Origin of the sequence: Lentilactobacillus farraginis DSM 18382 = JCM 14108 (assembly GCF_000583655.1) — a bacterium.
GTDB lineage: Bacteria > Bacillota > Bacilli > Lactobacillales > Lactobacillaceae > Lentilactobacillus > Lentilactobacillus farraginis.
In genome coordinates, this window is sequence record NZ_BAKI01000015.1 from 1 (window position 1) to 51,335 (window position 51,335).

A 51,335-nucleotide genomic window follows, 5' to 3' on the forward strand; every position below is an offset into this window, starting at 1 on the left:
AAAAAAGAGAGCTGGGATAAAATGAATTATCCCAGCTCTCCGAAATAGATATTAAGTTGTTACAAAATGATACTTTGGAACTTTAAGATATGTTTTACAATTAATCGAGATCGGTTACGTGAACACCGCCAACGTAATGCCACCATGGTGCTTTGACACTCTCAGTGATAACACCACGATTTTGAGCATCAATCATCTTGCCACCGCCGATATAGAGACCAACGTGTGAAATCGAAACGGCACTGCCACCAAAGAATACCAAGTCACCTTTTTCCAAATTGCTGTAGGAAACCTTCTTTGCGGCATTATACTGAGCTTGAGCAGTCCGCGGAATCGAAACACCGGCACCTTTTTTATAAACGTAGCTGGTGAATCCGGAACAGTCAAATGATGATGGACCGGTAGCACCCCAAGCATATGGTTTGCCGAGGTTTTGTTTAGCAACATTATAGACTGACGAATAAGATGGTTCATCTGTCTTTGCAGCTTGGGCAGTTGTGAAACCTGCCGTTAATAAAGTGAAGAACGCAACTAACACTAAAACGATTTGTTTATGTACTTTCATTATTTTTAACAACTCCCTATCAATTTACAAGTACAATCCTACCAATATTTTGTTGCAGGACTGTGACAAACAATTTTCAATGCAGTTAAGGAAGATGTCGGAATGAAATATTGTGCGCAATTGGTCAGCTGATATGGGGCGTAAGCGTTACTCTGACAAGGTAAAATTCATCCGGATAAATAAAAAACGTCTGATTTAATTCAGACGTTTAAGCGGATTTATCTTTTAAATGAAGCAATTTTAAGCCGTTTTTAGGGGGATCTAACGGAATATAACTGGAAATATTACAGTTTGGGAACAAACTTAAGTTGAAAATCGATCGTGGCTGGATTATTTATCTTGCGAATGCTGCTTTTTCCTCGGCAGGGTAACGGCCAGTTTGCCAAGAGAGGAGACAATCATTGGTAAAACCAGATAGTAGACGCAAGCTGTGTAAATGACAATCAGGGCCGTTTCAATCATTGCCAGTGAAGCCCCGAAAGTGAGGGCGATGGCCAGCACGGTGATTACCAGGAGCATGTAACGGACTACCTGACCGTAACTGGTCATAGTGGGCAGGATCCAGTCGAGTAGGGATAATTCCGTGTAACGATAGGATAACCCAAGCGCGATAATCTGCCAGGCCCCCAGTGCTGCCAAAACGGTTGCGGCGATGAGCGGGACCTGCCAGTCGAGCTGTTTAACGCTGGCGGTGAAGTGCATGGTTAAATAGGTCAGTTGAAAACCGGTCAGTGCCGACATGCCAAATGCGACCGTCCAATAAAACGGCTGCAGGATTGCTCGGCTCAAGATGAACACGGCAATTAAAATTCCGATTATTAAAATCAGCAGCAGAGTACCGAAGTGATGCGTCATTTTTGCCTGAACCAGGGACTGGATGATGGGTTCGCCACTGAGCGCAACGGTTGTCTTGGAAAGAGAAGTCCCTCGTAATTGAAGCCTAATTTGTTGAGTTAGTTGCTTAATTTGATGTGGGGTTGATTTACTTGAAGGTGAATTTTTTAAAATAATCTGAAGGGTCGTTATTCGGTGATTTCGGCTGGCATAATTAAATAGGGTCTGCTGAAAATCGGTATCCGCCAATTGCGCTTTAGTAATATAGTAAATGTTGCGCCGCCGGATTTTTGAAGGCCGTTTAAGTAATCGTAGATACTATTTAGTTGGCTGGTTGAGGCGGTTACCTGTGAGTTAACGCCTTTTAGCTGCTGTTTGATTTGCTTAATTTGCCGACTGTATGCCTGCAGATTATTGTAACTAGTTTGACCGTAAGTTTGAATTACTTTTCCTTCAATAGCCAGTTGGCTGGTTCCGGAAGAAACGCCTTGAAGAGACTGATTTAATTGGTTAAGCCGCTGTTGGTATTGGCGAACCCGTTTATTGGCGCTTTGACGATCAGCAACCCCTGATTTGGCAGCGGCACTGGTTACCTGGGCAGCCAGATTACTGCTGTCTTGGATGATTTGGTTGCTTTTGGAAACCAGTGATGCCAATTGCTTGACCTGTCGATTTAATGATTTCAAGTTCAGCTTTCCCGTGTTGGTTTTTAACTGATTTGAGGCTTGGGACAATTGTCCCGTAGCTTCTTTGGCACTCAGCCCGATTGACTGCAGTTGGTTGGCAACATAGTATTTTTCAATTGGCATGCCGCTGGGTTGGGTTAATGAGTAAACGGCTTGAACGCCGGGCGTGTGCTGCAGCTTGGTAGTTAATTGGTCAAGACTTTGAAGGTTTCGTTCGCTGTTTAGTGCCTGACGGGCTTTTAAGTAAACGGTAACCGGCGTCGGCTTTCCAGCGCCAAAGTGTGCTTGGAGAACCCGGGCACCTTTTACTGCCTGATTGGTTTCAGTCAGATTGGTCATTGGTGAATAACTTAAGCTGTTGTGGTAGAAATAGATAAACGGCAGCGTAATGTATAAAGCAACTAATAGACCGGCAACCGGCTGCCACAAGGAAAATTCGGTTGCGGCTTTCCAATAATGAGAATGTAAGGCAGTTTTGGGCGTCCCACTCGGCCAAAAGAGGCTTTCACCCAAGGCAGCCGTAAAGACGGCGTTCAGGGTTGTAACCGCCAGTATTAAAATCGGGTAGGTAACTGCCAGCGCCCATAGGGATTGGATCTCATTAAAGTTGACCAGGGCACAAAGACCAAATAAAATTGTCAGGGTACCGCCAACAACAATAATTGGGAAACGTAATCCTTGAATAGTTTGTTTGGTGGCAGCTTTGGCTTCTTGTTGAGTAGTCAAAACACTTCTGAGCTTTCGATAGAGATAAATGTTCCAAATGGTTCCGAGTACCAACGTTGCCAAACCGATTTCCAAGGGAACGGATTGGCAAAAAGACCAGTTAAAGTGTTTAGCCAGATTCAAAGCGGTACTGTAGGAAACAACGAAGGCTGAAAACAGGGTGATAAAGGAAATTATCGCCGCAAAGAGCGCTTTAAAGTAAAGGCCAACGATTAAAGTCGAAGCAATAAAGAGCGCGATCAAGGTGATTTGCGTTATCTGAGCCATTTTTTGATTATTAACATCCCGAATAATTGCCGGCTGGTAACGTATGATTTAAGACCGGCAACTTTAACCTGACTTGTTAGTTCACCAACCAGGACCCGCAAATTTTGGTCAGCATCGATCGCCAGTAATACCAATTGTGTCGAACCGTCCTTCGACAACATTTGAGAACGTCCCGAAAGATTGTTGTCCGGTGTCGTTATTTGTCGAATATTATAAAAGGACTGATGCCGTTTCAATTTATCGATTGATGTTCGAATCGCGTTGACTTGTTTGGCTGTTAATTGACCGTGGGGATTTTCATAAACAATATTAATCTGAGTAGTCTTTCCCAATTGAGCTCCCCATTGTTGGTGGAGTTTGGCAGCCCTGGCTGGTTGGGAATTGGTACTGAAAGTTGGCTGACTGTATGACTGTAAAGTGGTTGTGATGCTTGGAGCAGAAATAATTGCAATGAAGACAATTATCAGCCATACTAACAACGTAAATACCCGATTTTTGTGTAAATTGGAAATTGTTTTGTTCATTATGATAGTTTTCCCCTATATGTACTTAATGTGACTGGGAATAATTTCTCAGTTAATAAAATTTTACCATTTTATGGCAGGGGTTGCGATATGAAATGTAGAACAGTCCTGCAGAAATGATAGTATTTGGCAGCTGTTTGGGTTGAGAAATAAGGTGAACGTTTAGATGTGTACGAGTATCCTACAAATCGGTCAACAAGACCAGAGCCATGTGTTGGCTCGAACAATGGACTGGCCGCACTTGGGTGCCAAACCGATGTTTTGTCCGCGGCAGTACCATTGGCATTCCGTATTTGATGATCACGAATATGTTACAAAGTACGCGTTGATTGGTTCCGGCGGCCAACACGGACGGCGGATTGACGCGTCGGACGGCGTTAATGAATTTGGCTTGGCCGTCCAAAAACTGACTTTTACAAACGGTAGTCAGCTGGTAACGGAACCGACAGCGGGGCGAATTCATTTGGCGCCGTTTGAACTCTCGTTTTATCTGTTGACCAATTTTAAATCAGTTCAGGACATTATTGACCATCTTCATGAGATTGAATTGATGGCTGATAAGCACAGCTTGATGAAATATGGGCACAGTGAGTTGCATTTTGCTGCCTGTGATCCGACGGGGCGGATTGTTGTGATTGAGCCGGTGACGCATCCGATTGAAGTGATTGATAATCCATTAGGTGTGTTAACCAACAGTAATCACTTTGAACGTCAAATTAATAAATTGGAAAAATACGTTGATTTCACGTCAGCGTTCAGAAATGGCACGGTACCGCTTAATACGCCACGGGTTACGACGGGAAACGTTTCCGGAAAAGCGATTCCGCCAGGTTCTTATTCACCGGGTTCCCGATTTATTCGAGCCGCCTATTTAAAAGAGCGGATTGATTTACCGGAAAATGAAATTGAAGCTTTTGATAATTGTTGGCATTTGTTGGATTCGGTCAATGTGCCGAAAAGTTCAGCACATCAGCCAACGTATTCGGTGTATCGAGCGGCGGTGTGTTGCGAAAGCCGCAATTACTATTATCAGTCTTATCATGCAAAGTCCGTTCTTAAAATCCAATTAACCGACGAACTGATAAGCGAACAAAGCCAATTTTCTATGAGGTGAGGGACGAGGTAAACTTTGAGTGTGCGAAACAAAACGGTTAGCACCCGGAGCATAAGGCGCCAAAGCGAGAAATCCCGGGCTTGGATTTTTCGATTTGGTCCCTTATGTGCAGCGGTGCTGTTTTGTGTAGCAGTCCTAAAAAAGTGTGCGGAGCTAAGCGATTAATGCCCGGAATATAAGACGTCGATTCGGAAAATCCCGGGCTTGGATTTTTTGAATCGAACTCTTATATGCAGTGGCATTGCTTAGCGGAGCAGTCCTAAAAAAGTGTGCGGAGCTAACCGGGATAAACCGGCGTGTAAGGCGTCTCTTTCGGAAATCCCGGGTTTGGATTTTTGAAAGAGAACCCTTACATGCAGGTTTGTGGTTAGCGAAGCAGTCCTCACTCAAACAAGAAAACACGAATCGGGATGAAAACAATGCATCGCAAGACCTGGTGGGTCATTTGTCTATTGCTGATAACAACGGCGGTTATTTCGGCTGGGCTTGCCGTACGAAACCGGCATCAAGCTGTTAAACAGCCGCCACGAGCTCCGGAAACGACTCAGTATAGTCGCCAACCCGTGACGGTGAAGCAGAAGAACAGGTTTATTAGGCGGATTTCAGCGCCGGCAGTAGCTAATTTTCAACGAAATCGAATTATTTTGCCGAGTGTGGTTGTGGCCCAAGCAGTTTTGGAATCCCATTACGGGCTGTCAACGTTGTATCGAGCGGCTAAAAACCCTTTTGGCATCAAGGGCAGTTATCACGGCAAATCAATGGCATTTTACACGCACGAAGTCATTAATGGCAAACCGATTCGGGTATTGGCAAACTTTCGGAAGTATCCGAATTTAAAAGCGGCGATTAACGACCATAATCAATTGCTTCATCGTAAATTTGTTAAGCAAAAAATATGCTCAGTTATCGAAAGGCGACCCGCTTATTGCAGCAAAACGGCTATGCGACGGATCCTCATTATGCAGCTAAATTAAATCGGCTTATTATAAAGTACAATTTGAGTCGATATGATTTGAAAGCGCTCAATAACAATTAATTTTAAATTGACTATTGCCGGGAATGCTAAAATAATATAATCTATGAAGCGAAGAGATAAAATATGAGGAGAGGTTGCCAAATTGTTGAATTGGGTTTCAGAGTTATACGGCCCGTTTTTTGATGCACATAATTGGAGTACGGTTATTACCAGCGGCAGTGACTGGTTGATTATTTTGTCACTGGTGACTATTGAATGTCTGCTGTCAGTGGACAATGCAGTGGTTTTGGCCGCACAAACTCAGGCGTTACCAACGAAGGTTCAGCGGGAAAAGTCGCTGTTCTACGGACTATGGGGTGCCTACTTATTTAGATTCTTAATTATTGGGCTGGGAACTTACCTGATTCATTTTTGGGAAATTAAAGTGATCGGATCACTGTATCTGATCTACTTGGTCTATTCGTTTTTCCGAAAAACAAGAGTTGTCCGAACCAAGAAATTAGCTAGTGAAAAGAAACACCATATCCCGTTATTTTGGTCGGTAGTTGCCCAAATTGAATTTATGGATGTTGTTTTTTCCGTGGATTCGGTTCTGGCTTCCTTAGCCATTTCACCTAATCCGGTGATTGTTTTAATTGGTGGGATGATTGGGATCTTGGCGATGCGGGGAGTTGCTGAAATTATCATGAAGTTGATGAGCAAGATCCCCGAGCTCCAGCCAATGGCGTATATTTTAATTGCCATTATCGCGTTGAAGCTGTTACTGTCGATTCCAATGATTGATATTGAAATCCCGGCACCTTTGTTTGGTGTTATTGTGATTGCGGCGGTTGTCATCACGTTAATTATTCATTATGTAAGAAAGGATCGAAAGAAAGCCGATGAGCGTAGAGATAACGAAGAATAATCTTCAAACCGAAACCAGCCATAAGTTAACGGTCATTGATTTTTGGGCGCCTGGTGTGGCCCTTGTAAGATTTTGGATCCAATCTTGGCAGATTTGGAGAAGACGTACGGAACTCAGATTCATTTTGGGAGAATGAATGTGGATGGTAACCAGGCAATTGCGGAACAGTACCATGTTTTAAGCGTCCCGAGTTTGGTTGTTTTTAAAAATGGCAAAGCAGCTGAAAAAGTTTCAGGTGTTTATCCAAAGGAAAAATTGGCAAAGTACTTCGAAAAGAAAATTGCTGAAGTTAACTAGGCAAGCTATTTAAACGGCTTGACGCCCTGCTTGGCTGCCATTTTGGTCAGCTCTTTGTCCAAGACATCCAGTCCCTGAAGTGGAAAATTAAAGATGGGGGCAAAATAGTTGTGCCGTTGTGGGTCGGGAACTTCCTGACTCTTTTTTAAATGGGGCAGGAATTGCTGAAGATCCGTTTTTGTGAGGGCCATTTGCCGGGCGTAGTACATGACTCGTCGATAGACGACATTCTTGAACCAAAGATAATAGATAATTAAAGCGGCGATGACATACCAAAAAATGCTCCAAGTAATGCCGATTCGGCTGGGGTCAAGAAAACCAAGTGTCAGGGCAGCGATAACGAAAATCAAGTAGGTGATAACCCCAATAATTGCAAATTTTACTTTTGTTGACATAATTAACCAACTTTCTCATTGTTTTTTAATACTGTTATCCTTTATACTAAGAACAGTGTATAAAAGCTGTCATGATCCGGCAACTTTTTAATTAGTGATATTTTGAAAGAAATCGTTAATTACATTATATAGAAAATATAGAAAGCGTGGAGATCAGTCGTGAAATTTTCAATTGAAACAGCCCAAAGAGACGAGTATTCGGATATTAGGGCGATTATTGCCGAAAGCTATACCAACCAGGAAACCAATACGGATGGTGATGAGGTCGATATGGTAGATCGGCTGCGATCTTATAGCGATTATCAGTCAGAATTTGAAGTTGTTGCTAAAAGTCATGATCATCAAGTTATTGGCCATGCTTTGATGATCCCCGTCACGATTCGCTCACTTCACCATCATCATCGAATTGTCTCGATTGTTGAGGTCAGTGTCCCAAAGCAATACCGGGACAAAGGCGTTGGTCAGGCGTTGGTTTATGAACTGGAGAACCGCGCGCAATTAGCCGGCTATCCGGCTGTTAGTGCGATTGACAACACTGACTTTTTCTACGAGTTGGGATATGTTGCGGCTGAGAATTTCAATATCTTCTCAACGATGCCAGTGGCTGTTAACGCCAACCTGATTAAGCCGTTAACTGATGGTGGCCTGTTCAAACGAAGCGGTAAGATTTATTATCCTGAAGAATTCTATGGTGTTCGCAGATCAGAATCTTAGGATATCACATACTTATGATGAAAAGCAGCCTTTTAGCGAGGCTGTTTTTTTATTTTTGACTATTTTTTTATTGAAACCAGGTGCGATTGAAATATAGCCAAAAGTGGCCTAAACGAACCTCTATGAATAATCTGGCGTTGTTTCAATAAATGATCGTTTAACAAAAATTACCGTCTCGTTACATCATTTACACATCTCTCATCAAGATTAATACTGGTGTTATTTGTTTGTCACACCAATGGGATAGACTATGCATTGTTGATTGATGAGATCAACGACTTCCAGTAACAGACACAGGTATTTATAGGAGTGTGTAATTTTGAAAAAAGTTTTAACAATGATTCTCGCAACCTCAGCAGCCGCTGTTGGCCTTTTCTTCGCAGGATTTTCATATGCGTCCGCAGCTACGGTTGTAACGGTACAATCCGGAGATACGGTATGGGGACTTTCACAAAAATATAATGTCTCGGTCGATGCAATTGATCAAGCAAATAATTTAAACAGCTCAAGTGTGATTACCGTTGGGCAACAATTGAATATCCCTGATGGTAGTCAGGCTGCAGCGACGACCAGTCAACCGGTTCAACAAACAACATCTAGTCAATCATCTGCCTATACGCAGCCGCAGTATAAGCAGTCGGTTCAAACGAATGCAGCCACAACTGCCAATACGGCAAGCACGACGAATCAGGCAGCAAACAATACAGCAGCTTCAGCTCAAACTGCCACAACCACTTCAACCACTAATTCAAGTAACACAGGCGCATCAAACGGCAACTCTGCCAAAGCTTGGATTGCTTCTCATGAATCAGGCGGTTCCTACTCGGCTCGAAACGGCCAGTATGTTGGTAAATATCAATTAAGCGCTTCTTATCTGCACGGCGACTACTCAGCTGCCAACCAGGAAAAAGTTGCTAATCAGTACGTTGCCAATCGTTACGGTTCATGGTCGGCTGCCAAATCATTCTGGCAGGCAAACGGCTGGTACTAAAATATCAAGCATTCATAAATAAATCAGATAACTGTCAAAAAGACGCGCTATCACAATTAATGTGGTAGCGCGTCTTTTTATTTTCAGTAAGCAATTATTGGTAACGGGTTATTTCGTCATGTAAATGTAGAGCGTAGTCGTTGAATAACCGACTTGAAAATCAACACCGTTTGAGTGAAGTGCCTGGTTTGTGGTCTTACTGGTTTGATTGGATTTGGTTTGTTTTTGAAAATCGTGCATGATCTTTTTAGCGTTGGCACCAACGCTGTCGGCCAGGATAGAAAAGGTGACCGCAAAGTTCTTTGCCCGGGCTTTATCTTTCATTGCCGAAACAGGAACCATTAGCGCAATTCCAATTACCTGGTTTTGATCGGTATTGGTCCGAATGGTAACGTCGCTGGTTGTGACCAAATTATGAATACCTGATTGGGCTGTTGCCGGCAGTGAACGATTTTTCACCCGCTTTTGGGCTTGCTGCATGGCTTTGGTAACCTCGCTGCTGGTTGCTTTTAATTTGGCAGCCTGTGCTTTCAGCCGGTCTGCTTTGGCGGCCTGGGCCTGAAGATCTTTGGCTGCCGCAGCGTTGCCTGCCGCCAGTTTCTTTTTAGCAGTCGCAACTGCTTTTGTGATGGCTTGTTGCTGCTGTTTTAATTTGGTACTTTGGGCTTGTAAATACCGCGCCTTTTTCTGGTCTGTTTTGGAAAGGGCACTGGCTGTGATGGCCTGGTTGTATTTCTTCTGCAGATTACTGTAAGTCGTCAACGCGGCAGCCTTGGCAATCTTGACGGTTTGGTGGGAACCACCGGCTGATAGCGTCACTTTTTGTGAAGCCGCCTGGGCAGGAATAGTTAGGGCAAAGTGATGATTATGCGTCTTTTCGGTTTGCTGCTTACCATTATCGATTTGGTAATTAATCGTCTTGTAGCGGCTTTGTCCTTTGATGACCGCTGCAAGTCCGTCCGGTTTGAGTTGGTGATGATTGACCGATAGACTGGGTGAACCGCAGCCGGCAAGGCCGAAAACCAGAAGGACGGCGGCAAAACCGATACCAATTAATTTCTTCAATGTCGGGCCTCCTTAGTTGTATGAAACGTTGTCTGAAAATTGACTGTTATACAAGTCGGCATAAAAACCATTTTTCGCCAACAATTCATTGTGGGTACCGGTTTCAACGACCGAGCCATGATTCATCACGATGATATTGTCGGCATTTTGAATCGTTGAAAGTCGATGGGCCACCACAAAGCTGGTCCGATTCTTTAATAATTCGCTCATGGCGTGTTGAATTTGGACTTCAGTTCGAGTATCAACCGAACTGGTAGCTTCATCCAAAATCAAAATTTCCGGATCCGCGACAAAGGCTCTGGCAATGGTCAGTAGTTGGCGCTGCCCCTGTGAGATGTTGGATGCAGCTTCGTTTAAAACGGTGTCGTAGCCATTCGGCAGTTTTCTGACAAATTCATCAACGTGAGCGGCCTTGGCGGCTTCAATGATGTCGTCTCGGCTTGCGTCTTCGCGGCCGTATTTAATGTTATCGTAAATGGTACCGGTAAACAGCCAAGTATCTTGAAGAACCATGGCAAAATGTGAGCGGAGTTTTTCCCGGTCAATATCTCGGGTATCGACGCCCTTTAAGCGAATCGAGCCGCCGGAAACGTCATAAAAGCGTTCCAGCAGGTTGATGATGGTTGTCTTACCGGCACCGGTTGGCCCGACAATGGCAACCTGCTGGCCCTTTTTAACCTGCAGATTGTAGTCGGTTAACAATAATTCACCCGGCTCATAGCCAAATTGAACGTGTTCCAGGGCGACAATATTGTCGGAATTCTTTTCTACCGGCCGATTTTGATTGGTATTCTTCATTTCTTCTTCGTCGATAACGTCAAAGACCCGTTCAGCTGAGGCAATCGTTGACTGAATTGTGTTCATCAGGTTGGCCAGTTGTGAAATGGGTTGTGAGAATTGGTTGGTATATTGAAGAAAGGCCTGGACATTTCCCAAGGTGATGCTGCCGTTGGCAACTTGAATGCCACCAATAATGGCTACGAACACATAGCCAATGTTGTTCATGAAAATCATCAAGGGCATGATAATCCCAGAGATAAATTGCGCTTTCCAAGCGGATTGGTAATATTTATTGTTTTGATCCTCAAATTTTTCAATGGTGTCTTTTTCCTTGTTGAAACTTTTGAGGACCACTTGGCCGGCGTAGTTTTCCTCAACCTGATTATTTAACAGGCCGAGGCTTTTTTGTTGAGCGGCAAAATATTTTTGTGATTTCGGGGCAACAATCCCAACAACTACCAGACTAAGCGGGATGGTCACAAAGGCAATCAGCGTTAGTTTCCAACTAATTGAAAACATCATCCAGAGCGTTCCGATGAATGTCACAAAGCTGGTAACGGCTTGCGTTAAACTTTGTTGGAGGGTGCTGGCGATGTTGTCCATGTCATTAACGGCCCGGCTCATGATGTCACCATTGCTGTGGGTGTCGTAATATTTAATCGGTACTTTACGCATCTTTTGTTTCATTTGTTTTCGCAACCGGTAAACGGTTCGCTGAGAAATCAAGGTCATAATGTACTGCTGTAAATAACTGAAAACGGCTGAAGCAAGGTACATTAACGTTACGATAATGATAATATGGATAATTTTATCGAAATTAATCGGCAGATTGCCGATGTTAAAGCCGGCTTTCTGTTGGGCGGTTCCTTTTATAACACCCTTGTAAATTTCGGTGGTTGCTTCACCCAGAATCTTGGGGGTTCTGATTTGGAAGATAACGCTGGTAATCGCGAAAACCATTACCAAAATTAAGCCGATAATCCGATCGGACATGTAGTGCATTAAACGAGAGGTGGTCTTCCAAAAATTCTTGGGCTTTTCAACCACGCCACGGGGGCCGCCAGGACCGTGACCGCCGGGACCCTGTGCCGGTCGATTTTGAGATGATGAGGTTTCTTTTTCAGCCATTATTTCTCCTCCTCTCTGATTTGGGACTTAATAATTTCCTGATAAACTTTATTTGTCTTTCGAAGTTCGTTATGGGTTCCTTTACCGACCAGCTTGCCGTTATCCAGAACCAAAATCAGGTCGGCATCGGCAACGGTCGCGATTCTTTGAGCAACGATTACAGTGATACTTTGCTGAATGTGGGGATCATGGCGCAAAGCGGCCCGCAAGTCGGCATCGGTTTTAAAGTCCAGTGCGGAAAACGAATCATCAAAAACGTAAACGGCAGCTTGTTTGACCAACGCCCGGGCAATTGCCAGTCGTTGCCTTTGACCGCCGGAGAAGTTGCCGCCGCCTTGTTCAACGTGAAGATCCAAGCCTTCAGGATAGTCCTGAACAAAGTCCTTTGCCCGGGCAATTTCCAAGGCATGCCAGATTTCGTCGTCGGTGGCGTCATCTTTACCATATTTCATATTATCCCGTAAAGTCCCGGTAAACAGGGTGGCTTTTTGCGGTACTAATGAAATGGCTTCATGCAATTTATCAAGGGCCATATCGTTGACGTTGACGCCGTCCAATTCGACTTTTCCGGATTCAACATCGTAGAATCGGGGGATTAGGTTGATCAGAGACGTCTTTCCGGAACCGGTTCCGCCGATAATCGCGACTGTTTGGCCGCTTTGGGCTTTAAAGTCAATATCCGTTAAAGCCGGCAGTTCGGCATTCCGGTAGCGGTAGGTGACGTGGTCGAATTTTAAAGTATGGTTGGTCGTTTTAGGATTAATAGTAACAGGTTTTGGATTTACCTTCAGTGACGAATGCAGATTCAGGACTTCCTGGATCCGTTTTGCGGAGGCCTGAGCCCGTGGAATGAAGATAAAGACCATCGACATCATCATAAAACTCATTAGGATTTGCATGGCATATGTCATGAAAGCAATCAGATTACCAACTTGCATGGACTGGGTGCCGATCAGTTTGGCGCCAAACCAGATAATAGCAATGTTGGTACCGCTCATGATCATCGTCATTACCGGAAAGGCAAGGGCCATTAAAACGTTAACGTTGATGGCATTTTGCGTGTAATCCTTATTGGCATCTTCAAAGCGGTCCTGCTCAAATTGATCTTGGCGGAAAGCTCGGATCACCCGGACACCGGTTAATCCTTCACGGAAAATTCGATTAATTTTATCGGTTTTGGTCTGCATTGCCCGAAACATTGGTACGGCATAGTAAAGCAGGAAGCCGATAAACAGGGCCATAATCGGAAGAACGACCAAAAAGACGGTGGTTAACTGATGGTTTTTGGTGTAGGCCAGAAAACTGGCTCCGATCAGCATAATTGGTGCCATTAACATCATTCGCAGCATAATAATGCCGACATTTTGAATCTGCACCACGTCATTGGTAGTTCGGGTAATTAACGAAGACGTTTCGATTTGATCGTACTCGTCATTTGAAAAATTAATGACCTTTCGGTAGATGTCACTTCTCAAATTTTTACCCAGCTTTTGCGAAGTTGTTGCTGCCAAAAAAACGTTGCAGACAGCTGCCGCAATACTCAAAAGCGAAAAGCCGACCATCTTAAAGCCAACTTGCCAGATGTAATTAATATTTCCGGTAGCAACCCCGTTATTAACGATATCTGAAGTTAAGCTGGGCAGATTCAGGTTGGCAATCACTTGGATAGCCATAAAAAAGACAGCCCCCAGGACTGCAAGGTAGGAGATTCGTCCCTTAGCGATTTTTAGCAATAGTCATACCCCTTTCGATTACTGATTTTGAAGAACAGTATTTAACAAACATTGGTTAGTTTACACCAAATTACTAAAAATGGAAGCTTTTCTTGTAGGAATGTTAAATTTTCTTATACTTTTGTCAATCTAGTTAACAATTTAATTTGAAAAACGGACTAATCATTGCCTAAAAAAGAAGAGAATGGCAGGAAGTTGCCTTTCGGCGCACGTTTCACTCGGTAATAATCGTGATTACACAAAAGAGACTGGACAAAATTACTTTTGTTTCAGTCTCTTTTAAATGATTTGATTTATTTTATTTCTATTCCTAAAGCGATTAATGAATGCCAAATTTAAACCAGGCATGATTATTCTCGCTCTTGTTAACGGCAAACGTATAGGTTCGATTAGTGTTGAATTTACCTGAATCCAAGCCCCAGGCAAAGTTGACGGCCGAATGAAATAATTTTACGTGCGTTCCCTTCTTTAGGGTGTAAGTGCCGACTTTGTAACGGTTGGTCATTGGATTGGTATTTCGGATTTTGAACACTTCTATATTTTGCTTCAAAGTAACCCAGTGGGACTGATTCCAAAACGGATTGGCCGGATTATAAATGTTCATAGCGTGACTTACCGATGGGGTGGCAGTGATAAAGCTAACGGCCAGTAAAAAAGTAATCAGGTTTAATTGAAATCCCTTTTTAAACGTCATTTCAATCCCTCCAGACTAAGTTAATCAACAATGGTGGATATCTTTAGTTACATTTAGAAAATACCTGTTGGTGGTTGAAATGTCAATTAGTTTGCGCCGTAAATTATTTGAAAAATCTAAAGGGAAAAAGCCGGGGTCGGCCAATCAAAAAGCGCTTCGACAACCAGATGCTGTCGAAGCACTTAGTGAATGGAGATTAGCTAATCTCCGTTTAAAATTGAATTTTTAACAATCACATAATCGACTGTTCGAATATCTTTTAACTCTTTACCACCTGCATAGGAGATGGAAGATTGTAAATCCTGTTGCATTTCAAATAGTGTATCGGAAATCTTACCGCGGTAGGGAACCAACATTTGACGGCCCTCAACATTGCGGTAAGCGCCCTTTTGCTTTTCAGAAGCTGAGCCCCAATACTGCTTGTATTTTTTACCGTCGATACTGATCACGCTGCCCGGCGATTCCTCATGGCCGGCCAGTAGGGAGCCAATCATAACCATTGAAGCGCCAAAACGAACAGACTTGGCAATATCGCCATTAAAGCGGATACCACCATCGGCAATCATTGGTTTTCTGGCAGCCTTTGAGCACAGCCGAAGAGCGGCTAATTGCCAGCCACCGGTTCCAAAACCGGTCTTTAGCTTGGTAATGCAGGCCTTACCCGGGCCGATGCCGATTTTAGTTGCATCGGCACCGGCGTTTTCGATTTCTCTAACGGCTTCCGGTGTCCCCAAGTTGCCGGCGATTAGAAAACTGTCCGGTAATTTTTCCTTGATATAATGAATCATTTTGATAACAAAATCAGAGTGACCATGGGCAACGTCAATCGTAATGTATTCGGGTTTGTGATTGTGGGCAACCAGTTCGTCAATGAACTTGTACTCATCATCTTTGATCCCGACACTGATTGAGGCAAAAAGCCCCTTGGCGTGCATCATTTCGATGAACCCTTCCCGTTTTTCCGGCTGGAAACGGTGCATAATGTAGAAATAGCCGTTTTCCGCAAGCCAGATGGCTAAATCATCATTGATTACCGTTTCCATATTAGCTGGAACGACCGGAATCTTAAAAGTTTTCGGACCGAATTTGATGGATGTGTCAGCATCACTACGGCTCTTGATAATGCATTTATTGGGGATCAATTGAATATCTTCGTAATCAAAAACTTCCATTATTGTTTACCTCCGAAGTATGAGCGGGAGAAGTATTCCAAGCACAAGAAGTTCCCAGATGTGCTCGGCATTTAGAATTAAATTTTAATTGGCTAATTATTTTGCCAAACTTTTTCGACAACGTTTGTCTGTTCCCGATCCGGGCCAACAGAGAAAGTGGCCAGCGGCACATGAACCAATTCCGAAATTCGTTTCAGATAGTTGCGGGCATTTTCCGGCAGGTCGGCCAAGGTCTTGGCCTTGGTAATATCTTCCTCCCAGCCCGGTAGTTCTTCATAGACTGCTTCGCATTGGTTAAGTTCTTTTAAAGTTGCGGGATAATCGTCAATTTCCTTACCATCCAACTTATAAGCAACACAAATTTTTAATGTTTTAATGCCGGTTAGAATGTCGAGGCAATTGAGAGCCAGATGTGTAAAGCCGGATACGCGAGCTGAATGGCGGAGTACCACACTGTCAAACCAGCCGATTCGACGAGGACGTTTGGTTACCACACCGTATTCGTGACCGACTTCTCGAATGTGATCGCCGGTAGCATCCGTTAACTCGGTTGGGAAGGGACCTTCACCAACCGGGATGTATAGGCTTTGCAGACACCGATGACATTGTCGATTCGATTAGGGCCAATACCGGTACCAACCGCCGCACCACTGGCGCTCGGGTTGGAAGATGTGACAAACGGGTAGGTCCCGTGGTCAACATCCAGCATGACACCTTGAGCGCCCTCAAACAAAACGTTTTTATGTTCATCTAATGCGTTGTTGATTAAATAGGAAGCATCAATGACGTATGGGCGGATGCGGTCTGCGTATGCGTTATATTCATTAAAGATTGTGTCGAAGTTCAAGGGCGCAACGTCGTAAATCTTGGTCAGCAATTCGTTTTTAACTTCTAAAGCGCTTCGAAGTTTTTCTTCGAAAGTTTCTTTATCAATTAAGTCAGCGATTCTGATACCGATTCGTTCGTATTTGTCCATGTAGGCTGGGCCGATTCCTTTGTTGGTCGTCCCAATCTTGGCATCTTTCTTCTTTTCCTGTAAACCGTCTAAAAGGATATGGTAGGGCATAATAACGTGTGCCCGATTTGAAATCCGAAGATTATCGGTGCTGATACCGTCCTTTTTAAGCTGATCAATTTCATTAATCAGGGACTTGGGATTCACAACGACGCCGTTACCAATTACACTATATTTTTCCTGGTCAAAAATACCGGAGGGAATTAATTGTAAATGGTAGCTTTTGCCATTTAAGACAATGGTATGTCCGGCATTGTCGCCGCCTTGATAGCGGGCGGTAATGTCGGCGTCTTGGCCGAAGAAATCAGTGATTTTACCTTTTCCTTCGTCGCCCCATTGGCTTCCAACAACCACAATAGATGACATATGAACACCTCTAAATTTTATTGCCGGGAATCAACCCAGCATTTTTAATTCTACCAACTTGCACGGGAATGTCAACTAAAACATTAATAATTTGAACAGCTAAAACGTTCAACGTTCGACTTTAGATTTAAATGCGAACAAAATCTTTCTATATTATATAGAATGTAGTCAAAACATGAACAATATGATATTATTAACGTGTTAATATTTATGTGGAAAGGAACCATTATGATAGATAGATATTCTTTACCAGAAATGAAGCAGATTTGGTCACTTGATAATCAGTATGCCGCTTGGCTGAAAGTTGAAATTGCAATTGACGAGGCATGGTCGAAACTGGGCAAAATTCCCGCGGAAGACGTTGAGAAGATTAAGAAGAACGCCACGTTTGATTCTAAGCGAATTGCGGAAATTGAAGCTGTTACCCATCATGATATTGTTGCCTTTACCCGGGACGTGTCGGAATCACTTGGCCCAGAGAAAAAGTGGGTTCATTATGGGGTTACCAGTACCGATGTGGTTGATACCGCTTATGGTGTGCGCATTAAGCAGGCAAATGAAATCATTCGAAAAGATATCGATCATTTCATTGACGTCATTGCCAAGCAGGCTAAAAAATACAAGGATACGGTGATGATTGGCCGGACCCATGGTGTTCAGGCTGAACCGACGACCTTTGGCTTAAAATTGGCCCGTTGGTATTCTGAAATGAACCGCAATAAGCGTCGATTTGAAACGGCTTCAAAAGAATTGGAAGCCGGCCAAATTTCCGGAGCAGTGGGAACTTTTGCCAACGTGCCACCGTTTGTTGAACAATATGTGTGTGATTCACTGGGACTACATGCCCAAGAAATTACCAGTCAAGTTCTACCGCGTGATCTGCACGCCGACTATATTTCGACATTGGCACTGATCGCTACCAGTTTGGAAGAATTTGCTACTGAAATTCGTGGTCTGCAGCGCTCGGAAATTCATGAAGTTGAAGAACACTTTGACGCTGGGCAAAAAGGGTCATCCGCAATGCCGCATAAAAAGAATCCAATCGGTTCAGAAAATATTTGTGGCCTCGCAGGGTGGTCCGTGGACATATGATCACGGCTTATGAAGATGTGCCATTGTGGCACGAACGGGATATTTCCCATTCATCTGCCGAACGAATTATTATTCCCGATACATTAATCTTACTTGATTACATGTTGCATCGATTCTCCAGGATTCTGGAACGTTTAACTGTTTTCCCGGAAAGAATGAAACAAAACATGGGGCTGACTTATGGCTTGATTTACAGCCAGCGGGTAATGCTGAAGTTAATTGATTCCGGTATGACTCGTGAACAGGCTTACGATTTGGTCCAACCGTTGACCAAGCAGTCATGGGATAAAGGCATTCAATTCCGTGATTTGGTCGAAGGCGATAAGAAAATTACCGCTGCATTGAGTGAAGATCAAATTGCCGATGCGTTTGATTATCATTATCATATTCGCCATGTGGACGAGATTTTTGCCCGGGTTGGCTTGGAATAACTTTTTTGAAATTAATAAATTACTGACGAAAAGGCCTTGAACGGCATCGGAAATGATACTGTTCAGGGCCTTTTTTGAATTGGTACAGATAGAAAGTAGTTAGCTTGTAAATCCCCATTTTAAATTATTTCGAAAACCGACTTGGAGGTGTTCTCGATTAAAAATGCTGTTTATGGGATGGTTGGTCAAAACACGAAAACCGGCGCTTTAGTCGGGTTTTCGAAAATAATACTGGGCCTGAAATTTTAAATAAGGAATTGGCCTATAGGAAAGTGGGATGCTAAATCGCTTGATATTAAAGGAATTAGTTGGTTGACAAATTTTTGAATGGGCATACAATTAGAGTTACGTAAGCGCTTACGTAACTTGTTTTAGCTACACCGATCAATCGTGATCAGTGTTAAGTCGTCTCCCGGGGATCGATCCTGAAGGCGACAGTAGTCGTGGTAATTTGATGCGGCTGATCTCTTTGATTGATGACCTGATCAATCGCTTTTTCTCCCATCGTCACAAAATCCTGAGTCACACTGGTTAGTTTGGGACGGGTTTGCTGGCAAAGCTCAGTCCCGTCAATACTGATCAGTGCAACGTCGTTAGGGACATCAACCTGAGCATCGTAAAAACCATTTAGAAGTCCCCAAGAAACTTCGTCACTGATTCCGATGACGGCATCAACTAACCGGATTTGCTGCTGATAGTATTTGGCAGCGCGTATGCCGGCCTGATAGCTGTAATTTTCCTCATAAAGCCAGTCTGGTGAAAATGACAGGCCGCTGTCGGCAAGTGCTTGGCGATAGCCGGCAAACCGAAGGCGGGGGACGTAATCCTGGTGGACATTCGGACCGGCGAAACCAATTCGGCGACGGCCTTTTTGAATCAGGTAACGGGTTGCCTGGTAACCAATTTGGGTGTCGTCAGAAGAAACAGAGGACACCTGATGATTGGTGGCATCACCGATGACTTGAGGGAAAATGTTAGCTCGGTTGAGCATGTTGATGATTTGGAAACTGGGGTGGGTTGAAATAAACTGGACCGCGAAAACTCGCCGTTCAATCATTCCCCGAACTATTTTAGTCAGGCCGGCAGGATCGTTTTGTTGGGCAATCATTAAAATGACATCCAGTTGATGCTGCTTGGCTGCTGTCATAATTTGACGGATGATAAGGTCGTTAAAATTAGTTTCAAAGTCGGTGTAGATAACACCAATAGTATTGTTATGCCGGCTGGCAAGGTCCGCGGCGGAGCGGTCTTTGAAATAACCGATGTCATCGGCAATCTTCATGATTCGTTCAGCCGTTTGCCGACTGTAGCCGCCTGATGGTTAAGTACCCGGGAAACGGAAGCGGTAGAGACACCAGCGAGTTTGGCAATGTCTGAAATTTTAGCTCTCATAGTTTTCATCTCAATTTTGGCTTAATAATTTAATTATACATGATTTCACTGATCCAGCAGATAGTGATTGTGTTATTTTTTAAAGTCTGCCAAGTGATGTGTTAGAAACAAGTAATCAATTATTAATGACTTAGTTGATTAATTAAATTGGAACACTTGATTCAGCAATAATGCAACCGGTTGCTCAAAAAAGTGTTACTATGAAAATGTAACCGGTTGCAGTTAATGAAAGGAGATCTTTTGATATGAAAATTGCAACAAGCGATCAATCAGCCGTTACTCGAAAAGAGCCGGCTGTCGTCAGCAATCATTTACCATTTTTAAGCAAAACAACAATTTTCGCGATGACTTTCGGTTTTTTTGGCGTTAACATGGCCTTTGCGCTGCAGCAGTCGCAACTGGGCCGGATTTTCCAAACTATCGGGACGGATCCCAATAAATTAGGCTTCTTCTTTATCCTGCCGCCATTGGCAGGAATGGTTATTCAGCCGTTGATCGGTAAATATTCGGATAAGACGTGGAATCGGTTTGGCAGGCGGATGCCATATCTTTTAATCGGCGCGCCGGCAGCTGCTATTGTGTTGATTTTGCTGCCGAATGCCGGCTCGTTTGGGTTTGGTTACGGTTCGGCGGCCGCCTTATGGTTCGCAGCAGTTGCAACGTTGTTTATGGATTTGACGTCGAATGTCTGCATGCAGCCGTTTAAGATGGTGATCGGCGACATGGTTAACGAAGATCAAAAGGATTTGGCCTGGTCTTGGCAACAATCATTTTCAAACCTGGGCGGGGTGGTCGCCGCAATGATTCCGTTTATCCTGGCATTTGTCGGTATTCCAAATGTGGCTTCCAAGGGAGAAGTTCCCTTAACAGTTCGGATTGCCTTTTATCTGGCCGCTGCTGTGCTGTTGATTACGTCCGCGTTAACTATTTTGAAAGTTCACGAATACAATCCCGATAAGTACGCGGCCTATCACGGTATTGATGTTAATCAAAAAGCCGATCAGCCGGGACTGTTAAAATTATTAAAAGAAGCCCCAAAAGTTTTCTGGGAAATTTCTGTCGTCCAGTTCTTTACCTGGTTTGCAATTTTATATTCCTGGACTTATGCAACCGGTGCAATTTCACTAAACGTTTGGCATACCAGTAACCCGTCATCGATGGGCTATCAGGCAGCCGGTAACTGGTTTGGCGTACTGACATGCATTCAATCGATTGCAGCTGTATTATGGGGGTTGTTGGTTCAATCCCATACCAAGCCGAGTCACCGGAAATTCTGGTATCAATTTGGTTTAGCCGCTGGTGCCATTGGTTTTATCTCGATCTTCTTTATTCATAGCAAATATTTATTGATTGTGCCATTTATTTTGATTGGGATTACCTATTTGGTCATGAACACACAGCCGTTTTCACTATTGACAGAAGCTTTGGACGGTAAGCATGAAGGGTCGTATCTGGGGCTGTTTAACTGCAGCATTTGCCTGCCGCAAATTGTTGCTTCGATTGCCAGCTTTTGGATTTTTCCGTTAGTAGGCCATTCGATGCCGGGAATGTTCCTGGTTGGCGGCATTTCGTTAATATTGGCAGCGCTGTCGGTACGGCTGATCCATTCCAAATTCGATTGAATCGATTAATTTGAGTCAATAAATTAGCATCGTAAAAACAGTTAATGATTTAGGAGAAAATTATGGCACATAAGTGGTGGCAAAAAGCAGTTGTTTATCAAATTTACCCGATGAGTTTTCAGGACAGCAATAACGATGGCATTGGTGATTTGCCGGGAATTACCCAGCGCTTGATTATCTGCATCAACTGGGGGTTGATGTTCTCTGGCTGAATCCGATTTATAAATCACCCAATCAGGATAACGGCTATGATATTGCCGATTACCGGACTATTAATCCCCAGTATGGCACAATGGCCGATTTTGAAGAGCTGTTGGCAGCGACCCACCAGCGGGGTATGAAATTATTAATGGATTTGGTCGTCAACCATACCTCTGATCAACATGCCTGGTTCCAGGAAAGCAGGAAATCAAAAGATAATCGGTATGCTGATTACTATATCTGGCGTGATCCGGTTGATGGCCACGAACCAAATAATTGGCGTTCGGCCTTCAGCGGTCCTGCATGGACATATGTCCCTGAGCGAGGGCAGTATTATCTACATCTATTCGCTCCCGGCCAGCCCGATCTTAACTGGGAAAATCCCGAGGTCAGAGAAGCCGTCTTTAATATCGAACGCTTCTGGCTGGACAAGGGCGTTGACGGGTTCAGAATGGACGTTATCAACTTAATCTCCAAACCAGCCGGATTACCGGACGTTGCCGGGACGCCGACGGCAGGAACAACATTGGATTTCGTTGCCGATGGACCGCGTTTAAATGAATTCTTACGTCAGATGAATGATGAAGTCCTGTCACATTACGATGTGATGACGGTTGGTGAAATGCCCGGTTCAACGCCGGAAGATGCCATTAAATACACTGGGCTTGACAGTCATGAATTGAATATGGTGTTCCAGTTCCAACACGTGAACCTAAGCCCCAATCCGGATGTTCGGCTTGGTAAATGGAATGATCAGCCGGTTAAACTGCCGGAACTAAAAGTTGCCCTGAATCGCTGGCAGAAAGCGCTGGATGGTAAAGGCTGGAACAGTCTTTATTGGAATAATCATGACCAGCCACGGGCAGTTTCCCGTTTCGGCAATGACGACCCGAAGTATCGGGTATTGGCAGCTAAAATGTTGGGCACAACACTGCACATGATGCAGGGGACCCCGTATGTTTATGAAGGTGAAGAGTTGGGGATGACCAACGCCCACTTTACCAGAATTGACCAGTATGAAGATTTGGAATCGTTGAACATTTATCGTGAAATGGTTAAGCAAAGAAAATTGGTTGACGGCCCAACGATGTTGAAATACTTGGCAAATATGTCCCGAGATAATGCCCGGACGCCGATGCAGTGGGATGCCGGTAAAAATGCCGGCTTTACGGCTGGGACACCGTGGTATCGGCTGAACACCAACTATCCGGAGATTAATGTTGACGCAGCTTTAAAAGATCAGACGTCTGTTTTTTATCATTATCAAAAATTGATTAAGTTGCGTCACCAAAGCGATCTGATTCAATATGGGACGTTTGAGGAACTTGATCCGCTTGACGAGCAGGTTTATGCTTATCGGCGTCATTATCAGGGGCAGACACTGCTGGTAATGAGTAACTTTACCGATCAGGTAGTCCAACGGGATAGCGGCCAGCAAAAGGCCGATGAGTTATTAATCAGCAACTACCCTGATGATCAGGGCACGACGCTGAGACCTTATGAGAGTAAAGTGTATTTGTTTAAATAAGGGATTTTATTAATAAATTAACGGGGTTTTAAAGCCGGCGTCATCAGATTACGCCGACCTTGAACCCCGTTTTAATATCAGATTTTAAACCGCTTGAACATGGGAAACGACCACTTAAGCAAATGGGATTTACCCTACTGGCATATAATGGTCTAATAGAAACAGACAAAGAGGAGCGGTGCCAATTGAAAGTGCGTGTGGAAATCGATAATGAATTAACAGACAAAGAGATCGTGATTCGGGCACCTGAGTATGATGCCGAAATTCAGGAACTTTATCAATCGATTCAAAAATCATTTGGTTGGCAGCACCCCCTTATCTTTTACAAGGGCACTTCAGAATATTACCTTAATTTGGATGAGGTGCTGTTTTTTGAAACGGACGGCCGCCAAGTCCATGCCCATACGAACGATGATGAATACGTGATTCATCACCGGCTGTACGAGTTGGAGGAATTGCTGCCGGGTAGGTTTGCCCGGGTTTCTAAATCGGCCATGATTAATATTCGTCAGGTATACGCGCTGACCCATTCACTTTCGAGTACGGTTGTCCGCTTTCAAGGTTCTCAAAAGCAGGTCTATGTTTCAAGGCGTTATTACAAGGTTTTAAAGGAAAAATTGAAAAGGGGTAGGTAAGTATGGGAAAAGCAGTTAGGCAGCGTTGGATTGCCGGTTTGGTATTCTTGCTGGCTGCACTGGGTTGGCTGGCGGTTGAAGTCGGCTGGCTGAACTTTCATATAAATGGTCTGACGTTTGTTGTCACGATTATACTGGCAATTATTTTAGGATCGTGTTTGATGCGCTTAAATATTTTCGGCAGTGTTTTCGCGGCAGCTTTTCTGGTAATGCTGTATGCGGGACCGTTGGGGATTACCAAGTTGGTTCCCTGGACAATCTTGGGAGTCGCGTTATTGCTCAGCGTTGGCCTGTCGCTTATTTTAAGCCCAATTGTTCATAAACAGCGTTGGAAAAAATGGCAGCGCCGGTTTGATTGGGATGATCGGGGAAGCCAGTGGCATACGCCGGACTTTATTGATAGTACTGAAACCAATGATGATTCTTATATCCATATCAATGCGCGAATGGGGGATGCGGATCGCTATATTGAAAGTCAGGATTTTAAGCAGGCGGATATCCATGCATCAATGGCTGACGTGAATGTTTACTTTGACAAGGCCAAGATTCAGGGGGATACGGCGATCATCAATATTGATGGTTATATGTGTGATATTGATATTACACTTCCTCGGGCGTGGAATGTCGTGAATAATCTGGATCCCTATTTGGGGGGCGTAGTGGTTAAAGCTAAAACCGGTGACCCGGATCAACCCACTGTGTATCTTAATGGCCGTATTAGTTTAGGTGATTTTAAGCTCTTATATGCTTAACTAAAAAACGCTTCAACAATTTCCGACTGGGAAAAGTTGAAGCGTTTTTAGTGGTTTAAATCTCGCCATGACGACCTGTGTCCAAAAAGCGGATTGTTTCGCCCTGATACTCGTAAATCAGCAGCCAGCTGCCCTTGATAAAAAGTGCCCGTTGGGGTTTGCGGCTTTTAATGACGTGATCGTCATAGCGTTCGGCCGGATGTTGACCGTTGAGTAGGACTTGTTCAATTGCTTTAAACTCCTGGTCGGTGTAACGATTTGCCCGAATCATATTTTGATAATGCTTTTTGAACCGGGATTGATATTTAGGCTTATATTTCGTAGAAACCACTTCTTTATTTGATATTAATAATTTAACTTTATCATGAAAATCAAGATGATAAGATAGAAAAAGCCAGGACTGGGGGGTCCTGGCTTAGTAGTATCAATATTCTGAGGGGAATATGAATATGAAAAGTAACAAATTAATGGGGGTTAATTTATCACCTATTGGGGGGAGAAGAAATATTAACTATCTCTTCTTCATGCTTTTAATATACAGGATAAATTTAAACAAAAAAGGACGAAAGTGTGAATATTTTGTGATTTCTTCAGAAATATCTTTAAGAATTTAGAAAGCCTTCTTTGAAAAGCTTGAATTTTGGTATGAAATTAAGTCGAAAATTGATTTTTCTTAAAAAAGGCCAAAAAAGAAAAGGTGTGGGGGCACCTTTTCTTTGCTAATATCTTTATTAATTTGAGGGGGAAATGAAAGTGAAGCCAAAATAACCTGAAATTCATCTTTTATGTGGAAATAATTAGTGGCTCTTTGACATCTCTTTACTGTCTATAATGTACTCTAAAATTGTAACGAAAGTATGCGCAAATTGTGAAGAAAGTGTGAAGATTATCGAAAAGCCCATCGTATAAAGGATTAAAAGGCTAAAAAAAAGTTCGACTTTATTTTATTTTTTGAGGAAATGTCAGATTTTTACCAATTTTTGACGAAAATCTGACGAATCATGATAGGCTTATTTTGAGGGGAGGTTAGGACAGCTCCGCAAAACAACACGCTGCATGTAAGGGATTTATTTCAAAAACCCAAATCCAGGGTTTCCGAAATAAATGCCTTACACTCCGAGTGTTACCCGTTTTGCTTCGCTCACTGTTCTAGGACTGCTGCGCTACCCCACAAACCTGCATGTAAGGGATTTATTTCAAAAACCCAAACCCAGGGTTTCCGAAATAAACGCCTTACACTCCGGTTTATCCCGGGGTAGCTCCGCACACTACAAAAAAAGATAAGACACGGGGATGTCTTATCTTGTGATACCTATATTCTAGGGGAAGAATATGAATACAAAAGTAATAAATTAAATTAAAGGGGGATTTAATTTATTGCGGCATGAGTGATTTCTTTTATCTCATGCAACAGGTATTACTATATAGGTGAGTTGTTGCCAAATAGTGAAATTTGTGTGAAGATTTTGTGAATTTCTTGATTTTTTTAGGAAACATGTATGGATAATTATGTGATATATCACATTGATTACATAAAAACTATTTTTAGGAAGTGTCCGCAATGAGTTTTACAGCCAAAAGGCTCCTTAAGCAACTAAAAAGAGAAGATTACAAGCAGGCTGTCAGTCACAGCTTCCTGCATCCCAATCAAAAGGCAACGCTTTTTACGGATAAAAGTGATCATTATAAAATTTATCAGATGAATTTTGGCCAATTGGTAACAATTTCGCCAACCACTAGCCCAGATAATCAAATTCTTTATTTTCACGGCGGGGCTTTCACGGTACCGATGAATACGGATCAGCTTGAAATGATTACTAAAATTGCGGTTGAAGCCAACAGCCGACTGCAAATCGTTGATTTTCCCCTGTTACCCAATCATTCGGCAACTGAGATGTTAGAATCGGCACAAGAAGCCTTGGATCGGGTTTATTCGCCTGATTTACCAATATTTATTGTCGCAGACTCAGCAGGAGCAGCTATCGCAATGCAGCTGTTAATCAATAATCAACCTAAGATAGCCGGCACTTCACTAATCTCGCCTTGGCTGGATATGTCGTTAACCGATCCGGAGCTTGCTGAACGAGAAGAAAATGATGTTATGTTGTCATTATCGGTTTTAAAACAAATTGGTAGCCAATTTAAAGCTGGTTTGACCAAAGGAAATTGGTCTGATGTTTTTGCCCCTGAAAATTTGGCGATTGGTGATATTCAAATTTTTTATGGTGAAAACGAATTGTTAGTGCCAATTAACGAAAAATTCGTGAAGACACTCCGGCAGACCCCGGGCACGTCGGTGCAGGTAACAACGTTTAGGGATGGCTTCCACGATTATACGCTGTGGTTTAAACTGCCAGAAACCAAAAAGACGTTTAGGGGGATTGTGGCGTTTATAAGAAGCAGAGTGCGGAGAAAAACGGTTTGACCCCAGAATATAAGCGTCTCCCTGGATATTCCTGGTTTTGGAATGTTCAGGGAGACCGCTTATATGGCCGGGGTCAGTTTTTCGGAGCACGTTTCAGCTCGGTATGATTTGCGAACTTATATGGCCGGGGTCAGTTTTCAGAGCCCGTTTCAGAACGGCAGAACTAGCACTTTAAACATTTAAAGGTCCACGTGGTGCTTCAGTTTTGGAAAAGCGTGGGTGTCCGACCACTTCATCATTTCGCCTTGGAAGATTAAGGCAAAGGCAGTCCCAAAACCGATCGCGTAAATCTTACCGGTAAAGAAGTAGGCCAATGCCGAAATAATAACGGGTGGGATGTAGCTCAGCCATTGGGAAGTAACCGCGCTGCCGGAAATGTATTTGAAGCGGATGATGTAGGCCAGGTCATCGTTGGGATGCATAATCAGATTGGCTCGGGCATACATGGAGACTGCCATTGCGACGCAGAATAAACCGATCATGTCTAAAATCAACCGAAGCCAGAAATTATATGTAGGCACGCCTAATGAATCAAAAATCCATTGGGAAAATTGAACCAGATAACTGAAGGGAACGGTGTAGAGTAAGTTGGAAACGAACCTGCGACGATCAAAAGAGCCGATCATCAGCTGATTGGCGATGGTGACGATAACGCCGTATAGAAAAAGAGTCGTTCCTAATGGTATGTTGACCCATTTGGAAAGGTTAACCGCTGAAGCAGTCCACACGGCACTTCCCAAGTTAGTTGAAATTGCCAGCGCGTTTCCGGCTGAGTTAATCACAATGGAAAGGCAGAGATAGCCGAACCGTTGATTAAAATCTTGAATTTTAGCCATTTTATTTTCAAATCCCCTCAAAAGTCTCAATACGATTTATTGTATAATAATCTTTTTGCTTTGGAAATAGCTCGGGGGCTAATTGATTCAATTACGTAGTTAATCATGTTAACATTTAAGATAAGAAGGTGATCTTGTGGAAAAAGCATATTCAGAAGTTGAAGCGGAGAGAAACTTCGAGAAAAATCGCCTTTGGTTTAGTCGCTTTAAAACGACCCGCTCATTTCAAAAGTTGACAAAACCGGAGAAGGTAGCTGCACAGTACGTCACTCAGGCGTTTATAGGGTTGGCTTATAAGTATGAATTGCGAGAGCCGCGACGTTACACCGCTAAACTGGTAAAAAAAGTCCTGCTGGAATTATTTCCAAAAAGGATTGCGGCTACTAACGTCTTTTTTACATCAGTTATCCCCGTGATGCGCCGATATTTTATTTTTTTAGGTGTCCAACACAAAATCAGTAACGCTGATACATTGGTTCGGGCACTGGATTCAGTTGGCACCAAACAGTTACTGGATGGTCATCAAAATCACCGAAATTGGGATGCCCATAAAACAAAGGCCATGACAATTTTAATGGGAACGGCCGATCACGTTGACCCCAAAAAAGTCGCGGCTTTTGAAGCAGATTATAATATGGGGGTGCCGTTAAGATTTTGCTTTGACCTGGGTGTTTATCGGAAACCTAAAAATATTATTTTACTCACGGAAGGATTGCGAAGAAGGTTTGAGCAAATTCTGTATGAAAAGCATAACTAATGCCGGGGTTAAGCCTGACAGGAAAAGCAACGTAACATTTTGAATTAGTAAGAGAATAATAAAGGATGCGAACCTGAATGGCAAACGTGCTGATAAAAATGCCCTTTCACTGAAGCAACGAATGGTTGTTTGAGGAAAAGGCATTTTTATAGTTTCTAATTTGAATTGATTAATCATTAGTTAGTCGCTAATCGAGTTCCTGGATTTTTTTGATTACTTTTAAGTTAATGGCAGTTACCCCCTTGGCCGGCTGGTTGATATAGGCACGGTCATCTTTGACAGCCGCAACGGTGCCGGTGATGTGGCCGTTGTCGGTTATCAACATGACCAGCTGTTGGGTTTTGTAAGCTTTAATTAATTCGTTTGAAAAATTTTTTGACGTAATTGTCATCATTTCTCACCTCGGTTGGATAACTTTTAGTATAGTTCAGATTGAAGCCTTATGTAAATACAATTTTCAAATAAAATTTTAATCTTTGAAATTTTTACTATCACTTTTTTCCAATTAGCGCTAAAGTGGAGATATAGTGAGATAAGTGAGGTGAAAAAGACATGGAGATGACTGAACGCCAATTAATCCAGGAGATTTTAAACACGGTCGATGTGATTTATAAATTCGTAAACACCGATGACGATAAGAAGGAATATGAAATTATAATCAATCGCCAGGATGGCGATAAGCGACCGCTTGAAGAAATTAACCAAGAGATCAAGCATTACTTTACCGATGCCGATTTTAGTTATGACGAGAAACTAAACGACAACGGTGATGATATTCACGTTGATGTAAAACGGTAATTGGTCTAGTTATCTGATCCTTTTAAACCATTAATTACTGGGCAATTTGAACTAGTCGGTGCATTATGGTATAGTTCATAATGTGCCTTTTTGTTAGGGAAATAAGATTGTCAAACAGTTAATTCGGGACGATTTGTGGTACTATTTTGCATAAAAATGAAATCGTTTCCGAATGATCGGAGGGAATTAGATGCTTACAGACAGACCAAAATATGTACTTTCGATTGATCAAGGTACGACCAGTACCAGAGCAATGATTTTTGACCATAACGGCCGAAAAGTAATTGAGGCGTTTAAGCCGATTAAACAAATTATTCCGCATAACGGCTGGGTTGAAACGGATCCTAATGAAATTTGGACTTCCGTTTTGAACGTTATTTCGTCCGCATTTATCGATGCCGGGATTCACCCCGAGGATATTGCGGGGATTGGAATCGTTAATCAACGTGAAACAACGCTGGTTTGGGATAAGAAAACCGGCGAGCCGATTTATAATGCAATTGGTTGGCAATCAAAGCAAACCGCTCCCTTGGCCAGAAAGTTAAAGGACGGGGGCTATTCAAACCTGATCCACAAGAAGACCGGCTTAATTATTGATTCTTATTTTTCAGCAACCAAGATTCGCTGGATTTTGGATCACGTGGACGGTGCTCAGAAACGAGCTGAAAAGGGCGAATTGCTTTTCGGAACGGTAGATACCTGGCTGGTTTGGAAATTATCCGGCGGTGAGTATCACGTAACCGATTACAGCAACGCCAGCCGAACGATGTTGTTTAATATCCACGCGTTGCGATGGGATGACGATATTTTAAGGTTGTTGAACATCCCCCGGGCAATTTTGCCAGCCGTGAAAACATCTAGTGAATTTTATGGCACAACCAAAAATTATCAGTTTTACGGCATTGAAGTCCCGATTGCCGGAATTGCCGGTGACCAGTCGGCCGCTTTGATTGGTCAATTGGCTTTCGATCCTGGTATGATCAAGAATACTTATGGTGATGGTGCTTTTATTATGATGAACACGGGCACCAAACCGGAACTTTCCGATGATAATCTTTTGACGACCATCGCTTACAATATTGGCGGTAAGGTAACGTATGCGCTTGAAGGATCGATTTTCTCGGCCGGGACGGCACTCAGCTGGCTGGCTGACAGTCTTAAATTAATTGATAACGTCCCTGAATCCCGGCAGGCTGCCATGAATTCAACGGATGACGATGAAGTTTACGTTATCCCGGCTTTCAATGGTTTGGGGGCGCCGTATTGGGAACAGGATGTTCGGGGCGCTGTCTTTGGCCTGACCCGTGGGACAACCAAAGATGATTTTGTTAAAGCGACGCTGCAGTCAATTGCTTATGGCACCAAGGATATTATCCAAACCATGGAAGAAGATACCCATATACGAATCCCGGCATTAAAAGCAGATGGTGGGGCTTCCAGAAATAGCTATTTAATGCAATTTCAGGCTGATATTTTAAATATCCCGATTCAACGGGCGGCCGATGAAAATACGACCGCGTTTGGCGCTGCAATTTTGGCCGGGTTGGCTGTCGGCTACTGGAAGGATATTGATGAAGTTAAGCACTTGGCGGAACCGGGACGACAATTCGAACCGAATATGGCGGAAAATCGTCGGAAGCGTTTATATCGTGGCTGGAAAGCAGCCATTGACGCAACCAGGTCATACCGGTTGACGAAACTTTAGAGGTGATTACAATCGAAGCAGCAGGCAAAGCAAAACGAAAAGTTGAAGAAACGTACATTGTTTATGATGGCGAAAATCATGATGATGTGATGAATTTTGTTAAACCACTTGACAGTCATGTAACAAAGAAAAAGAATAAGATTCAGATTGTTACGCCGCGGGGGGCAACTTCGGCTGAACCGGAGGAAGTCATTGTTAAAAGTCCTGGTAATCGAATTGAAATTTTCTCTCAAGATGAGTTCGCGGCAGTATACGATGTTTTATAGGACCGTTTTAATTTGATGGTTAAAAATAATAGAGCTGCCTGTAAGCTGATAAATTTTCAGCCTGCAGGCAGCTCTGTTGATTAATGGTTATTTTTCTTTTAGATAGTGAGCACTGACCAGTAATTCCCGCGACCGTTCATCCGCAGGCGTATAACCCAGTTTGAAAAGATGCTTAAAGTACATCATATTATAAATCAGCATCCAAACAACACCGAGAAAGTATTCGCCGGTATAAAAGGTGATGCTTAGGGGCTGGACCAGATACATAGACAGGCCCATTCCAGCGATTACTTCAACGCCCAGCATACAGAAAAAGTTGTACCAATCGGAACGAAAGACCGGCACCAGAATTTGAAAGAAAAGGGCGGTAAATGACAGCCCGACTTTGGCGATTCTAATCTGACCGGTTTTTTTATTAACAACAGTCGCAAAATTAGGTGGGATCGGAATTAAGTTCCGTGGATCATTATCGTTATTGTCGTTGTTATCATTATTCCCATTTCCGAATGGATTTTGCATGGTATTCCCCTTTCTAAATGGTGTTTCAGTAGATTATTTCTTTTTAAATTTAACAACGCATTCGCATCGGGATGTTTGGGGCATTAAATCCACCGATTGAATATATTCGACATTGTACTTCCGAGTTAATTTTACTAGATCACGAGCCAAAGTCGAGGGGTTGCATGAAATATAAACGAACTTTTTCGGGGTAATGTCCAAAATTGTCTTAATTAAGGAATCTGCCAAACCGGTCCGTGGTGGATCAACAATCAGCGCCGTTGGTCGCCAGCCATCTTCAATCCAAAGCGGCAGCAGGCTTTCTGCTTCACCGACTTCATAAATGGCGTTCATAATCCCGTTTTTAATGGCGTTGGCGTTGGCATCGTCCACGGCCGCTTTAATGGTATCCATACCGCGAACTTCACGGACTTTATCGGCAACCGAAAGTCCGATGGTGCCCACACCGGCGTAAGCGTCCACCAACTTTTCCTTGCCGGTCAGATCAAGCGCCTTGAAAGCCTCTTGATACAGGACCTCTGTCATTTCGGGATTGACCTGTAGAAAGGCCCGTGCAGACAGGTCAAAGGAAAGCCCGTTTAAAACTTCCGTAATCTTTTCCTTACCAGCCAAATGAATAGTTTCGGGCCCCAAATAAGAGAGGTCTTGCCCGGATTAACATTTTGCATAATTGAAACGACTTCGGGTAGTTCGGCGGCGATTCGTTCCAGCAGCTGCCGTTTCTTTAACAGCTTTTTACTTTGCGTAATAAATGTTACCTGAACTTGATCGGTCGCGGTTGCGGCACGAACAACGACCGTTTTAATAATCCCGGCATTCTTCTCTTCATCATAAACAGGGATTCCCAATTCGTCGATTATGGCGACAACTGCCCGCATGACTTTCATTGTCAGTGGGTACTGCAAAGCGGAAGTCTTTAAATCCACAACGGTGTGGCTGCGGTGCTTGTACAGACCGGCAATCACCTTTTCGCCGTCACTTCTGACTTGAAAAGTTGCTTTATTTCGATAATGAACGGGATGCTCCATGCCGATTGTCGCTCGGAGTTTATATTTTCGATAACCGGCGGGCTTATACTTTTCAAGCGAGTCTTTAATGACGTCCCGTTTAAATGTCAGTTGTTTATCATAAGCGAGATTTTCCAGCTCAAAGCCACCGACATCATTGGCGTAGTCGTCAACCGGCTGGATCCGATCATCACTTTTTCGAAGGATTTCGACCAGCTCTGCTCGGATAAAATTGTGTAAATCCTCAATAACGTTGACAACAACTTTCTCAGTTGGTAGGGCACCCGGGACAAAAACCAGCTTATGTTCGTAGTAGCCGATTCCCTCGCCGTTGATGCCGAGCCGTTTAATGGTTAATTTTAATTGTTCACCCTGATTAACGTGAACTTGTGGTTTTTTAGTATACATGAAACCGTCCTTATATCTATAGTTATTATGTATCATAGCACAGAGTAGGGGGCTTTCGCACCTGCTTGTACTTTCAAAGGCTGGCTGATTGCTGCTTCAGGTTAACCGGCGACTAATAAATCTTAATGAACTGAGAGTGGGACGAAAGGCGGTTAACTTCCAGAGCGTAATCGAATTATCCGAATATTCCGGGCTTGAATGTTTGGATAATTTGATTACGTGGTAGGAAGTTGCCTTTCGGCGCACGTTTTCGCTTAGTAATAATCGTGATCACACACAAAAAGCTGGACAAAATTGCTTTTGTCTCAGCCGTTTTAACTGGATCGTATTGTAAGGTTAAAGTTGGTTTTACCAGGTTGCCGTATCGGGGTCGGTTGCCAAGCCGGCTTTACCGTGAAAGCCGTCGATGGTTTTCATATCGGCATTGGAAAGATTAAAGTCAAAAATATCGGCATTTTCCCGGATATATTTTTCGTGGACGGACTTTGGCAGTGGCAAAAAGCCGTGCTGAAGCGACCAGCGAAGGACAACCTGAGCCGGGTTCTTGCCATATTTGCGACCGATGGCTGCTAATTCCGGAATCTTTAAAATGCCACCGGTTCCAAGGGGGCTATAAGCTTCGGTTAAAATATCGTGGTCGTTGTTGTATTCAACTACGCCCGGCTGCATGTCGGAAGGATTGATAAACATTTGGTTGACCATCGGCTTCACTTTGGCTGTTTCCAATAGGGCGGCAAGGTGTTTTTCACGGAAGTTGGAAACACCGATTGCCTTGGCAGTACCCTTTTCGTAAAATTCTTCCATTGCCCGCCAGGATTCGGCGTTGGCTTTTTGCCAGTCATTTCTGAAATCAACCGGATTTGGCCAATGAATCAGGTAGAGGTCAACGTAATCAAGTCCCAGCTTTTCAAGCGAGCGGCCGAAAGCTTCCTTGGTTGCTTCATAGCCGTGGTCGGCATTCCATAATTTGGTTGTGACAAAAAGGTCTTCCCGACTGACGCCGCTATCGCGAATGGCTTTGCCGACACTTTCTTCGTTGCCGTAAGCAGCCGCCGTGTCAATGTGGCGATAACCAATGTTTAAGGCCGTTAGAACGGCGTGATAAGCTTCCTCACCATCTGCCGATTGCCAGGTACCAAAGCCAACCTGTGGGATTTTAACGCCGTTTGAAAGGGTGTACGTATCTGTTAATGACATTTTTTAAACCTCCTAATAATAAATAAGTATCTTTACTAATCGTACTGGAAAATTTGAGGGTCGACAAGTGTTTTAACATTAAAGGCAAGTGATGTCAGAGCGTCATTAAGTAGAAAAGGTCCATTGAATCGTGTTCGCCGCCGTTAAGCGAGTGGGCTAATTTGTGAAAGCCGTATTTTTGATAAAGGTGGACGGCGGTTTTGAGGTTGTGGTGGGTTTCCAGATAAAGTTTTTGATAACCGGCTTTTCGGGCAAAGGCAACGGCCGTGTCTAATAGTTTGTAACTCAAATGATGCCCGCGAGCAGCCGGCAGTAAGTATAGTTTTTGCAGTTCGGCAATCCCGTTTTCGAAATCGTATTCGCCAATGCCGGTACCGCCAAGAACCTGACCAGTTTCATCAGTCACTACGAAATACTGGCGTTGGGGAGTTTGCTGATAAAAGTCGCTTAGGTGGTCGAGTTCTTTGTCGAAGTAAGCAGTGCCGGGAATCGCCAACCCGTAAAATTTAAGCGTTTGGCGAACAATTGCTGCAAGCGCGGCATCGTCCTGCTTTTGAATCGGATGAATAGCATACATGAGTGAATCGCCTCGAATATTGTTTTAGGAATGATGATAGCACAAAATAAGTGTGCGGAGCAAAACGATTAGCACCCCTCAATTTAAAGGCAGTCGTTTTACAGAGAAAGTAGCTGGCAGTGATATAATTAAACTATTAAATCTTTTAGCCACACAGCGTTACTTGGATGCAAATAACGGAAGGACGGGATTGTTTATGAGCCGAAAAGTTGCCATTGTAACCGGCGCTTCATCCGGAATTGGAAAGCAGATTGCGAAAAATCTGCATCGAAACGGGATGGACGTTTATGCTTTATCAAGAAAAGTTTATCAAATGAACGAATTGGATGATTTGGGCATTCATACAAAACATTTGGATGTTACTGATTACGATGAAGTAGATCAGGTTGTTGATCAGATTGTCAAAGAGACTGGTCGAATTGATGTTTTAGTGAATAATGCCGGTTTGGGCGTCTTCGGTCCGGCTGAAGAAGTGGCTTTGAGTGAGGGAGAGTATGAATTCAAGGTCAACGTTTTTGCGGTTATGAAATTAATCCAGGCGGTTCTGCCCACAATGCGAAAGCAAAAAAGCGGTCGAATTATCAATGTTTCGTCAATTGACGGTAAGATATACAATTTACTGGGCAGTTGGTACGTTGGCTCCAAGTATGCTATCGAAGGCATTAGCGATGCTTTAAGGCTTGAATTAAAACCGTTTGGGATTGACGTTATTGTGATTGAGCCTGGGGCTATTCGCTCGGCATGGAAGGATACGGCAACTGGTAAAATGGTTGAAAGAGCGGCGGATGGCCTTATGCCAAACTGGCTCGTCAATCAGCGGATTTCTTCTCAATGGCTTATAAGTTTGCGTCGGAGCCCCGGGTAGTTGCTCGAATGGTGGATCGAGCAGCATTCTCCAGAAGACCAAAGACCAGGTATGCAGGCGGTGCGGGCGCAAAGCCGATTCTCATGATGAGAAAGCTGCTGCCGGACAGATGTTTCGATTCGTTTTTAACCGCTATCAACAAGTACGCACAGAAAATCCTGAATAAGCAGACGGCATTTAACAGGTAGTGTGCGAAGCAAAACGGGTAGCACCCGGAGCAAAGTGGTTAATGCCCAATTTATTATTAATTTATACGCTTTTGGATTGCAAAAGACCACATTATATGTGAAAATAAAGTTGTTAGATATAGTAAAGGAAAATATGTATTCTTTCTGAGGGGAAGAATCGGGGATGTGGCAATTTAAGCCCTGCCAGATCCTCTTTTTTCTTTGCTATTGATTGACTACGAAAATAATATCAATTATTCTTAAATTAAACACAACACTAGGGGTGCCGCCAAGAAGCGGTTGAGATGGATCTGTTCGATCTGGTCCCTTGGAACCTGTAAGACAATGCTTGCGTAGGGAAAGTGATGGATGATGTATCTAAAAGCGATTGGTGCTTTTAGATGGTCGTCTGTGAATGGGTGCTTAATACGACCATCATAAAAATCAATATCCATACGTGAACCGTTTCGGACTGCAGGCAATTAACAAAGTTGTCGGCAGTCCTATTTTATTTTAAGGAGTAGAAAATAATGAAAATCGATTTATTGGATACATTGCGTGAAAAGAATCCGATTGCGTTTAATATTTCCAACTTTGTGACAGTTCAGGATGTTGCCAATGGTATCAATGCGTTGGGAGCTTCTCCGATTATGTCTGAGGAACAGAATGAAGCAGAAGCGATGGTTAAAATGGCAAACTCAATCACAATTAATTTGGGCGCCTTCACCGAACAGCAGCTAAATCAGATTGAGACGGTAATGACCTTTGCCAATCAATACCATAAGCCGATTGTGGTTGACCCGGTGGCGGTCGGGGCCGTTCAATATCGACTGGAACGTTGTAATGAACTACTCGCGCAAAAGCAGGTGGCAGTGATTCGGGGTAATATTGGTGAGGTTGCCGCACTGGCAGGTGTTGATTGGAATGCCAAGGGGATTGATGCCGGTGAAGGATCCAGTGATCCGGTTGAAACTGCCAAAAAGTTGGCAAATAAGTATCATTGTGTGGTTGTTGCAAGCGGCAAAACGGACATCATCACGAATGGTGAAGCGGTGATTCGGGTCTTTAACGAGTCCGATTTGTTCAAACTGTATGTTGGCTCGGGCGATATGCTGTCGAGTACAATTGGTTGTTTTGTTGGTGTGGAAGAAGATTATTTTGAAGCTGCCCAAACAGCTGTCGTCGTCTTTGATGTTGCCGGTGAGGTTGTCGCCAAATCAATGTCCAAACCGCTCGCTGGTTCTTTTGGCCCCCAATTAATTGATGAATTACATTTAATTGATGTTAAGACGGTTGAAAAATATGCTAATTTCGAATAAAAATTGATTGCGTTGAAGAAACGTTTAAAGGAGGAGCAGCATGGTTAACGAAACAGTGCAAACACTCACAATTGCGGGGACAGACAGTGGTGGCGGTGCCGGTGTGATGGCAGATATTAAAACAATGCAGGAACGCCACGTCTTTTCGGCGGCAGTAGTAGTTGCCGTAACGGCTCAAAATACCATCGGCGTTCAGGACTTTATGGCAATGCCTAAAAAAATGATCGATGAACAATTCGCTTCGGTGGCCGATGATTTAAAAATTCGGGCCTGCAAGACTGGGATGTTGGCTGACGTTCCAACAGTTGAAGCAGTAGTTGAGAATTTGAAGAAATATGATTTGGGACCGTTGACCGTTGACCCGGTAATGATCGCCAAAGGTGGTGCCAGACTGTTATCTGAAGACGCCATTAGTACCGTTCGTGAAAAGTTATTGCCGTTGGCAGACATTTTAACTCCTAATTTGCCGGAAGCCGAAGAGTTGGCTGGTATGAAAATTGAAACGCATGATCAGATGATTCAGGCTGCCAAGAAGCTTCAGGGATTAGGTGTCAAGAATGTTTTAATCAAGGGTGGTCATCAAACCCAGTCTAAAGAATCATCGGACTTTATTTTATTGGAAAACGGCCATTCTTTTTGGGTGAGTGCGCCAAGAATCGATACCAAGCGGACACATGGTACCGGTGATACCCTATCGTCGTGTATCACTGCCGAGTTGGCAAAGGGCAGTGATGTCGAAACGGCCATTCGAATCGGGAAACAATATGTTCAGGCCACTATTGCCAATGGCATTCAAGTTGGACACGGTCATGGCCCACTGAATCATTGGGCCAAGATTGCCGAAGAAGGTGGCAACCAATGACAATGACGTTTAAGTCGGAAATGCTGCGGGCTTACTTTATTGCTGGTACCCAAGATATTAAAGATGATAAACGCACGTTACCGGAAGTGGTTGAACGGGCTTTAAAAGCAGGGGTTACCGCCTTTCAGTATCGTGAAAAAGGCATGGGCTCATTGCAATCCCGACAAGCACGGGTTGAAATGGCTCATAAATTGAGAAAATTATGTGCGAATTTCCAAGTACCATTTATAATCGATGACGATGTGGCGCTGGCGGTCGAAACCGATGCCGATGGTATTCACGTTGGTCAAAAAGATGAGCGGGTTACCAAGGTTATTCAGCAGGTAAATGGTACGATGTTTGTGGGTCTGTCGTGTGATACAAAGTCCCAGATTGAAGCAGCCAATGTGACTGACGGTATCAGTTACATTGGCAGCGGTCCGGTTTATCCAACCGGTTCCAAAGCGGATGCGGATCCGGTTATTGGCGTTAATGGTCTGAAGCAGTTGGTAGCGGTCAGCCAACTACCGGTGGTTGCGATTGGCGGCATTACGGAAACCAATATTTCGGAATTGCCGGCAACCGGTGTAAAGGGCGCTGCGGTCATCTCGATGATTGCCCAAAGCGATGACATTGAGCGAACAGTTAAGCGGATGCGGGCGGTCTTCTCGTGACTTTTTTCCACAGTAATGGTTTATGTTTCGGGGGATAGCCGCTTTGCTCCGCACACTGTTTTTCGCCCGCTTTGCTAAAATTCCCACATTACCGTATGATTGAAGTAGTAAATTTCAATGATTGGCAGTGAATTGGATGGCGACTCAATCAAAGCGGAGCCTCTCCGCACAGTTTCGTAAAATACAGGAACAAATTGATAACAGTAAATCCGGAAAGATTGTTGCGAATACCAAACTAAACGGCAACCAACACAGATTTCGAATTCAGTCGCATGGTAATTCGATTGACTTTAATGGCCCTGAATGGTTGGTTGACAGTTTTCGCCAAGCAAATATGAATGGTCGGCAACTGGAAGATAAATATCCGGCTCATAAGAAATTCTTCGAGCGGATTGCCGGGCTTAATTGGACTTGGATTGATCAGATGCCCTTAGATTCTGACCGTATCGATCGGCTTTTAAAGCTGAACGATCGGGCATTGAACCAGGTATTTGTAGATACGTTGATTCAAAACAACCATCAGCTTTTGAATCAAAATTTGGATGACTTGGCGTCGGCTTTGGACAGTGGTCATGCCAAACAAGTAAAAATTATCAAACGGTTAATTTATGAATCTCGGGATAATTACATTGTGCTGTTTAACGTCTTATTTTCGATTTTAGAAATGGTAACGGTGCAAAAATACGGTCAGTCCAGAACGGCAACTTGGAATTATAATCCGTCGCTAAATGAGATTAAGCGGATTAATGAACAAATTAAAACCGATCGCCATAAACAATTTGGGCGTCTGCTTGAACTTAATGAATTAGATGTTTTGTCGGGTTTATATAAATTCTTTGATTTTAATTCGTACCGGTTGGAAACGATGCCGTATTCCAGGCACACGGTTGAACATGGTAAATTTGATCCGAACAACTATACCTTTACGGAGTTCATGCAGCTGGTATTGCTTAGTCGAAATATCGCGGTTTCTCTGAAAGCAGATCAGTGAGTTTTAGGTTGATAATTAAATGATTGAAATCCAGGCGGCTTCTGTCACACCACGTGATGTAGTAGCTGCCTTTTGCATTTGGGATAACGGTTTTGTTCCGCACACTATGTTACACTATATTTACTTACTCATTACATTTGTTGGTTTTTGATAAAAAACCAGGCATAAACCTTGTGCTTTGTCAGATAAATCGTTATAAATGAATATGAGTCATGAATTTTATATTTTATAAATTAAGGTGGGGATATGTAATGAAGGGACATTTTAAGTTTGCTGTTTTGACAGCACTCTTATTTGCGTCCGCCGGAATTTTCGGAATCGCCGGTAACGTTAACGCTGACGTTATCGACGCACCCGGCTCGGCTGGCTCGATTAAGCAGGTTAATGCCGGTAACGTGTTGAAAGACTACAGTGAAGAAGCACTTAACACGGTTGATAACGATACGCCTCAGGGGAATACTTCCAAGAAATATACCAAGTACGATCTTGATCCAACGGGAATTAACGAGGCTAACTCGTACTCAACAATTTCAGGTAGTTCGCAATCCAATACATTTAAAACCAAATGGTTCTTGCCGGATGGTTTTAACGTTTCCAATTTACAGCATGGTAACTTCCAAAGTGTCACTATGGATGATAGTGGGAACGTTTACTTTGTTGAATCAAATGGTACCAATACCAATCAGGGAGCGATCGTTAAGTTTAACATGGCCAAGCTTCAACAGCTCGGTGTTAACAACGATCCATTAGCACTTTGGCAGGCATTTGATTACTTCAATCCGTACACAACCGATGGGCAGGCCCATAATGAAGAGTATGAACAAGCATACAACGAAATGAAAGGTTCATTTGATCAAATCAAGACGTTGACCAATACGCTGAACCAAAACAAGTCTTGGCAGAATAACCAGTTGAATTATCAGAAAAATGCTCAAAAGTGGTATTACTACTGGAAGAATAAGCGAAATAAGAATCAAAAAATTGTTAAGTCTGCCAAGTATTCTGCTGCTACCAAGCAGAAAGCAAAGCAGACCGTTAAACAGGCTGTTTCAAAGATGGCTCGCTGGATGAAGTCTTATCAGATGCATAAAAAGAAGGTTGCCAATTACGACACCAAAATTGCATCGATTCAAAATCAGATTAATACTTACCAGAGTCAGGTTGATTCTGTGAAGTCACAAAATCCGGAAATGTTCAAGTATGTTGATATTGCCCAAACGGCCCAGTTGTCGCCGGAAGTTGATATTGGTCACGGCCAAACCTTGGCCTTCAACCCGCAAAACAAACATATTTATCTGGCTGAAGACAATACCTTGACTGATTTAAAGACAAGAGACGATAACAATACCGTTCTTGAAATGGATCCAAACACCTTAAAGCCAATTCGTGAGTATAACTTCAAGATGTATCATGGTGACAGCGCCAACCTGCAGTTGCATACACTGGCCTTTGATAAGAGCGGTAATGCTTATTGGGGACGTAAATATGGTAAGGGATACATTCTGTTCTATGGTCGCTTGGATGAAAACGGGGTTTCCTTCCAAGCTTCACAGAACATGGTTGGTACCCGTGGCGGTAATACTAACCAGGGAATGAGTTATAACCCGCAAAATGATCGGGTATACTTTGTTTCTGATGATATTTTGACGTCCATTCCGGCTGAAAAAGTCCGGGATAGCAACTTTACGGCCGATGACATTCACTATCAGGCCTTTGATTCAAAGCGTGAGTTTGAGAGCTTAACGTTTGATCAAGATGGTTACGGCTATCTATTGGCATTGTGGCCGCCTGAGCTGTTGCAGTCAACCGAGCCGCTTAACTAACTCAGGGCTGGTTTGAATGTTTTCAGTTAAATCATTAAATAGATAATATTGGCATATTTTTCAAATGCTTCCATGACGGGGATTTCCTCGTTGTGGAAGCATTTTTATTTGAAACAAATTAAAAGATATGATGAATTTTATTCTAATTGTATTAAAAAATATATTGACAATAGTAATATTGTCCCCGTATACTTAGCATATTAATTTGTGAGAGGGGGTTGACAGAACAGTGTTTTGTCGAGCCCCTTTTTGCTTTAATGCAGATTAGAACTATTATCATGCTGGATTGTTTTTAAGAAAGGAGCTGGTATAAATGACAGCCATTTTGACTGCAAGTGACTTGACAGCCGGTTACGGTCGGAAAGTAGTGATTGCGCATCAGGATATTTTGATTCCCGAGGGAAAAATAACAGGACTGATTGGGCCAAACGGCAGTGGCAAGTCAACGCTGTTTAATACGTTAAATGGGTTCGAAGCGCCGATTTCCGGAACGGTTCAATTAGCTGGTAAACCGATTGGTAATTTCAATGCCCGGCAGCGGGCTCAACAAATCGCCTGTCTGCCGCAACGAACGATGATTCCGGAGGGGATTACCGTTTCTGAACTGGTATCTTACGGGCGTTATTGCCGGCAGCGGGGGCTTCACCGGTTGTCTCGCAAGGATCATAAAGCAATTAGGCAGGCACTGCGGGCGGTTCGAATGACGAGCAAAGCCGATGAACTGCTGACCAGCCTTTCCGGTGGGCAGCAGCAACGGGCCTTGATTGCGATGACACTGGCTCAGGACAGTCGGATTTTGATGCTTGACGAACCAACTACATATTTGGATTTGACCAACCAACTTGAGATTTTAAATCTGTTGCGGGAATTGAATCAAAAGCTTCAAAAGACCGTTGTGGTTGTACTGCATGATTTAAATGAGGCGGCTCGCTATTGCGATCATCTAATTTGCATGGTCAATGGTCGGGTTAAGGCAGCCGGTAACCCGAACGACATTATTACAAAATCAATTTTGGCCAGTGTTTTTAACGTTGATGGTGAGATATTGCACGACCATGGCTGCCCGCAAATTATGAATTGTCGTACCCTGGCGGTGTCATCATGAACCGGACGAAAAAGCAAACACTATTAGTGACCGGGCTGATAATCAGCTTGGGACTTGCCGGCCTGCTAGATACGCTGGGTGGCGTCAAGTGGCTGCCGATTTCTGAGTTTTGGCAGTCGACTTCTGGACTAACAGCACAGGTGCTGTGGGAGATTCGGGTGCCGCGGACATTGGCAGCGATGCTGGTTGGCAGTCTTTTGGCAGTTGGCGGCCTGCTTTTACAGACAATTTCGCACAACCCTTTGGCCGACCCGTCAATTATCGGGGTTAATGCCGGGGCTAATCTGGCTTTAATTATCGGGACGCTGTCAGGGATTGCCTTAACCGTGATTAATTCATTTTGGCTGGCAATTAGCGGTGCATTGGCTGCCTTTCTGATCATTATTGGCTTGTCCTCAAGTAAGCGGGGATTTGACCCGTTACGGTTATTGCTTGGCGGGACCGTTTTTTCAGGCTTTATCAGCAGTATTTCAATGGCGTTGAGTTTTGTTACAAACACCAGTCAACAGTTCCGGGTAATTCTGGTCGGCGGCTTTAGCGGTGCTAACTATCAACAGGTTGGGCTGCTGGTAGTGGCCGCAGTCATTGTTTTTGGCGGCATCGGTTTTTTCCGGACGGCTTTTACATTGTTGGGCCTTGATCGGCAGACGACGGTTGGTTTGGGGATCTCGTTTAAATATTTAATGACTGCAGCCATTGGTTTTATTGTTCTGGCTGCCGGCAGCGCGGTTGCTGTCGGTGGGAATATTGGCTTTGTCGGCTTGGCATCCCCCAAATGATTCATTTTATTCATCCGGGCTCTTTTAAAGCCAACGTGTTACCGGTCGCGTTAGGCGGCAGTCTCTTTATGGTATTGGCGGACTTGATTGCCAAAACGGCAGCCGGCTCGGTCGAATTGCCGCTGTCAGCGCTAAGTGCCATTGTTGGTGGTATCGGGTTATTTATTTTGGTGACGTTTAAAAAGAAGGTGGTGTCATCATGACAATAACCGGCAAAAAGAAACCGGCAGTTGTTTTTATTGTTCTGGGGCTTGTCTGGCTGGGGCTTTTACTGGCACTTTTATCATTTGGCGATATTAAGCTGAATGTTTTTGAAGTCTTGAAGTCCTTATGTGGCTGAGTCACGACTTGACGACCAACTTTGTTGTTTGGCAGCTGCGACTTCCCGGCTTACTGGCGGCAATTATTACCGGTGGTGAGCTGGCAGTCAGCGGCCTGCTTTTGCAGCTGCTGACCAAAAATTCATTAGCCGATCCCAGCATTTTGGGAATTAACGCCGGAGCCAGTTTGGGAGTGGTAGTTGCGCTGTTTGTAACAGAAGCAGTCGGTGTTCATCTGGTTTCTTCGTGGCTGCTGTTGGCGGCGCTGGTTGGCGGCTTCAGCAGTTCCGGCCTGTTGATGCTGGTCAATCGGCAGCAATCCGCCATAAAGACGCTTTTGGCGGGGGTTGCGCTTACTGCCGTGCTAAACGGTATCATTTTAATGCTTGAGTTGGAAATGAACCAATTCGATTTTGACAAGGTTCTGGTTTGGCTAAATGGCAGTTTTTGGAATTTAGGGATGCCGTTTTTGACGTTACAGTTGGGGCTGGGGATTGGATTAATCTTGGTAGTCCTACTGATGGTGCCGGCATTAAACGGACTGACTTTGGGGAACCGGGGGCTTATGGAATTGGGATCAATGTCAAGCTGGTTGGCAGCCTATTGATGGGTGTCGCTATTTTATGCGCCACCAGCGCGGTTTTAGTTGGCGGTGCGATCAGTTTTGTGGGGTTGATGGCCCCAAATATCGGTCGGCGGCTGGTTGGCCAACGGATGAAATACTTATTGCCGGCCAGTTGGGTGATTGGGTGTGCCATTATGATGCTGGCGCAATTTATCGCGACAAACGCGTTTGGCAAAACGGCTCTCCCGGTTGGTTTGGTTGTCTCAGCGGTGACGATGCCTTATTTTATTTATTTATTATTTGTGGAAAGGTTTGATTGATAATGAGAAAACGGGCTACATATTTTAAACTATTGGTGATGGCAATGATGGCCATCCTGGTTTTAGCGGGCTGCGGTAAGAGCAGTTCTGACGGTGCTAAAACAAAGACGACCGGTACCCGGGTGATTAAGACGGCTGCCGGTAAGGTGAAGATCCCAACGCATCCAAAGCGGATTGTGACAAATGTCTATACGGGAGATGTAGCGTCGCTTGGCGCCCACGTTGTCGGTGCGACGTCGATTGACTTTGCCAGCCCTTATTTGTCCAAATCCCAAAAGAAGGGGATGACCAATCTGGGGTTGACCATGAAGCCGGAAGCGGTGTTGAAGTTAAAGCCGGATTTGATTGTGACTTCCAATGAATCGGATGTTAAAACACTGAAAAAGATTGCCCCGGTTGTTTATATCCCATACGGGACGACCGGTAATATCAAGCAGACAGCCACTAAGTTTGGTCAGATCCTGAATCGGCAAAAACAGGCTCAAAAATGGATTACAAAATTTGAAACTGAGGCAAAGGCGCAAAAGCAACGTCTAATCAAATCGGGAATCACCCCGGCCAAAACGACCATTGGCATTTACGATATGCAAAACGGAAAATTATTTGTAGACGGTGCTAAATGGGGACGTGGTGGTCAGGCATTAGTTACTGGATTGGGCTTTAAACTGCCGGCTGCCATTCAAAAAATTGACAAGGGTCCCGGTTTCCAGCAGGTATCATTGGAAGCTTTAAAGAAATATTCAGCGGATTGGCTGTTCTTTACCAACACGACCAACAGTCAGTCAAATAATAAACAGGCCATTTCGGATTTGAAGGCCAATCCGGTCTGGAAGAGCCTGCCGGCAGTTAAATCCGGTCAAGTGGTTCAATTGCCCGAAAATAAAATGTATTATTTTGATCCAAACGCGGTTTATCAACAATTAAAATTGGTAACGGACGCGATGCTTAAAAAGGCCAAGTAACCTGCTCGACGTGAGATGGGGCTCAAGGGACTTGTTAACCAATTTAACACGAACGTTAGAAAATATTATGATGGCTATTTTCAAAAGTCTATATTCGCGGTACAATACATCGAGTATACGTGTCTCCCGAATTAGATGAACGGAGGAAAAGATGGCCTATTTAGAGTTACATGATATTAAAAAGTCGTATTATCTGGGTAGTGAGGAATTCCCGGTGTTGAAGGGATTGGATCTCTCGTTTGAACAGGGAGAGTTTGTTTCAATTCTGGGTGAATCCGGTGGCGGTAAAACAACTTTGATGAATATCATTGGTGGTTTGGACAGTAATTATACCGGCGATGTAGTCTTGAACGGCAATTCGCTGCGTCATGATACCAATAAGCAGCTGGATGCCTATAGAAGGCAGACAATTGGGTTCATCTTTCAAAATTTTAATTTAATCAGCCATTTAACGGTACTGCAGAATGTCATGGTATCGCTTGAAATGACCACTTTGAACCGAAAACAGCAGGAAGAACGGGCCCGCCAATTACTGGACCAGGTTGGGCTGAAGGAACATGTGAAGAAGTACCCCAATCAGCTTTCCGGCGGTCAAAAGCAGCGGGTCGCAATTGCCCGAGCGTTGGCTTCCGATCCGGAGATTATTATTGCCGATGAGCCAACGGGCGCACTGGACAGTCAGAATACGCAGGAAATTCTTGAGCTGCTGGATCAAATCGCTACAGACGGCAAGCTGGTCATTACCGTTACCCATTCACAGACTGTTGCAAATTACGGCACTCGGATTGTTCGGTTAACAGATGGTAAGATCAGCGAAGATAAGCAGCTGAAGGAACCCTATCGCTCCGGAAATGAAAATGAATTGACCACCCACACGTTGAAATTTGGCGCGACATTGAAGATGGCGTTGGAGAACATGAAGTATAATCTAAAACGCAATATCTTGATTGTAGTGGGCGCGGCAATTGGTATTTTCAGTGTGATTGTCATGTTGGGGTTGGGAAACGGTGTTCAGGGGTATATCAACCATGAGATTTATTCCCAAGTTAACCCCAATGCTTTGCAGATTACCAAGAATGTCAGCAGTGACAGTTCCGATATGGATAAGATCAATATGCAGACGAAGGATAAGAATCGGCTGAATCGGATAAAGCACGTTAAGAATGTGCAGGATGGCTACTATGTGCAGGGCGGCAGCCAATTACGATCCGGTAAAAAAACAGCGGCCATTTCATTTATGCAGACGTTTAATCCGACCATTTTGAAAAAGAGCATTACCAAGGGGACGGCACCTAAAAATGGTGAGATTTTGTTAACTAAAGAAATCGCAGCCAAGTTAAATAAGAAGCATCCCTATTCTTTAATTGGCAAAAAGATTACGTTTTATCAAAATACGCTAAATAAACAAAAACGACCGGTTACATTGAGTAAAACATTAACGGTAAGCGGTGTTGCTAAAGCGAATACGGGCTCGACGTCAATCACGTATCAAACGATGAAGTCGATTTATAATACTAAAAAAATCAGTATTAAGCCGAACTTCCTGACACTTGAGATAACCGGCAGCGTTAAGAATGTCAAACCGGTTCAAAATAAAATCAAGGCTTATAAGAACGGAAAGCATAAGCAACTGTACACGATTACAGGGGTTGGCGGCTTTGTTGATACGTTGAATACGTACATCAATCTGGCAGTTAACGTTTTGGCGACGATTGCCGGTATTTCACTGCTGGTCTCCGCAATTATGATTATTGTGGTGCTGTATATCAGTGTTTCTGAGAGAACCAAGGAAATTGGAATTCTTCGGGCACTGGGGGCTTCAAAAGGCAGTATCCGAAATCTGTTCTTCTCGGAAGCTTTCTTTATCGGTTTGTTTTCATCAATTCTGGCGATTGGCTTGGCAGAGGGCTTGGCTGCAGTGGCTAACCATATTGCCCAGTCGGGAATTCATTATCAGATTATGCAAATTTCGGCTGGTAATCTGCTCTTCGGCCTGCTTGTTTCAATTGTGATCTCATTGTTGGCGGCATTGGCCCCGGCGGGAAAGGCAGCAAGGCTGGACCCAATTGAGAGCTTAAGTTACGAGTGAGCGGATCAAAACGGTTAGCGTTCGGAATATAAGGCGTCAAAGCAGTTAATATCTGGCGTATGCCAGAATGTTACATCATTTGTAATCAAGTCGTATTGGAAATTGGAATACAATGATAGTATTATTAAAGAGTAGTATGTCAGGTACAAGCTTAAATGATGCTGGCTGCTTACAATTCTAAGAAAAAGATTGAGGATAAAGGAATTAGTGATTATGACTGAAGACTCGAGCAAAAAGATTGAAGCATCAAAGAAAAAAATTGAAGCATCAAAGAAAGATCAAGCCCCGAAGTCCAAGCAACCAAAAAAGCCTTATCAACGAAAGCATAAGAAGCCTGTAAAACAGGTCCGAAGGGTGATCGGTGGGTTGCATCTTCGGCTGGAAGAAAATGGTAAGCGATCGTTGTCGACTGACCAGGAATTTTTCTGGGAAATCGGTAAGTATACTGATAACGAAGGCGACCGATTGGTTGATGGCTTTCCAGAATTGGGTCGGATTGCGGTTGTTGAAACCAAGTATGGTTGGCGGCCAGTCGTGGTTGTCCGCGAACAGACTGTGACCGGTGAAGCAGCGGTTAAGGCAGCGGATGAATTAAAATACGTAAGACGTTTCACGAAAAATGATGTACGTACTTATCACGTTGTTCGCCCATTTAAAAAATTCTTGAAAGAAAATAATATTCAGGATCCACGGGAACTAAAGAAGAAAAAGCAGGCTGAGGCAGCTAAAAAGGCTGAAAAAGCTGACAAGTAGTCGATTATAAAAATACCAGCGATGATTTGTTTTGAGTCATTGCTGGTATTTTGGTATGCTTACTAAAAGGAATTGTGTTTGGATGGAGGGTTTTTATGGGAAAGTATATTGTTAATTCAAAATTACGGAAGATCGGTGCGCAGGTTGAAACCCAAACCGGCAGTCATCACTTTTTAGTTGATGAACCGGTGACCGGCGGCGGAACTGATGCGGCTGCCAATCCGGTTCAATATCTGTTGTCGGCAGTGGGATCGTGTATGGCGATTACAGCGAATGATATCGTTCGCAGGCAGCCTGAAATCGAGCTTAAGAAGTTTGATGTAAAAACGGCTGGAGAAACGACCCGTTATCAAGACGGCCGTTCAGCTGTCACAAAGATTCAGGTCACACTTCATGTGGAAACCAATTTGAGTGCACCCGAGCATCACGCCTTTGTCAATCAGGTAATTCGGGAATGCACCGTTCACGAAACATTGAAGCATGCGGTACCAATTGAAATTAAAACAAAGTAGTGAGCGGATCAAAGCGGTTAATGCCCGGAATATAAGGCGTCAAAGCGGGAAATCCCGGGCTTGGATTTTTCGATTTGATCCCTTATATGGAGTGGCATTGCTTTGAGGAGCTGTCCTAAAATCAGTGTGCGGAGCTAATCCGGGATAAACCGGAGTGTAAGGTGTTTGGTTTGAAAAGCCTGATTTTGGGTTTTTAAACCAAATTCCTTACATGCAGGTTTATGGGTTAGCGCAGCAGTCCTAAGAAAGTGAGCGGATCAAAGCGGTTAATGCCCGGAATATAAGGCGTCAAAGCGGGAAATCCCGGGCTTGGATTTTTGAAATGGATCCCTTGTACTGGGAAACTACTGGGGTTAAAAGATATTATTTGAGGGAGTAAGTCATGAAAACAATCAAATTATGGGCTGCCGGTGTTGGGGTCCTTTTGGCGACCTTGATTTTAGCCGGCTGTGGCAATCAAAGTCGATCAAATAACCAAACGCTTAATTTGATGCAGTCATCTGAATTAACAACGTTGGATAATACCAACCAGGCAACACTGCCGGAATTCAATACACTGACCAACATTTCGGAAGGCCTTTATCGCCTGAACGATAATGATCAGCCGGTACCGGCCATGGCAACTAAATTGGTCAAGCCAACTGATAATGGCAAAAAATATGTTTTTCAGATTCGAAAAAATGCCAAGTGGAGTAATGGTGATTCGGTCAAGGCGGCTGATTTTGAATTTGCTTGGAAGCGGGCAATGAATCCGGCGAATAATCCGGTTTACACGTATATTTTTAGTGGGATTAAGAATGCTGATGCAATTATAAATCATAAAAAATCGTATCGCTCGTTGGGAATTAAGGCAACCGGTTACCGGACACTTGAAATTACGTTGGATCATCCGATGGCTTACTTTAACAAACTAATTTGTATGCCGGTTTTTATGCCGCAGGACGAATCGTTTGTTAAAAAAGTAGGTCCTAAAAAATATGGTACCAACGCAAAGACGACGGTTTCCAATGGTGCCTTTAAGATTACGGATTGGACCGGGACCAACGAAACGTATAATTTGGTTAAAAATCCATATTATTGGGATAAAGGAGCCGTTTCTCTCAAACAGATTCACTATAAAACCGTTAAGGATCCAAATACGGCGCATAACCTGTTCCAATCCGGAAAATTGGACGATGCGACTATCTCGGGAGTTACTGCCAAAAGCCTGCAGAAAAACAAGCATTTAAAGCGGGTTCCGAAAGCCTGGACATACTATTTGCAGGTTAATCAGCAAAAGGGCCAGCCATTGGCTAATCAAAAGCTGCGGGAAGCAATTTCATTGGTTATTAACCGAAACGCTTTAACCCAAAAAGTGCTTGCCGACGGCTCACAGCCGGCCAGCAGCTTTGTCAGCCCTAAAACGGCCATCGATCCATTAACCGGCCGGGATTTTAGCGAAGAAACCAGCACCAGTGTTGAACCGGATCTTCAAAAAGCCCGACAATTATGGAACCAGGGACGAAAGGAAGCCAAGATTTCCGGAACGTTAAGACTGTCGATAATTGGCGATGATCAAGACGTTACCAAAAACGTTGCCCAATTTGTTCAGGGCCAGATTAATCAAAACCTGCCGAATGTGAAAGCTTCCATCAGTAATCTGCCTGACAAGGCTTATCAGAATCGGCGGACAAGTGGCCGGTGGGACTTGAGTCAATGGTATTGGCTGGCTGATTTTGCGGATCCGATTAATTATTTGGGGATTTTAACGTCAAACAACACGATGAATCCCGGACATTTCAGCGATCGGACGTATGATCGATTGGTAGCCAAAGCTAAGCGGGCGGATAATCAAAATGACTATTGGCAGAATTTACGGCGGGCAGAAAATCGATTGCAAAAATTAACCGGTGTCATTCCGTTATATTATGTTAAGGAAGATCATTTGGTTAATTCCAAACTAACTGGCGTGGCCTATCACGTTGCCGGCTTTGCGGATTATACGAGAGCTAAGCTGACAAAGTGACGGTTTTAGCAATTCTGACTGATGCTAAGTCGGATTCGGTGTAACGTTACCAATGCAACCATGACCCGGTTCATGGTATAATAAGAAAGTCGTAAGACATCACAAGGAGCCTTCTGCGGCGGAAAACGCGGGAGGCTCCAATTGTTTC

Annotated in this window: 45 protein-coding genes, 8 pseudogenes and 1 riboswitch; of the genes and pseudogenes, 33 read left to right on the forward strand and 20 right to left on the reverse strand. The window is 43.7% G+C overall.

The genetic code is table 11. From position 1 onward, the window contains the following. Window positions 1-100 precede the first annotated feature (100 nt). From JCM14108_RS06760 to JCM14108_RS15220, 4 genes are all read right to left on the reverse strand, one after another. A complete protein-coding gene (locus JCM14108_RS06760) occupies window positions 101-565 on the reverse strand; it encodes a C40 family peptidase (protein ID WP_035179530.1) in 465 nt (154 codons plus the stop codon). 330 nt (window positions 566-895) lie between these two features. Then, on the reverse strand, window positions 896-1,648 hold the full coding sequence (locus tag JCM14108_RS15210) for an MMPL family transporter (RefSeq protein WP_237745739.1): 753 nt from the start codon (window positions 1,646-1,648) through the stop codon (window positions 896-898). After that, window positions 1,588-3,078 (reverse strand): MMPL family transporter, encoded by a 1,491-nt coding sequence (locus JCM14108_RS15215; protein ID WP_237745740.1) that lies wholly within the window; start codon window positions 3,076-3,078, stop codon window positions 1,588-1,590. Before JCM14108_RS15215 ends, JCM14108_RS15210 begins: the two co-directional genes overlap by 61 nt. Then, entirely contained in the window at window positions 3,066-3,602 is a 537-nt protein-coding gene (locus JCM14108_RS15220) for an MMPL family transporter (protein ID WP_237745741.1), read from the reverse strand. Before JCM14108_RS15220 ends, JCM14108_RS15215 begins: the two co-directional genes overlap by 13 nt. A 166-nt stretch (window positions 3,603-3,768) precedes the next feature. On the opposite strand from JCM14108_RS15220, the pseudogene JCM14108_RS06770 reads away from it, so the two are divergent. The 5 genes and pseudogenes from JCM14108_RS06770 (at window position 3,769) to trxA (ending at window position 6,896) form a co-directional block, all read left to right on the forward strand. Next, a pseudogene (locus JCM14108_RS06770) lies at window positions 3,769-4,757 on the forward strand (linear amide C-N hydrolase). A 378-nt stretch (window positions 4,758-5,135) separates the two neighbouring features. Then, on the forward strand, window positions 5,136-5,690 hold the full coding sequence (locus JCM14108_RS06775; protein ID WP_235807117.1) for a glycoside hydrolase family 73 protein: 555 nt from the start codon (window positions 5,136-5,138) through the stop codon (window positions 5,688-5,690). Further along, entirely contained in the window at window positions 5,642-5,752 is a 111-nt protein-coding gene (locus tag JCM14108_RS16095) for a hypothetical protein (protein ID WP_338034177.1), read from the forward strand. Before JCM14108_RS06775 ends, JCM14108_RS16095 begins: the two co-directional genes overlap by 49 nt. Before the next feature lie 85 nt (window positions 5,753-5,837). Then, window positions 5,838-6,599 carry a TerC family protein gene (locus JCM14108_RS06780; RefSeq protein ID WP_035179609.1) on the forward strand — a complete coding sequence of 254 codons (762 nt, stop codon included), beginning with the start codon at window positions 5,838-5,840 and terminating at the stop codon, window positions 6,597-6,599. Then, window positions 6,574-6,896 (forward strand): annotated as a pseudogene (gene trxA / locus JCM14108_RS06785) (thioredoxin). The gene JCM14108_RS06780 and the pseudogene trxA overlap by 26 nt, the downstream one beginning before the upstream one ends. Before the next feature lie 5 nt (window positions 6,897-6,901). Here trxA and JCM14108_RS06790 read toward each other — a convergent pair. Then, entirely contained in the window at window positions 6,902-7,291 is a 390-nt protein-coding gene (locus JCM14108_RS06790) for a hypothetical protein (RefSeq protein ID WP_035179536.1), read from the reverse strand. Window positions 7,292-7,450: 159 nt separating this feature from the next. Here JCM14108_RS06790 and JCM14108_RS06795 point away from each other — a divergent pair, with 159 nt between their 5' ends. Both JCM14108_RS06795 and apf read left to right on the forward strand, forming a co-directional pair. Continuing rightward, window positions 7,451-8,005 carry a GNAT family N-acetyltransferase gene (locus JCM14108_RS06795; RefSeq protein ID WP_035179543.1) on the forward strand — a complete coding sequence of 185 codons (555 nt, stop codon included), beginning with the start codon at window positions 7,451-7,453 and terminating at the stop codon, window positions 8,003-8,005. A gap of 319 nt (window positions 8,006-8,324) precedes the next feature. Continuing rightward, window positions 8,325-8,996, forward strand: coding sequence for an aggregation-promoting factor (gene apf / locus JCM14108_RS06800; protein WP_476703342.1), 672 nt, complete (start codon window positions 8,325-8,327; stop codon window positions 8,994-8,996). A gap of 108 nt (window positions 8,997-9,104) precedes the next feature. On the opposite strand, the gene JCM14108_RS06805 is transcribed toward apf, so the two are convergent. The 6 genes and pseudogenes from JCM14108_RS06805 to JCM14108_RS06830 form a co-directional block, all read right to left on the reverse strand. After that, on the reverse strand, window positions 9,105-10,061 hold the full coding sequence (locus JCM14108_RS06805; RefSeq protein ID WP_035179545.1) for a hypothetical protein: 957 nt from the start codon (window positions 10,059-10,061) through the stop codon (window positions 9,105-9,107). A 12-nt stretch (window positions 10,062-10,073) separates the two neighbouring features. Beyond that, window positions 10,074-11,969 (reverse strand): ABC transporter ATP-binding protein, encoded by a 1,896-nt coding sequence (locus JCM14108_RS06810; protein WP_035179547.1) that lies wholly within the window; start codon window positions 11,967-11,969, stop codon window positions 10,074-10,076. After that, window positions 11,969-13,702 (reverse strand): ABC transporter ATP-binding protein, encoded by a 1,734-nt coding sequence (locus JCM14108_RS06815; protein WP_035179549.1) that lies wholly within the window; start codon window positions 13,700-13,702, stop codon window positions 11,969-11,971. Before JCM14108_RS06815 ends, JCM14108_RS06810 begins: the two co-directional genes overlap by 1 nt. A 319-nt stretch (window positions 13,703-14,021) precedes the next feature. After that, window positions 14,022-14,396, reverse strand: a complete 375-nt coding sequence (locus JCM14108_RS06820; protein ID WP_035179554.1) for a hypothetical protein — start codon at window positions 14,394-14,396, stop codon at window positions 14,022-14,024. A 200-nt stretch (window positions 14,397-14,596) separates the two neighbouring features. Further along, window positions 14,597-15,568 (reverse strand): GMP reductase, encoded by a 972-nt coding sequence (locus tag JCM14108_RS06825; RefSeq protein ID WP_035179556.1) that lies wholly within the window; start codon window positions 15,566-15,568, stop codon window positions 14,597-14,599. A 92-nt stretch (window positions 15,569-15,660) separates the two neighbouring features. Continuing rightward, a pseudogene (locus JCM14108_RS06830) lies at window positions 15,661-16,949 on the reverse strand (adenylosuccinate synthase). A gap of 228 nt (window positions 16,950-17,177) precedes the next feature. Between JCM14108_RS06830 and purB the strand changes: the two are divergent. After that, window positions 17,178-18,472 (forward strand): annotated as a pseudogene (gene purB / locus JCM14108_RS06835) (adenylosuccinate lyase). 400 nt (window positions 18,473-18,872) lie between these two features. Here the strand turns inward: purB and JCM14108_RS06840 are convergent. Together JCM14108_RS06840 and JCM14108_RS15225 are read right to left on the reverse strand one after the other, a co-directional pair. Beyond that, on the reverse strand, window positions 18,873-19,754 hold the full coding sequence (locus JCM14108_RS06840; protein WP_237745742.1) for a LacI family DNA-binding transcriptional regulator: 882 nt from the start codon (window positions 19,752-19,754) through the stop codon (window positions 18,873-18,875). Next, window positions 19,751-19,864, reverse strand: a complete 114-nt coding sequence (locus tag JCM14108_RS15225; protein WP_237745743.1) for a LacI family DNA-binding transcriptional regulator — start codon at window positions 19,862-19,864, stop codon at window positions 19,751-19,753. The genes JCM14108_RS06840 and JCM14108_RS15225 overlap by 4 nt, the downstream gene beginning before the upstream one ends. Window positions 19,865-20,109: 245 nt before the next feature. Between JCM14108_RS15225 and JCM14108_RS06845 the strand changes: the two genes are divergently transcribed. The 4 genes and pseudogenes from JCM14108_RS06845 (at window position 20,110) to JCM14108_RS06860 (ending at window position 24,602) form a co-directional block, all read left to right on the forward strand. Further along, a complete protein-coding gene (locus tag JCM14108_RS06845; protein ID WP_035179558.1) occupies window positions 20,110-21,486 on the forward strand; it encodes an SLC45 family MFS transporter in 1,377 nt (458 codons plus the stop codon). Between the two features lie 62 nt (window positions 21,487-21,548). After that, a pseudogene (locus JCM14108_RS06850) lies at window positions 21,549-23,215 on the forward strand (glycoside hydrolase family 13 protein). A 185-nt stretch (window positions 23,216-23,400) separates the two neighbouring features. After that, window positions 23,401-23,850, forward strand: a complete 450-nt coding sequence (locus tag JCM14108_RS06855; protein ID WP_035179560.1) for a LytTR family DNA-binding domain-containing protein — start codon at window positions 23,401-23,403, stop codon at window positions 23,848-23,850. Between the two features lie 2 nt (window positions 23,851-23,852). Next, the gene (locus JCM14108_RS06860; protein ID WP_035179564.1) at window positions 23,853-24,602 is read left to right on the forward strand and encodes a LiaF transmembrane domain-containing protein; all 750 of its coding nucleotides are present in this window, start codon (window positions 23,853-23,855) and stop codon (window positions 24,600-24,602) included. A 55-nt stretch (window positions 24,603-24,657) separates the two neighbouring features. Here JCM14108_RS06860 and JCM14108_RS06865 read toward each other — a convergent pair whose 3' ends face one another. Then, window positions 24,658-24,933: a type II toxin-antitoxin system mRNA interferase toxin, RelE/StbE family gene (locus tag JCM14108_RS06865; RefSeq protein ID WP_035179567.1), complete on the reverse strand. Its 276-nt coding sequence runs from the start codon at window positions 24,931-24,933 to the stop codon at window positions 24,658-24,660. A 1,230-nt stretch (window positions 24,934-26,163) separates the two neighbouring features. Here JCM14108_RS06865 and JCM14108_RS06870 point away from each other — a divergent pair. Beyond that, entirely contained in the window at window positions 26,164-27,027 is an 864-nt protein-coding gene (locus JCM14108_RS06870; RefSeq protein ID WP_035179569.1) for an alpha/beta hydrolase, read from the forward strand. A 179-nt stretch (window positions 27,028-27,206) separates the two neighbouring features. Here the strand turns inward: JCM14108_RS06870 and JCM14108_RS06875 are convergent, their stop codons facing one another. Further along, the gene (locus tag JCM14108_RS06875; protein ID WP_035179572.1) at window positions 27,207-27,863 is read right to left on the reverse strand and encodes a YczE/YyaS/YitT family protein; all 657 of its coding nucleotides are present in this window, start codon (window positions 27,861-27,863) and stop codon (window positions 27,207-27,209) included. A gap of 136 nt (window positions 27,864-27,999) precedes the next feature. Between JCM14108_RS06875 and JCM14108_RS06880 the strand changes: the two genes are divergently transcribed. Next, window positions 28,000-28,620 carry a hypothetical protein gene (locus JCM14108_RS06880; protein ID WP_035179574.1) on the forward strand — a complete coding sequence of 207 codons (621 nt, stop codon included), beginning with the start codon at window positions 28,000-28,002 and terminating at the stop codon, window positions 28,618-28,620. Window positions 28,621-28,807: 187 nt separating this feature from the next. On the opposite strand, the gene JCM14108_RS06885 is transcribed toward JCM14108_RS06880, so the two are convergent. Continuing rightward, window positions 28,808-29,014 (reverse strand): hypothetical protein, encoded by a 207-nt coding sequence (locus JCM14108_RS06885; protein WP_235807119.1) that lies wholly within the window; start codon window positions 29,012-29,014, stop codon window positions 28,808-28,810. 164 nt (window positions 29,015-29,178) lie between these two features. Between JCM14108_RS06885 and JCM14108_RS06890 the strand changes: the two genes are divergently transcribed. The 3 genes from JCM14108_RS06890 (at window position 29,179) to JCM14108_RS06900 (ending at window position 31,389) form a co-directional block, all read left to right on the forward strand. After that, window positions 29,179-29,418 carry a hypothetical protein gene (locus JCM14108_RS06890; RefSeq protein ID WP_035179612.1) on the forward strand — a complete coding sequence of 80 codons (240 nt, stop codon included), beginning with the start codon at window positions 29,179-29,181 and terminating at the stop codon, window positions 29,416-29,418. A gap of 190 nt (window positions 29,419-29,608) precedes the next feature. Further along, the gene (gene glpK / locus JCM14108_RS06895) at window positions 29,609-31,123 is read left to right on the forward strand and encodes a glycerol kinase GlpK (RefSeq protein WP_035179579.1); all 1,515 of its coding nucleotides are present in this window, start codon (window positions 29,609-29,611) and stop codon (window positions 31,121-31,123) included. Between the two features lie 2 nt (window positions 31,124-31,125). Next, window positions 31,126-31,389 carry a hypothetical protein gene (locus JCM14108_RS06900; protein ID WP_035179582.1) on the forward strand — a complete coding sequence of 88 codons (264 nt, stop codon included), beginning with the start codon at window positions 31,126-31,128 and terminating at the stop codon, window positions 31,387-31,389. An 87-nt stretch (window positions 31,390-31,476) separates the two neighbouring features. Here JCM14108_RS06900 and JCM14108_RS06905 read toward each other — a convergent pair whose 3' ends face one another. From JCM14108_RS06905 to JCM14108_RS06920, 4 genes and pseudogenes are all read right to left on the reverse strand, one after another. Beyond that, the gene (locus tag JCM14108_RS06905; protein WP_035179585.1) at window positions 31,477-31,908 is read right to left on the reverse strand and encodes a hypothetical protein; all 432 of its coding nucleotides are present in this window, start codon (window positions 31,906-31,908) and stop codon (window positions 31,477-31,479) included. Window positions 31,909-31,941: 33 nt separating this feature from the next. Further along, a pseudogene (rlmD, locus tag JCM14108_RS06910) lies at window positions 31,942-33,359 on the reverse strand (23S rRNA (uracil(1939)-C(5))-methyltransferase RlmD). Window positions 33,360-33,671: 312 nt separating this feature from the next. Continuing rightward, window positions 33,672-34,520 carry an aldo/keto reductase gene (locus JCM14108_RS06915; RefSeq protein ID WP_035179587.1) on the reverse strand — a complete coding sequence of 283 codons (849 nt, stop codon included), beginning with the start codon at window positions 34,518-34,520 and terminating at the stop codon, window positions 33,672-33,674. 94 nt (window positions 34,521-34,614) lie between these two features. Next, window positions 34,615-35,097 (reverse strand): GNAT family N-acetyltransferase, encoded by a 483-nt coding sequence (locus tag JCM14108_RS06920; RefSeq protein ID WP_035179590.1) that lies wholly within the window; start codon window positions 35,095-35,097, stop codon window positions 34,615-34,617. Between the two features lie 196 nt (window positions 35,098-35,293). On the opposite strand from JCM14108_RS06920, the pseudogene JCM14108_RS06925 reads away from it, so the two are divergent. From JCM14108_RS06925 to JCM14108_RS06990, 16 genes and pseudogenes are all read left to right on the forward strand, one after another. Beyond that, a pseudogene (locus JCM14108_RS06925) lies at window positions 35,294-36,150 on the forward strand (oxidoreductase). A 248-nt stretch (window positions 36,151-36,398) separates the two neighbouring features. Then, window positions 36,399-36,507, forward strand: a riboswitch (TPP riboswitch). 152 nt (window positions 36,508-36,659) lie between these two features. After that, a complete protein-coding gene (gene thiM, locus JCM14108_RS06930; RefSeq protein WP_035179593.1) occupies window positions 36,660-37,448 on the forward strand; it encodes a hydroxyethylthiazole kinase in 789 nt (262 codons plus the stop codon). Window positions 37,449-37,488: 40 nt separating this feature from the next. Then, window positions 37,489-38,310: a bifunctional hydroxymethylpyrimidine kinase/phosphomethylpyrimidine kinase gene (thiD, locus tag JCM14108_RS06935; protein WP_035179596.1), complete on the forward strand. Its 822-nt coding sequence runs from the start codon at window positions 37,489-37,491 to the stop codon at window positions 38,308-38,310. Beyond that, on the forward strand, window positions 38,307-38,963 hold the full coding sequence (gene thiE / locus JCM14108_RS06940) for a thiamine phosphate synthase (protein ID WP_035179598.1): 657 nt from the start codon (window positions 38,307-38,309) through the stop codon (window positions 38,961-38,963). Before thiD ends, thiE begins: the two co-directional genes overlap by 4 nt. Window positions 38,964-39,099: 136 nt before the next feature. Then, window positions 39,100-39,954 (forward strand): hypothetical protein, encoded by an 855-nt coding sequence (locus JCM14108_RS06945; RefSeq protein ID WP_035179599.1) that lies wholly within the window; start codon window positions 39,100-39,102, stop codon window positions 39,952-39,954. Window positions 39,955-40,205: 251 nt separating this feature from the next. Continuing rightward, window positions 40,206-41,777 (forward strand): hypothetical protein, encoded by a 1,572-nt coding sequence (locus JCM14108_RS06950; RefSeq protein ID WP_035179601.1) that lies wholly within the window; start codon window positions 40,206-40,208, stop codon window positions 41,775-41,777. A gap of 313 nt (window positions 41,778-42,090) precedes the next feature. After that, the gene (locus JCM14108_RS06955) at window positions 42,091-42,882 is read left to right on the forward strand and encodes an ABC transporter ATP-binding protein (protein ID WP_035179603.1); all 792 of its coding nucleotides are present in this window, start codon (window positions 42,091-42,093) and stop codon (window positions 42,880-42,882) included. Beyond that, complete coding sequence (locus JCM14108_RS06960; RefSeq protein ID WP_237745744.1) at window positions 42,879-43,661, forward strand: FecCD family ABC transporter permease; 783 nt, start codon at window positions 42,879-42,881, stop codon at window positions 43,659-43,661. Before JCM14108_RS06955 ends, JCM14108_RS06960 begins: the two co-directional genes overlap by 4 nt. Then, window positions 43,658-43,864: an iron chelate uptake ABC transporter family permease subunit gene (locus JCM14108_RS15230; RefSeq protein ID WP_237745745.1), complete on the forward strand. Its 207-nt coding sequence runs from the start codon at window positions 43,658-43,660 to the stop codon at window positions 43,862-43,864. Before JCM14108_RS06960 ends, JCM14108_RS15230 begins: the two co-directional genes overlap by 4 nt. Beyond that, a complete protein-coding gene (locus tag JCM14108_RS15235) occupies window positions 43,861-44,001 on the forward strand; it encodes a hypothetical protein (RefSeq protein ID WP_237745746.1) in 141 nt (46 codons plus the stop codon). Before JCM14108_RS15230 ends, JCM14108_RS15235 begins: the two co-directional genes overlap by 4 nt. Beyond that, window positions 43,992-44,866: pseudogene (locus tag JCM14108_RS06965) on the forward strand (FecCD family ABC transporter permease). Before JCM14108_RS15235 ends, JCM14108_RS06965 begins: the two are co-directional and overlap by 10 nt. A 2-nt stretch (window positions 44,867-44,868) precedes the next feature. Further along, window positions 44,869-45,828 carry an ABC transporter substrate-binding protein gene (locus JCM14108_RS06970; protein ID WP_235807121.1) on the forward strand — a complete coding sequence of 320 codons (960 nt, stop codon included), beginning with the start codon at window positions 44,869-44,871 and terminating at the stop codon, window positions 45,826-45,828. Between the two features lie 151 nt (window positions 45,829-45,979). After that, the gene (locus JCM14108_RS06975) at window positions 45,980-47,917 is read left to right on the forward strand and encodes an ABC transporter ATP-binding protein/permease (protein WP_035179605.1); all 1,938 of its coding nucleotides are present in this window, start codon (window positions 45,980-45,982) and stop codon (window positions 47,915-47,917) included. Between the two features lie 213 nt (window positions 47,918-48,130). After that, window positions 48,131-48,670 (forward strand): DUF5839 family protein, encoded by a 540-nt coding sequence (locus JCM14108_RS06980; protein WP_235807122.1) that lies wholly within the window; start codon window positions 48,131-48,133, stop codon window positions 48,668-48,670. A gap of 95 nt (window positions 48,671-48,765) precedes the next feature. Further along, the gene (locus JCM14108_RS06985; RefSeq protein ID WP_035179606.1) at window positions 48,766-49,182 is read left to right on the forward strand and encodes an OsmC family protein; all 417 of its coding nucleotides are present in this window, start codon (window positions 48,766-48,768) and stop codon (window positions 49,180-49,182) included. Window positions 49,183-49,564: 382 nt separating this feature from the next. Beyond that, entirely contained in the window at window positions 49,565-51,187 is a 1,623-nt protein-coding gene (locus JCM14108_RS06990; protein WP_035179608.1) for a peptide ABC transporter substrate-binding protein, read from the forward strand. Window positions 51,188-51,335 lie beyond the last annotated feature (148 nt).

Coding starts and splice junctions, on each gene's coding strand:
- JCM14108_RS06760 (WP_035179530.1), bottom strand. CDS start 565: ATGAAAGTACATAAACAAATCGTTTTAGTGTTAGTTGCGTTCTTCACT.
- JCM14108_RS15215 (WP_237745740.1), bottom strand. CDS start 3,078: ATGGCTCAGATAACGCAAATCACCTTGATCGCGCTCTTTATTGCTTCG.
- JCM14108_RS15220 (WP_237745741.1), bottom strand. CDS start 3,602: ATGAACAAAACAATTTCCAATTTACACAAAAATCGGGTATTTACGTTG.
- JCM14108_RS06775 (WP_235807117.1), top strand. CDS start 5,136: ATGCATCGCAAGACCTGGTGGGTCATTTGTCTATTGCTGATAACAACG.
- JCM14108_RS06790 (WP_035179536.1), bottom strand. CDS start 7,291: ATGTCAACAAAAGTAAAATTTGCAATTATTGGGGTTATCACCTACTTG.
- JCM14108_RS06810 (WP_035179547.1), bottom strand. CDS start 11,969: ATGGCTGAAAAAGAAACCTCATCATCTCAAAATCGACCGGCACAGGGT.
- JCM14108_RS06820 (WP_035179554.1), bottom strand. CDS start 14,396: ATGACGTTTAAAAAGGGATTTCAATTAAACCTGATTACTTTTTTACTG.
- JCM14108_RS06825 (WP_035179556.1), bottom strand. CDS start 15,568: ATGGAAGTTTTTGATTACGAAGATATTCAATTGATCCCCAATAAATGC.
- JCM14108_RS06840 (WP_237745742.1), bottom strand. CDS start 19,754: ATGAAGATTGCCGATGACATCGGTTATTTCAAAGACCGCTCCGCCGCG.
- JCM14108_RS15225 (WP_237745743.1), bottom strand. CDS start 19,864: ATGAGAGCTAAAATTTCAGACATTGCCAAACTCGCTGGTGTCTCTACC.
- JCM14108_RS06845 (WP_035179558.1), top strand. CDS start 20,110: ATGAAAATTGCAACAAGCGATCAATCAGCCGTTACTCGAAAAGAGCCG.
- JCM14108_RS06860 (WP_035179564.1), top strand. CDS start 23,853: ATGGGAAAAGCAGTTAGGCAGCGTTGGATTGCCGGTTTGGTATTCTTG.
- JCM14108_RS06870 (WP_035179569.1), top strand. CDS start 26,164: ATGAGTTTTACAGCCAAAAGGCTCCTTAAGCAACTAAAAAGAGAAGAT.
- JCM14108_RS06875 (WP_035179572.1), bottom strand. CDS start 27,863: ATGGCTAAAATTCAAGATTTTAATCAACGGTTCGGCTATCTCTGCCTT.
- JCM14108_RS06885 (WP_235807119.1), bottom strand. CDS start 29,014: ATGATGACAATTACGTCAAAAAATTTTTCAAACGAATTAATTAAAGCT.
- JCM14108_RS06890 (WP_035179612.1), top strand. CDS start 29,179: ATGACTGAACGCCAATTAATCCAGGAGATTTTAAACACGGTCGATGTG.
- glpK (WP_035179579.1), top strand. CDS start 29,609: ATGCTTACAGACAGACCAAAATATGTACTTTCGATTGATCAAGGTACG.
- JCM14108_RS06905 (WP_035179585.1), bottom strand. CDS start 31,908: ATGCAAAATCCATTCGGAAATGGGAATAATGATAACAACGACAATAAC.
- JCM14108_RS06915 (WP_035179587.1), bottom strand. CDS start 34,520: ATGTCATTAACAGATACGTACACCCTTTCAAACGGCGTTAAAATCCCA.
- JCM14108_RS06920 (WP_035179590.1), bottom strand. CDS start 35,097: ATGTATGCTATTCATCCGATTCAAAAGCAGGACGATGCCGCGCTTGCA.
- thiM (WP_035179593.1), top strand. CDS start 36,660: ATGAAAATCGATTTATTGGATACATTGCGTGAAAAGAATCCGATTGCG.
- thiD (WP_035179596.1), top strand. CDS start 37,489: ATGGTTAACGAAACAGTGCAAACACTCACAATTGCGGGGACAGACAGT.
- thiE (WP_035179598.1), top strand. CDS start 38,307: ATGACAATGACGTTTAAGTCGGAAATGCTGCGGGCTTACTTTATTGCT.
- JCM14108_RS06945 (WP_035179599.1), top strand. CDS start 39,100: ATGGCGACTCAATCAAAGCGGAGCCTCTCCGCACAGTTTCGTAAAATA.
- JCM14108_RS06950 (WP_035179601.1), top strand. CDS start 40,206: ATGAAGGGACATTTTAAGTTTGCTGTTTTGACAGCACTCTTATTTGCG.
- JCM14108_RS06955 (WP_035179603.1), top strand. CDS start 42,091: ATGACAGCCATTTTGACTGCAAGTGACTTGACAGCCGGTTACGGTCGG.
- JCM14108_RS06960 (WP_237745744.1), top strand. CDS start 42,879: ATGAACCGGACGAAAAAGCAAACACTATTAGTGACCGGGCTGATAATC.
- JCM14108_RS15230 (WP_237745745.1), top strand. CDS start 43,658: ATGATTCATTTTATTCATCCGGGCTCTTTTAAAGCCAACGTGTTACCG.
- JCM14108_RS15235 (WP_237745746.1), top strand. CDS start 43,861: ATGACAATAACCGGCAAAAAGAAACCGGCAGTTGTTTTTATTGTTCTG.
- JCM14108_RS06970 (WP_235807121.1), top strand. CDS start 44,869: ATGAGAAAACGGGCTACATATTTTAAACTATTGGTGATGGCAATGATG.
- JCM14108_RS06975 (WP_035179605.1), top strand. CDS start 45,980: ATGGCCTATTTAGAGTTACATGATATTAAAAAGTCGTATTATCTGGGT.
- JCM14108_RS06980 (WP_235807122.1), top strand. CDS start 48,131: ATGACTGAAGACTCGAGCAAAAAGATTGAAGCATCAAAGAAAAAAATT.
- JCM14108_RS06985 (WP_035179606.1), top strand. CDS start 48,766: ATGGGAAAGTATATTGTTAATTCAAAATTACGGAAGATCGGTGCGCAG.
- JCM14108_RS06990 (WP_035179608.1), top strand. CDS start 49,565: ATGAAAACAATCAAATTATGGGCTGCCGGTGTTGGGGTCCTTTTGGCG.